At 62.6% G+C, this 55436-nt stretch carries 58 protein-coding genes and 5 pseudogenes; 37 read left to right on the plus strand and 26 right to left on the minus strand.

Annotated features, from left to right (window positions below; all coding sequences use genetic code 11):
• Positions 1-488 precede the first annotated feature (488 nt).
• Positions 489-857, plus strand: coding sequence for a hypothetical protein (locus tag E3T55_RS10780; RefSeq protein ID WP_134519581.1), 369 nt, complete (start codon positions 489-491; stop codon positions 855-857).
• A gap of 315 nt (positions 858-1172) precedes the next feature.
• Here E3T55_RS10780 and E3T55_RS10785 read toward each other — a convergent pair whose 3' ends face one another.
• Together E3T55_RS10785 and E3T55_RS10790 are read right to left on the minus strand one after the other, a co-directional pair.
• Positions 1173-2606, minus strand: coding sequence for a PASTA domain-containing protein (locus E3T55_RS10785; protein ID WP_166791751.1), 1434 nt, complete (start codon positions 2604-2606; stop codon positions 1173-1175).
• 264 nt (positions 2607-2870) lie between these two features.
• Complete coding sequence (locus tag E3T55_RS10790) at positions 2871-3368, minus strand: hypothetical protein (RefSeq protein ID WP_134519583.1); 498 nt, start codon at positions 3366-3368, stop codon at positions 2871-2873.
• Positions 3369-3622: 254 nt separating this feature from the next.
• Here E3T55_RS10790 and E3T55_RS10795 point away from each other — a divergent pair, with 254 nt between their 5' ends.
• The 3 genes from E3T55_RS10795 (at position 3623) to E3T55_RS20275 (ending at position 5240) form a co-directional block, all read left to right on the plus strand.
• Positions 3623-3883 (plus strand): hypothetical protein, encoded by a 261-nt coding sequence (locus E3T55_RS10795; protein WP_134519584.1) that lies wholly within the window; start codon positions 3623-3625, stop codon positions 3881-3883.
• Positions 3884-3973: 90 nt separating this feature from the next.
• Positions 3974-5029 (plus strand): C-terminal helicase domain-containing protein, encoded by a 1056-nt coding sequence (locus E3T55_RS10800; RefSeq protein WP_134519585.1) that lies wholly within the window; start codon positions 3974-3976, stop codon positions 5027-5029.
• A 55-nt stretch (positions 5030-5084) separates the two neighbouring features.
• Positions 5085-5240, plus strand: coding sequence for a hypothetical protein (locus E3T55_RS20275; protein ID WP_166791752.1), 156 nt, complete (start codon positions 5085-5087; stop codon positions 5238-5240).
• A gap of 51 nt (positions 5241-5291) precedes the next feature.
• Here E3T55_RS20275 and E3T55_RS10805 read toward each other — a convergent pair whose 3' ends face one another.
• Together E3T55_RS10805 and E3T55_RS10810 are read right to left on the minus strand one after the other, a co-directional pair.
• Positions 5292-5552, minus strand: coding sequence for a Txe/YoeB family addiction module toxin (locus tag E3T55_RS10805; protein ID WP_134519586.1), 261 nt, complete (start codon positions 5550-5552; stop codon positions 5292-5294).
• The gene (locus E3T55_RS10810; protein WP_134519587.1) at positions 5549-5800 is read right to left on the minus strand and encodes a type II toxin-antitoxin system Phd/YefM family antitoxin; all 252 of its coding nucleotides are present in this window, start codon (positions 5798-5800) and stop codon (positions 5549-5551) included. Before E3T55_RS10810 ends, E3T55_RS10805 begins: the two co-directional genes overlap by 4 nt.
• Positions 5801-6177: 377 nt before the next feature.
• Between E3T55_RS10810 and E3T55_RS10815 the strand changes: the two genes are divergently transcribed.
• From E3T55_RS10815 to E3T55_RS10850, 8 genes and pseudogenes are all read left to right on the plus strand, one after another.
• Entirely contained in the window at positions 6178-6375 is a 198-nt protein-coding gene (locus tag E3T55_RS10815) for a hypothetical protein (protein ID WP_134519588.1), read from the plus strand.
• 628 nt (positions 6376-7003) lie between these two features.
• Entirely contained in the window at positions 7004-7693 is a 690-nt protein-coding gene (locus tag E3T55_RS10820) for a hypothetical protein (protein WP_134519589.1), read from the plus strand.
• Positions 7694-7779: 86 nt separating this feature from the next.
• Positions 7780-8304 (plus strand): annotated as a pseudogene (gene mobF, locus E3T55_RS10825) (MobF family relaxase); the annotation flags it as partial.
• Between the two features lie 126 nt (positions 8305-8430).
• Positions 8431-8703, plus strand: a complete 273-nt coding sequence (locus tag E3T55_RS21190; protein WP_166791753.1) for a type II toxin-antitoxin system RelE/ParE family toxin — start codon at positions 8431-8433, stop codon at positions 8701-8703.
• Positions 8704-8723: 20 nt separating this feature from the next.
• Positions 8724-9797 carry a HigA family addiction module antitoxin gene (locus tag E3T55_RS10835; protein WP_166791754.1) on the plus strand — a complete coding sequence of 358 codons (1074 nt, stop codon included), beginning with the start codon at positions 8724-8726 and terminating at the stop codon, positions 9795-9797.
• 121 nt (positions 9798-9918) lie between these two features.
• Positions 9919-10484, plus strand: a pseudogene (locus E3T55_RS20785) (relaxase domain-containing protein); the annotation flags it as partial.
• Between the two features lie 175 nt (positions 10485-10659).
• Positions 10660-11175, plus strand: a complete 516-nt coding sequence (locus tag E3T55_RS10845) for a helix-turn-helix domain-containing protein (protein WP_166791755.1) — start codon at positions 10660-10662, stop codon at positions 11173-11175.
• Positions 11162-12487 (plus strand): HipA domain-containing protein, encoded by a 1326-nt coding sequence (locus E3T55_RS10850; protein WP_134519593.1) that lies wholly within the window; start codon positions 11162-11164, stop codon positions 12485-12487. Before E3T55_RS10845 ends, E3T55_RS10850 begins: the two co-directional genes overlap by 14 nt.
• 143 nt (positions 12488-12630) lie before the next feature.
• Here E3T55_RS10850 and E3T55_RS10855 read toward each other — a convergent pair whose 3' ends face one another.
• From E3T55_RS10855 to E3T55_RS10870, 4 genes are read right to left on the minus strand one after another with little or no spacing between them, the layout of a single operon-like run.
• Positions 12631-13233 carry a TetR/AcrR family transcriptional regulator gene (locus tag E3T55_RS10855; protein ID WP_241993007.1) on the minus strand — a complete coding sequence of 201 codons (603 nt, stop codon included), beginning with the start codon at positions 13231-13233 and terminating at the stop codon, positions 12631-12633.
• The gene (locus tag E3T55_RS10860) at positions 13221-13733 is read right to left on the minus strand and encodes a TetR/AcrR family transcriptional regulator (protein ID WP_134519594.1); all 513 of its coding nucleotides are present in this window, start codon (positions 13731-13733) and stop codon (positions 13221-13223) included. The genes E3T55_RS10855 and E3T55_RS10860 overlap by 13 nt, the downstream gene beginning before the upstream one ends.
• Positions 13684-14268, minus strand: a complete 585-nt coding sequence (locus E3T55_RS10865; RefSeq protein WP_174775462.1) for a hypothetical protein — start codon at positions 14266-14268, stop codon at positions 13684-13686. Before E3T55_RS10865 ends, E3T55_RS10860 begins: the two co-directional genes overlap by 50 nt.
• A 23-nt stretch (positions 14269-14291) precedes the next feature.
• Positions 14292-15377 carry a site-specific integrase gene (locus tag E3T55_RS10870; RefSeq protein WP_198418557.1) on the minus strand — a complete coding sequence of 362 codons (1086 nt, stop codon included), beginning with the start codon at positions 15375-15377 and terminating at the stop codon, positions 14292-14294.
• Between the two features lie 353 nt (positions 15378-15730).
• Between E3T55_RS10870 and E3T55_RS10875 the strand changes: the two are divergent.
• Positions 15731-15872, plus strand: a pseudogene (locus tag E3T55_RS10875) (IS481 family transposase); the annotation flags it as partial.
• On the opposite strand, the pseudogene E3T55_RS20790 reads toward E3T55_RS10875, so the two are convergent.
• Positions 15815-16344 (minus strand): annotated as a pseudogene (locus tag E3T55_RS20790) (hypothetical protein). The pseudogenes E3T55_RS10875 and E3T55_RS20790 overlap by 58 nt on opposite strands.
• A gap of 279 nt (positions 16345-16623) precedes the next feature.
• Between E3T55_RS20790 and E3T55_RS10885 the strand changes: the two are divergent.
• The 6 genes and pseudogenes from E3T55_RS10885 (at position 16624) to E3T55_RS10905 (ending at position 24732) form a co-directional block, all read left to right on the plus strand.
• Positions 16624-17094 (plus strand): hypothetical protein, encoded by a 471-nt coding sequence (locus E3T55_RS10885; RefSeq protein WP_134519595.1) that lies wholly within the window; start codon positions 16624-16626, stop codon positions 17092-17094.
• Between the two features lie 38 nt (positions 17095-17132).
• Positions 17133-21332 carry a hypothetical protein gene (locus tag E3T55_RS10890; RefSeq protein ID WP_134519596.1) on the plus strand — a complete coding sequence of 1400 codons (4200 nt, stop codon included), beginning with the start codon at positions 17133-17135 and terminating at the stop codon, positions 21330-21332.
• A gap of 86 nt (positions 21333-21418) precedes the next feature.
• Positions 21419-22286, plus strand: a pseudogene (locus tag E3T55_RS20795) (transposase); the annotation flags it as partial.
• 132 nt (positions 22287-22418) lie between these two features.
• On the plus strand, positions 22419-22682 hold the full coding sequence (locus tag E3T55_RS20800) for a hypothetical protein (RefSeq protein ID WP_241993008.1): 264 nt from the start codon (positions 22419-22421) through the stop codon (positions 22680-22682).
• Positions 22683-23010: 328 nt separating this feature from the next.
• Positions 23011-23463 carry a hypothetical protein gene (locus E3T55_RS10900; protein WP_241993009.1) on the plus strand — a complete coding sequence of 151 codons (453 nt, stop codon included), beginning with the start codon at positions 23011-23013 and terminating at the stop codon, positions 23461-23463.
• 84 nt (positions 23464-23547) lie between these two features.
• A complete protein-coding gene (locus E3T55_RS10905) occupies positions 23548-24732 on the plus strand; it encodes an N-acetylglucosamine-6-phosphate deacetylase (protein ID WP_134519698.1) in 1185 nt (394 codons plus the stop codon).
• Positions 24733-25237: 505 nt separating this feature from the next.
• Here E3T55_RS10905 and E3T55_RS21195 read toward each other — a convergent pair.
• A complete protein-coding gene (locus E3T55_RS21195) occupies positions 25238-25576 on the minus strand; it encodes a MerR family DNA-binding transcriptional regulator (protein ID WP_134519599.1) in 339 nt (112 codons plus the stop codon).
• Positions 25577-25633: 57 nt separating this feature from the next.
• Here E3T55_RS21195 and E3T55_RS21200 point away from each other — a divergent pair, with 57 nt between their 5' ends.
• The gene (locus tag E3T55_RS21200; RefSeq protein ID WP_134519600.1) at positions 25634-26227 is read left to right on the plus strand and encodes an RBBP9/YdeN family alpha/beta hydrolase; all 594 of its coding nucleotides are present in this window, start codon (positions 25634-25636) and stop codon (positions 26225-26227) included.
• Here the strand turns inward: E3T55_RS21200 and E3T55_RS10920 are convergent.
• On the minus strand, positions 26220-26882 hold the full coding sequence (locus E3T55_RS10920; protein WP_241993011.1) for an aminotransferase class IV: 663 nt from the start codon (positions 26880-26882) through the stop codon (positions 26220-26222). The genes E3T55_RS21200 and E3T55_RS10920 overlap by 8 nt on opposite strands.
• 290 nt (positions 26883-27172) lie before the next feature.
• Positions 27173-28369 (minus strand): Fic family protein, encoded by a 1197-nt coding sequence (locus E3T55_RS10925; RefSeq protein ID WP_134519602.1) that lies wholly within the window; start codon positions 28367-28369, stop codon positions 27173-27175.
• Positions 28370-28563: 194 nt separating this feature from the next.
• Here E3T55_RS10925 and E3T55_RS10930 point away from each other — a divergent pair, with 194 nt between their 5' ends.
• The 7 genes from E3T55_RS10930 to E3T55_RS10960 all read left to right on the plus strand — a co-directional run bounded on the left by E3T55_RS10930 (position 28564) and on the right by E3T55_RS10960 (position 35660).
• Entirely contained in the window at positions 28564-29091 is a 528-nt protein-coding gene (locus tag E3T55_RS10930; protein ID WP_134519603.1) for a PadR family transcriptional regulator, read from the plus strand.
• Positions 29088-29771, plus strand: coding sequence for an ABC transporter ATP-binding protein (locus E3T55_RS10935; protein WP_134519604.1), 684 nt, complete (start codon positions 29088-29090; stop codon positions 29769-29771). Before E3T55_RS10930 ends, E3T55_RS10935 begins: the two co-directional genes overlap by 4 nt.
• Entirely contained in the window at positions 29768-31987 is a 2220-nt protein-coding gene (locus tag E3T55_RS10940; protein ID WP_134519605.1) for an FtsX-like permease family protein, read from the plus strand. The genes E3T55_RS10935 and E3T55_RS10940 overlap by 4 nt, the downstream gene beginning before the upstream one ends.
• A gap of 164 nt (positions 31988-32151) precedes the next feature.
• On the plus strand, positions 32152-32835 hold the full coding sequence (locus tag E3T55_RS10945) for a hypothetical protein (protein ID WP_134519606.1): 684 nt from the start codon (positions 32152-32154) through the stop codon (positions 32833-32835).
• Positions 32828-33907 carry a peptidoglycan-binding domain-containing protein gene (locus E3T55_RS10950; protein WP_134519607.1) on the plus strand — a complete coding sequence of 360 codons (1080 nt, stop codon included), beginning with the start codon at positions 32828-32830 and terminating at the stop codon, positions 33905-33907. The genes E3T55_RS10945 and E3T55_RS10950 overlap by 8 nt, the downstream gene beginning before the upstream one ends.
• A 2-nt stretch (positions 33908-33909) precedes the next feature.
• Positions 33910-34557, plus strand: a complete 648-nt coding sequence (locus E3T55_RS10955; RefSeq protein WP_134519608.1) for an ABC transporter ATP-binding protein — start codon at positions 33910-33912, stop codon at positions 34555-34557.
• On the plus strand, positions 34554-35660 hold the full coding sequence (locus E3T55_RS10960; protein WP_134519609.1) for an FtsX-like permease family protein: 1107 nt from the start codon (positions 34554-34556) through the stop codon (positions 35658-35660). Before E3T55_RS10955 ends, E3T55_RS10960 begins: the two co-directional genes overlap by 4 nt.
• A gap of 56 nt (positions 35661-35716) precedes the next feature.
• Here E3T55_RS10960 and E3T55_RS10965 read toward each other — a convergent pair whose 3' ends face one another.
• Positions 35717-36196, minus strand: coding sequence for a hypothetical protein (locus E3T55_RS10965; RefSeq protein ID WP_134519610.1), 480 nt, complete (start codon positions 36194-36196; stop codon positions 35717-35719).
• Positions 36197-36761: 565 nt separating this feature from the next.
• Here E3T55_RS10965 and E3T55_RS21205 point away from each other — a divergent pair.
• From E3T55_RS21205 to E3T55_RS10985, 4 genes are all read left to right on the plus strand, one after another.
• Entirely contained in the window at positions 36762-37112 is a 351-nt protein-coding gene (locus E3T55_RS21205) for a carboxypeptidase-like regulatory domain-containing protein (protein WP_134519611.1), read from the plus strand.
• Between the two features lie 93 nt (positions 37113-37205).
• Positions 37206-37913, plus strand: a complete 708-nt coding sequence (locus tag E3T55_RS10975; RefSeq protein WP_241993012.1) for a PadR family transcriptional regulator — start codon at positions 37206-37208, stop codon at positions 37911-37913.
• Entirely contained in the window at positions 37910-38629 is a 720-nt protein-coding gene (locus tag E3T55_RS10980; RefSeq protein WP_134519613.1) for an ABC transporter ATP-binding protein, read from the plus strand. The genes E3T55_RS10975 and E3T55_RS10980 overlap by 4 nt, the downstream gene beginning before the upstream one ends.
• 17 nt (positions 38630-38646) lie before the next feature.
• A complete protein-coding gene (locus E3T55_RS10985) occupies positions 38647-41433 on the plus strand; it encodes an FtsX-like permease family protein (RefSeq protein WP_166791756.1) in 2787 nt (928 codons plus the stop codon).
• A gap of 262 nt (positions 41434-41695) precedes the next feature.
• On the opposite strand, the gene E3T55_RS10990 is transcribed toward E3T55_RS10985, so the two are convergent.
• Both E3T55_RS10990 and E3T55_RS10995 read right to left on the minus strand, forming a co-directional pair.
• A complete protein-coding gene (locus tag E3T55_RS10990; RefSeq protein WP_134519615.1) occupies positions 41696-42640 on the minus strand; it encodes a CU044_5270 family protein in 945 nt (314 codons plus the stop codon).
• A 38-nt stretch (positions 42641-42678) separates the two neighbouring features.
• On the minus strand, positions 42679-43254 hold the full coding sequence (locus E3T55_RS10995) for an RNA polymerase sigma factor (protein WP_134519616.1): 576 nt from the start codon (positions 43252-43254) through the stop codon (positions 42679-42681).
• Positions 43255-43517: 263 nt separating this feature from the next.
• Between E3T55_RS10995 and lepB the strand changes: the two genes are divergently transcribed.
• From lepB to E3T55_RS11010, 3 genes are all read left to right on the plus strand, one after another.
• Positions 43518-44249 carry a signal peptidase I gene (gene lepB / locus E3T55_RS11000; RefSeq protein WP_134519617.1) on the plus strand — a complete coding sequence of 244 codons (732 nt, stop codon included), beginning with the start codon at positions 43518-43520 and terminating at the stop codon, positions 44247-44249.
• A gap of 110 nt (positions 44250-44359) precedes the next feature.
• Positions 44360-44758 carry a VOC family protein gene (locus E3T55_RS11005; protein ID WP_134519618.1) on the plus strand — a complete coding sequence of 133 codons (399 nt, stop codon included), beginning with the start codon at positions 44360-44362 and terminating at the stop codon, positions 44756-44758.
• Positions 44759-45031: 273 nt separating this feature from the next.
• A complete protein-coding gene (locus E3T55_RS11010; protein ID WP_134519619.1) occupies positions 45032-45622 on the plus strand; it encodes a GNAT family N-acetyltransferase in 591 nt (196 codons plus the stop codon).
• Positions 45623-45835: 213 nt separating this feature from the next.
• Here the strand turns inward: E3T55_RS11010 and E3T55_RS11015 are convergent, their stop codons facing one another.
• From E3T55_RS11015 to E3T55_RS11060, 10 genes are all read right to left on the minus strand, one after another.
• Positions 45836-46144, minus strand: coding sequence for a hypothetical protein (locus E3T55_RS11015; RefSeq protein WP_134519620.1), 309 nt, complete (start codon positions 46142-46144; stop codon positions 45836-45838).
• Positions 46145-46312: 168 nt separating this feature from the next.
• Complete coding sequence (locus tag E3T55_RS11020; RefSeq protein ID WP_134519621.1) at positions 46313-46573, minus strand: type II toxin-antitoxin system RelE family toxin; 261 nt, start codon at positions 46571-46573, stop codon at positions 46313-46315.
• 21 nt (positions 46574-46594) lie between these two features.
• Positions 46595-46840 (minus strand): type II toxin-antitoxin system Phd/YefM family antitoxin, encoded by a 246-nt coding sequence (locus E3T55_RS11025; protein ID WP_134519622.1) that lies wholly within the window; start codon positions 46838-46840, stop codon positions 46595-46597.
• A gap of 125 nt (positions 46841-46965) precedes the next feature.
• Positions 46966-47550 (minus strand): recombinase family protein, encoded by a 585-nt coding sequence (locus E3T55_RS11030; RefSeq protein WP_134519699.1) that lies wholly within the window; start codon positions 47548-47550, stop codon positions 46966-46968.
• Between the two features lie 157 nt (positions 47551-47707).
• Positions 47708-48208 (minus strand): peroxiredoxin, encoded by a 501-nt coding sequence (locus E3T55_RS11035; RefSeq protein ID WP_134519623.1) that lies wholly within the window; start codon positions 48206-48208, stop codon positions 47708-47710.
• A 63-nt stretch (positions 48209-48271) separates the two neighbouring features.
• Positions 48272-48682: a GNAT family acetyltransferase gene (locus tag E3T55_RS11040; protein ID WP_134519624.1), complete on the minus strand. Its 411-nt coding sequence runs from the start codon at positions 48680-48682 to the stop codon at positions 48272-48274.
• Positions 48683-49181: 499 nt separating this feature from the next.
• On the minus strand, positions 49182-49688 hold the full coding sequence (locus E3T55_RS21210) for an HXXEE domain-containing protein (RefSeq protein WP_166791757.1): 507 nt from the start codon (positions 49686-49688) through the stop codon (positions 49182-49184).
• Between the two features lie 107 nt (positions 49689-49795).
• On the minus strand, positions 49796-50197 hold the full coding sequence (locus tag E3T55_RS11050) for a hypothetical protein (protein ID WP_134519626.1): 402 nt from the start codon (positions 50195-50197) through the stop codon (positions 49796-49798).
• Positions 50184-50381: a helix-turn-helix transcriptional regulator gene (locus E3T55_RS11055; RefSeq protein WP_134519627.1), complete on the minus strand. Its 198-nt coding sequence runs from the start codon at positions 50379-50381 to the stop codon at positions 50184-50186. Before E3T55_RS11055 ends, E3T55_RS11050 begins: the two co-directional genes overlap by 14 nt.
• 829 nt (positions 50382-51210) lie before the next feature.
• The gene (locus E3T55_RS11060; RefSeq protein WP_134519628.1) at positions 51211-51444 is read right to left on the minus strand and encodes a hypothetical protein; all 234 of its coding nucleotides are present in this window, start codon (positions 51442-51444) and stop codon (positions 51211-51213) included.
• Between the two features lie 549 nt (positions 51445-51993).
• Here E3T55_RS11060 and E3T55_RS11065 point away from each other — a divergent pair.
• From E3T55_RS11065 to E3T55_RS11075, 3 genes are all read left to right on the plus strand, one after another.
• Positions 51994-52464, plus strand: coding sequence for a hypothetical protein (locus E3T55_RS11065; protein ID WP_134519629.1), 471 nt, complete (start codon positions 51994-51996; stop codon positions 52462-52464).
• Positions 52465-52521: 57 nt separating this feature from the next.
• The gene (locus E3T55_RS20570; RefSeq protein WP_198418558.1) at positions 52522-53265 is read left to right on the plus strand and encodes a VOC family protein; all 744 of its coding nucleotides are present in this window, start codon (positions 52522-52524) and stop codon (positions 53263-53265) included.
• A gap of 690 nt (positions 53266-53955) precedes the next feature.
• Positions 53956-54765 (plus strand): hypothetical protein, encoded by an 810-nt coding sequence (locus E3T55_RS11075; RefSeq protein ID WP_134519630.1) that lies wholly within the window; start codon positions 53956-53958, stop codon positions 54763-54765.
• Between the two features lie 136 nt (positions 54766-54901).
• On the opposite strand, the gene E3T55_RS11080 is transcribed toward E3T55_RS11075, so the two are convergent.
• Positions 54902-55414 carry a hypothetical protein gene (locus E3T55_RS11080; protein ID WP_241993013.1) on the minus strand — a complete coding sequence of 171 codons (513 nt, stop codon included), beginning with the start codon at positions 55412-55414 and terminating at the stop codon, positions 54902-54904.
• Between the last annotated feature and the right edge of the window lie 22 nt (positions 55415-55436).

Raw genomic sequence — 55436 nt, forward strand, 5'->3', positions numbered from 1 at the left:
CGATGTGTTGACACCGTGTGTAACCGAAGTGGTGAGTGCGTTTGTAAACAAAGTGGTGAGCGCGGATGTAAACAAAGAGCTGAGTGATTACATACCAACAACGTGGACTAGCCGTACCGAGACGGACTACTCGCCACCTACCTGCATCGTAGGTGCCAAGCCCCTGAGAAGACCCGGACTCAAGCGCGCAAAGGTTCGACGCCGGATGCGCCCGTGCCGCCGGCGATGAAGCTCGGCGTCCGGCGGGGTACTAGGACAACGGGGCGGGAACGCGGACGGCAGGACTCTCCCACGGGAATCCACTTCTGACGTGTACTGGGGGCCTCGAATCGACCGAGCGAATGCGGTCGATGACATAACCTGTGGCCATGTCCCGATCGCTAGGCGTAGCCGTCGCCTCCGCCGCACTGCTCGCCACGCTACTCAGTGGATGTAGTCCTAGCTCGTATACCAATGACGAATCGGAGCTCGAACCCGTAGGTGAACCCGTGGTTGTTGACCCTGACACGGAGGCGCGGTCGTTTGAGTGGAACTCAGCCGAAGTCGTACCAGCTCCCGTTGTTAAGGAACTGCCCGGCGGCGGGATCGCGTGGGACGACGCGGTCAACTATGCCGGCACGGCGCAGCGCGTCTGCGGGCCTCTTGCTGGTGGTGGCAACTCTGACGACGACGTATTCCTCAACCTTGGCCGTGACTACCCTGATTCAGAACGCTTTCAGATCGTAATTTGGGACGTCGGCGGGCTCGAGCCGATTGACGGCCGCGTGACCCTGTGTACCTCGGGGCCGATCACGCTATACGAGGGCGTGGCTCAGATCGAGCTGACCGACCCGAGTCTCATCGAAATTTACGAGTAGTCGGCTTCCAGCTCGGGCCCCGGGACAACCGCCGGGAACGCCACAAGGCCGTGCGCCGGGCCAAGGACCGCGACGCGGCTGCCTACTTCAGCGACCCCGCACTGCCCGAACACTTGCGCTAGTTGACGGTCTTCGCCGCGACGTTGATGGAGCTCATTCTCACTAACGGCACCCGCAAGCTGCAATTGGCTACGGGCTACGTGTCGAGCACAAGACTGTGGGTCTCTCGCCATCGCCGGAATCAGTGTGGGGATAATTATGTCGGTGGCCCACAGCATGCCGTGGATCTGGCTCACTCTGGAGTTGCGCGGTGATCTATCCGCAGGAGACCACCGAGTAAGCGCCAGTCGACGTTTTGGTCTGAACTACTTCACCGTCGACAATTATTTCGCAGGTAATCCAACCATCCCCAGAATTCATCTGAGCATTGAAGTTGCCGCGCTCATAGACACTCGGTACCGACGATGGGTACCAGGTTTTTGTCCAGGGCAGGGACTCTCCGTTTGCTTGCTGAATGGAGAAAGTACCCGGCGCTGCCCATGTGATCATTCCTCGGCTCGCGCTGCTGGTAATGGCGAAAGAGAACTCGTGACCGATCTGCGCTTCGATCTGGGCTCCTACCGGCATTACTGTCCCAGCTGCGTAGACCTGACTTCGAACAATGCCAGTACTCGAGAGTGGGAGTGCGTATCCGGAAAAGCCAAGGTCATTTAGCGCTTGTTTAGCCTCGTCGCCGGTTTTTCCAGCTAGATCAGGAACGACGGCTGTCGGCCATTGTGCCCGCACGTCCACTGCATCGCCGATAAGCAGAACATCGCCAGGCGCAGCCGACTGAGAATCCACGAGCCAGGTCCCAGATTTCCCAAGCTTGGCTGTCAACGTGGCGCTCTCCTTAGAGCCCCAATAGCTGTATTCGAGGTAAGCGAGATCGAGTTTGAATTCGGCTGGCAGCGGACCGCCATAACTTGGCTCGGACGATTGCTTTGCTGACAGGCCTACCTGCTTGAGAAGGCTCAAAGCCTCCGCCGATGGCATCCCCGCTAGATCTGGCACTTGGGTGATGGGAAGTGCAAGCGTTATCGAGACATCAGAACCTGCCCGAACCGATTGACCTGCACTTGGGCTCACGGTCGTCACCGTCCAGCTGTCGACGTTTGCCGTTTCTGTGAGCGCGAATTCGGCACCGGTGAAATCGACATCGCCCGTCACGTCCAGTTGCTCTGCCAAGGCAGCTAGGGCCACGGGACTTGCGTCTTGATTTAGCCCAGGTCCAGTTGGATCGCCTGATTCCAAACGCAACAGTTGGGCCTGAGCGGGTTGGCCGCTCAGGCCGTTGGCTGCCAAAACTTTCTGGGCGTCGGTCAGTGGCATGCCGCCGATATCTGGTATTTCGACCTTGTCTAGGTCGAAATCAAACGAGACGACCGTTCCAGGAAAAACCCTTGCGCCGGCAATTGGATTCTGGGTGCTGATCGTCGTGAACTTCTGGATGTCGTCTGTCGGAAGTGGACTATCGGGCTCAAGACCTAGTTCCAGCTCGCTTGCGGCCAATCCGGCTTCGGGCACCGAGAGTCCCGCAAGATCGGGGACGACGACTTTCTGAGCCTCGACGGTTAACCAAGAAATGCCTGCGCCAATGACTAGGAGGCACGCTGCGGCAAGAACAATCCGCCTGCGAAATTTGGGGTGCGCACGAAATCTCGTCCAACGGGAGGAATTGTGTTGGTCTTGAACGACTCGAGATGACACCGTTCGTCCTTCGGGGATCTCAGCCCCACTGCGTTCTTGCATCCCCAAGTTTCCTTGCTGCCTTGCTCATCCCCATAGGCACGCCCGCCGAACATTCTCGACTGCGCCGGTCAATGTTCTGATTATGCCGCAGTCAGCCCAGGAACGACTATCTCGCGCGAGGAAGTCGCCGGCGGGACCCCCGATCGGATGGACTGCTAGAGAGATACGAACAGATTCCCGTTCGCGTCGATATGCGAGGGAGAAATCGAACCGAAGAGTCCGCTACCGCAATCGAGCGCGCGCGGCGTCACGTACCTTCGGGTGCGGGTCGTCGGCCATGATCGCAAGGAGCGAATCGTCGGCTTCCACTTCGCCCACATACTTCAGTCGGTGGTCGAGACCGCGAAGACCGATCATAGACAGAAGTTGAGGAGTGCCCCCTGGTCCAGTCGGCGTCCAGTAGGGCCGCACGCCGAAGATCGGTACGCTGGGGTCAGAGTCGTAGGCCTTCAGCCATAGGCGCGCTGTGCTTGCGAGCAAGCCCCCCGAATTCGCAACTTGCAGAGCAACCTGACGGTTGTTCTCTTTGGCATCCAGATCCTCGCCTTGCGTTGTGTCTTCAGGTATGGACTTTCTCTGGGATAGGGCAAGTCCGACACCGGACAACGCAAGGGCACCTAGGCCCCATGGCATTCCAGCTGCGAAGCTGTCTTGCTCGAATGCACCGTATCCGACAAGAAGCCCGCTAATGAAGAATAGTCCGCCAAGAAACTGTCGCATGGCCAGTATTGAATCAGACCGGCTGTGAGTGCCTCTAGCCCACACCCGGGGGCTATTTCTGCAGATCTCGGATCGTGCTCTGATTTCGTAGACAACTCGGTCGACGCCGGCGGCGCGTTCTCGTCTCTGGGTGCACGACCGCGCGGATGCGCCAGAGATGCTCGACGTGCACGAGTGGGAGAAGCGGCGTCTCTCTACCTGCGGAAGGGTGATCCGTCGCGACCGACCTGCACTCGGCGCACAATCGGTAGCGTGTGGGCAATACCGAGGCGATGACGGATGCTGCCTACGCGGCCTGGCGGGCGGACATCCGCTCGGGTAAATCGACCGTTCTGATCAGTGATTCAAACGAGGCGGTGGCAGCTCTGAACGTGCGGGCGCGCACAGAGCTGATTCTGGAGGGGCGGGTCGACGCTCGGCGCGAGGTCGAGCTGCACGACGGATCCCGTGCCGCGGTTGGCGACCTGGTGATCACGCGGCGCAACGATCGGCGGCTGTGTGCGGCGCGCACCTAGGTACGCAATGGTGATCGGTGGGTCGTGGTCGGGGTGCGGCGCGATGGCGGGGTCGAGGTTCGACGTGCGGGTCGGCGGCGGGGGAGCGCGGTGGTGCTGCCGGCGGCGTATGTTACCGAGCATGTCGAGCTGGGGTACGCGGTGACGTCGCACCGGGCGCAGGGACTGACGACCGATACCGCGCATGTGGTGGTGGCGACGAGCATGCCACGGGAGAACTTCTACGTCGCGATGACGCGCGGGCGCGAGGCGAACACCGCCTATGTCGCGATCGACCGCCCGGATGTGGCGCATGTGGGGCCGCGGGCCGGGGACGATCCGGAGGTGTCGGGCCGCAGCATTCTGTACGGAATTCTGCAGCACGTCGGCGCCGAGCTGTCGGCGCACGAGACGCTGGCGGCCGAGCAGGATGCCTGGGGTTCGGTGGCGCAGCTCGCCGCGGAATACGAGACCCTTGCTGCGGCCGCGCAGCACGACCGGTGGGTCGCGGTGGTGAAGGGGAGCTGGCTCACGCCGGCTCAGGCTGACGCGGTCGTCGAGTCGGATGCCTTCGGGCCATTGGCCGCGGAGCTGCGGCGGGCTGAGGCCCACCACTATGACGTCGCTCAGTTGCTGGCGCGGGTGGTGGTGGCGCGCCGGTTCGAGGATGCCCAGGACATCGCGGCGGTACTGCACGCCCGAGTTGCAGGGGCGCTGGCTCGGGACGCCGCGGCTGGACGATCTCGCCGATCGCCGCGCTTGATCGCTGGGCTCATTCCTCCTGCCCTCGGTCCCATGGACCCCGCCATGCACCAAGCCCTGGCCGAGCGCAGCAACCTGATCGAGTCGCGAGCGGCCGCCGTGCTCGATGCCGCACTTCTTGCTGGGGAGCCGTGGACTCGAGCGCTCGGCGCAGCGCCCCACGGTTCGGCCGCCGCCGCATGGCGCCACAGCGGATGCACCGTCGCGGCCTACCGAGACCGCTACGCCATCGTAGGCATCAGCCCCCTCGGCGCCGTCCCCGGCTCAACCGCCCAGAAGCTCGATGCCGCCCGCGCCCGTGCCGCCCTCGAGGCGGCCCAGCGCCTGGCGGCCAGCCGCAACGAATTTTCTGCTCCTACGCGGCCGGCTTCGCTGGAGTTTGCACGGCACCTCCCGTCGCGATGAAACGCAGACCCGGGAGTGGCGGGATCCAATCGGCTTTCTAGACTCGTCGAGCACCGTGGCCGACATTGTCTGGCGCAGCCAGGTCCGCGAGGGCGACGGATTTCATCCGGATGCCGCCGGCTACGAACAGCTTGCCACGATCATCAGGATGCCAATCCTCGAGCGGCTCGGCCTGCACGCCAGCGACGCGCCCAACGCTCTAACTCAATAAGAAAGCGCTCCGTAAGCCGAACCCCCTACGGGAACTGAGCTAGACCTCGGGTTAGTAATGTTCGCGGGCTTGCAGGATGACGATGTGGTCGTCCGTGACGTAATAGACCAAGCGGTTCGTGTCGTCGATGCGGCGGGACCACGCGCCGGAGAGGATGTGCTTGAGAGCCTCGGGTTTGCCGATGCCAGCGAACGGATCGCGCAGTGCGTCGGTAATCAGCTGGTTGATTCGCTTGAGAGTCTTACGGTCCTGAGTCTGCCAGTAGACGTAGTCCTCCCACCCATTCGGGTCGAAGGCAATCGTTCGACTCACGCGTCGAAGAGATCGTGCTGCTCGAACTCGCCACGCCGGACCCGCTCAATCGCCGTGAGCAACCGCTCGGCATTGGCGGGGCTCCGCAGCAGGTACGCCGTCTCGGTCATCGCGTCATAGTCCTCCTTTGAGAGGATGACAGCGTTTCCGTGCCGGGATACGACCTCGACTGCGATGTGGTCGTCGTTGACCTGCTGGATGAGCCCGAACAAATTCTTGCGTGCTTCCGTCGCGGTAATCGCCGACATGATTGCCTCCCTGAGTAGTACTTGATAACGTACCACTCAAGGATGCGGTGAGGGAAGTGCTCCGCTCCCGAATGGGGAACCCTAACCGGGCCCAATTCGATCGTGCCCGCGTCGCCCGCTGGTAAGTCGCAGCTCGCGCCCCATACTGACAACATGATCGTGGACGAGGATATTATTCGGATACTCCAGAGCTTAGATAGCTGGCGGGGCCCTGAATGGCGAAAACGAGAAGAGCCCTACGACTACCGCATCACCGGCGTTGTCGCANCGAAGTGCAGCAACGCGACGGCCTGACCGCCAGGCTAGTTGTCTCCTTGGCGTCCTCGGATTCCCCCCAGTATTGGTTATATGCGCCGCCCGCAAATGCGTGGGATTGGGTGACCCAGCTCCTGATCTGGATAGACGAAGAAGTGTTCACACTTGGTCTCGGCGCGAGTCGCTCCCGCACGGCCTCCGAAGGTGTCAGCTACGTGACTGTCGAACCCTATGGATGGCGGAGGAGCGACGAACACGATCACCTTCGCCTCAAAGCCGCCGCCGGCCCTGATGGCTGGCACGGCAATATCTCCGACTAGCAAATCGCTGCGTGAGCCCTGCCGATTGAAGGTTCCCGTAAGTGGGACGGCTACCGCGACGGATCTGGGGCCAAACCACTTGGCGACCGAGTGCGCCGACGTTGTGTCACAGGGGAACCTCCCACGGGACGGCCCGTTTGCTGCGAGAACTACTTCGTTTGGCTCCGGTTTGTCTTGCCTCGAAAAAGGCGCAATCCAAGAAAGATAAGCCCAACAAGCCCGAGGACCACGAGACCGCCCAGAATATAGCCGCTCGTGGCGACGTTTCCGGTGATACCCGCCTGGAAAGTTGTGAGTGCAAACCTGGCCTCAGGCTAGCCCCATGGATCGCCGGCGCACAAATGCCCACGATCGGCGAGCAGGGATCAGCACCACCACAAAAAGCCAGATCAAGAGCCCAGTTTGTGGTGCCAGCTCTGGCCCAGCCAACCGCGCTCACCCCGCACGACGAACCCTACACGGGATGCGTGGGGCAGGGAGTCGCCCCGTGCTGAGCTCAATCAGTCGATTAGGTCAATGCTCGGTGCTGTCTCAGCGAGACGCTGGAGATCTCGACAGCGTCCTCGAGTGCTGGTTTGGAATGTGGTTTCGCGTGCTTGCCGCGTTGATGGGTCGATAGGTTGTGAGCATGTACTTCTCAGAGCGCGCTCCAGAGGACTTCCCGGCACCCCCGACTATGGCGAAGGTGGTCGCCGAATTTCGGGTGCCGGTGATGTCTTTCGTTTCCCAGCCCGCTGTGGAGGTGCGAAGCGTCTCGACGACGGGGTCGTCCATGAACGGAGAGCCAACCCTTCTCACTTCGGTGTCACTCTCGTACACGTTTTGGCAGGTCCCCGGAGATCACGAGGATCCGGTCAATTTGGCAGATCTCGCGCCGGTGGACCGTGCGGCGCTCGAGGCACCGCCAATTCGGCCGCTGCCGGATTGGATGATGGAACAACGCGAGCTGATGCGCTATCCGATGCTCTGGGAAGCGGTCATGACCACCCGCCCGTCGGACGACGGGTCGCAGACCCTTGAGTCCACACTGGTCGATCACCTCAATTACATCGTGATGAACACATTCCGTGAGCAGCGCACAGTTGGTGGATTTCCGGGCGACCTCGATTCACCCGCGACGAAAAAGCACATCGAGCAGACATCCGTCCGCGTTGATGGTGTCGACCTCCCGGGGATGCACCTGGACACCGACCCTCACGTTTACGGCGTCGGCGTTGCTCTCAGTGATCGGATCTTGACCGCGGTCATCGCTCGCGACCACCTCGCGGACATCACCATCGCCTTTGAGACGCTCGCTTCGCATCCCGCCGTGGTCTGACGGTGCGCACCTGACGTGCCACCCACCCAGCGAGCACCTGCAAGAGGGACGGCTACGGCGACAGATCTAGGGCTGATCTGACGGAGAGGGCGGCGCGCGCCGCGGCATCCGCTGACGAAGAACCGGCAACGAAGAGGCGGCGGGCCGTGGCGGGGTATGACTTCACGTTTTCGATTCCAAAGTCGGCGAGCGTGCTGTGGGGTGTGGCCGACGCCGGTACGCAGGAGCGCATTGCGGCGGCGCATCATGCGGCGGTGGCCGAGGTGGTCGCCTATATGGAGCGTGAGGTCGCGGCGACGCGCACCGGCACCACCGGGCAGGGCGGCGCGGTCGCGCACGTGGACGTGACCGGCCTGATCGCGACGGCGTTCGACCATTTCGACAGCCGGGCGGGGGATCCGCACCTGCATACACACGTGGTGATCAGCAACACGGTGCAGACCGGGCTCGACGGCAAGTGGCGCTCGCTCGACGGACGGCCGATACACGAGGCCGTGGTGGCGCTGAGTGAGCTGCACGAGACCCTGTTCGCCGACGCGCTCACCCGTTCGCTCGGTGTGCAGTGGGAACCGCGGGAGCGGGGGCGCGATCGGCACCTGGCGTGGGCGGTGCGGGCCACGGTTCTGAGCTGCTCGATGGCGTTGCTGAACGTCTACGATCGTCGTAGCACTCATTGATTTCACCCCAAAGGTGAAATCGGCGGAGGGTGCAGGGAGGTTCGCTATGACGATGCTGATTTGCAGAGGCTCGCGACTGATGCTGACTTTCATATGCTCAGATACGGGCGGGATCTCAAAAGATCGTTTCGCAAGGCGATCGGTCTTCTGGAATCGTCCTCAAGCCAAGCGGAGTTGAGGAACTTTCGGGGACTCAGGCTGTTACTCCTGAAAGGAGATCTCAAGGGCCCGCACTCTGTTCGTCTTAATCCGCAATGGCGACTAATTATCGAGTTCAGAACCAATGCCCAACACCAAGAGATCTTGGTCATCAAGATCGTCGACTACCACTGAGCAATCGTGAGGAGGACACAATGAGTGATCTAGCGAACCGCACCATAGCTGAAGCGTTCCCTGTCGGGGAATATCTTCGTGACGAGATCGAGGCGCGCGACTGGAGCGTAAGCGAGTTCGCGCACATTATTGGCCGGCCGTTGCAGGCGGTATCGGAAATTCTCAATGGTAAGAAGTTGCTCACTGTGGAAACTGCCGTCGAAATCGCCCGTGCCACGGGTACTGAGGCGTTGACATGGCTCACCCTGCAGAACCGGTACGCGCTGTGGGCGCAAGCGGAGGCGCACGCTCCGAAGCTCTTGGACATCGAGCGGCGGGCTGCTTTGGCGAATCTGGTTCCGATGGCCGAACTCAGAAAGCGCGGACTTATCCAAGCCGGCGATGTGGCCGTGGAAGAAGCGCAGGTCTGGTCTGTCTTGCGGGCTGCTCCAGGCGCGCATCGGGCTAATTTCGCTCTCGCGGCGCGTCGCACCTTGGAGGCCGAGCCGCTCTCCCCGGCTCAGACGGCTTGGCTGGCTTTTTCCGCCAAGGCAGCTCGTGACCTCAACTCGTCGTCATACGACGGCCCAGGCTTGAAAGAACTGGGCGAAACCCTCACGAGAAGGCTCTCAACCCTGGATGCGCTATCGAGCGTACCGGCTTTGTTTGCGCAGGTGGGCGTTCGCGTGGTGCACCTTGCTGCATTCAAGTCGGGCAAGATCGACGGAGCCTGTTTCACGGACGAGAGGGGCCCAACAATTGCAGTTTCGGGCCGCGGAAACGCTATGGACAAACTCATCTTCACGCTTCTTCATGAGACGGCACACGTGGTGCTGGGGCACGCCAATGACGGGATCGTCATTGATGATCAAACCGACCCCCAATCAATGGATGACCAGGAACGAGAAGCGGATGCCTTGGCGTCGTCTTGGACGCTGCATCAACCGCTGCCGAGTGGAGTGCGAATCTCCGCGAAAGAGGTGGAACGATGCGCGACTGTTCAAGGCGTTCATCCGGCCTTGGTCGTTGGTCGGTTGCACTTCGACGGCGTCGTGCCGTGGGGGCATCTGAACGGGCTGGTACCCAAGGTTGACGCGATTCTGGCTCGCTGGTGAGGTCCTTAGATAGCTGACGGCGTTGGACTTCGAGCATCCGGAGCGGCGTGCTCCTCCACGGCACGGCCGAGCTCGCTTCAACGCATAATCGCAAACACCGCGCCACGCCTCGTCAGGATTGATGGCGCGCACCTTCGTCACGACGACGGAGGTGGGCGCGGTGACGGTGTCGATGCGGGTGATGAGTGCCGGGGACGGCCACAAGTACCTGCTGCGCACCGTCGCTGCCAGTGACGGCGACCGTTCGATGTCGACTCCGCTCACTCGGTACTACATCGCGGAGGGCACGCCGCCCGGCCGCTGGCTGGGTGGCGGTCTCGCCGGACTCGGCGGCGGCCTCATCGTCGACTGCGACCGGGTCACCGAGGCCCAGCTGCAGCTCTTGGTCGGCCTGGGACGAGACCTGGTTACCGGCGAACCGCTCGGGCGGCGGGCACTGCGGCATCCGCTGACGATGAACCGGCCTCGAAGCGGCGGCGAGCCGTGGCCGGCTATGACTTCACGTTTTCGCTTCCGAAGTCGGCGAGCATCCTGTGGGGTGTGGCTGACGCGGCTCTGCAGGAGCGCATCGCGGCGGCGCACCATGCGGCGGTGGTCGAGGTGATGGCGTACATGGAGCGCGAGGTTGCGGCGACGCGCACTGTCACCACCACCGGGCAGGGTGGCGCTAACTCGCCGGATGTAACTCGCCGGACTACCGCGACGACCAAGGGCTACTCGCCACTGATGGGTCGAACAGCGATTGCGCCAACTCATCGCTCAAGTGGAACGCTACTATTCCATTCACTGTTTTCTCGATATAATGGAACCTCAGTGTTCCAGTGTCTGAGCATGGAATGCCGCTATCCCCCTGGAGGCCGATGTGCTCGTCAACGACCTGGTCGAGCTCGGTGCACTCATCCACCGGCGCCGCACTGAACTCAACCTTTCGCAAAATGAGCTTGCCCACACGGTCGGCACAACCCGCCAATGGGTGTCGCGCCTGGAAAAAGGCAAGAATGACATCGGCACTGCCCGGCTGCTCGCGGTCCTTGGTGTACTGGAGTTGAATGTCGAGATCCGGCCGCCGCGCCTCGAAAGCGCCGCATTGGCCATCCCGGGAGACGTCGGGGCACCATCGTTGATCTCGCCCCAAATCGAGCGCTTGCTGGCCAGAATGACGGACGAGACTCAGGCGCTTCGACCAGACGCTTACTCACCCAGTATCGGCCTCAGGCTGCCGGATCGCACAGCCAGCTCGTCGCTGAATGTGCTCGACGCGGGTCGTCGGCGCATCTTCGAGGCGAGCCTGAAACTCTCACAGCGAGCCGCAGAGGCAGACACAGAGACAGAGAAAAGGACAACTACAGAGGCAGAGCCCGACGATGCCCAGTCTTGACGTGTTCCTCTACGGTGCGCATGTCGCCATGCTCGAACTGCTTGCACCGTTGCAGTATCGCCTCACCTATCGCGCCCAGTGGCTGGACGACCCGAACCAGATGCCGGTAAGCCTGTCCCTGCCTGTTGGCGCGGCACCGATCACTGGGCCAAAGCTCACATCCTTTCTCGACAATCTGCTCCCCGACAACGCGGATGTCCGCGAGCGGTGGGCAGTCCAAGCCGGGCTGGCCACTGCTGAGCCGTTCGAGCTCCTGCGCGCCTACGGCACCGACGTGGCCGGAGCCATCCAGTTTGCCGAACCGGGCACAGACCCGAACCAGCAAAGCAACAGTGCCAGCAACCCGATCAGCAATGCCGAGATTGCAGCGCGAATCCGCGCGATCAGGGAGGACGACACCAGCTGGCAAGATTCCGCCCGGAACACAGGCTCCTTCTCCCTCGGCGGCGCCCAGGGGAAGTTCTCGCTCGGGAACGCCGGTACCGGCTGGTACGAGCCGACCGGTAGCCACCCGACCACGCACATCTTCAAGCCACGGGTGCGTGGCCAGAAGGATGGCGAGCTTGTTGAATTCGTCGCCATGACCGTTGCTCGCATCATCGGGATCGACACCGCTGGCGTACACCTCAGCTTGTTCGACGGCGAGCACACCCTCGTCGTGGAACGCTTCGATCGGTTGGCTATAGGTGCTGGTTCTGGTTCTGGTAGTGCTGCGATCCTCCGCATCCACCAAGAGGACCTCGCCCAGGCATCCGGCGTCACCCGACTGCAGAAGTACGAGAGCCGCGGAGGCCCTTCCTACAGAGACGTGCTGCGCCTTCTCGATACTCACGTGTCTGACGAACACAAAGAGTCCTCAAAGCTGACCTTCGTTCAAGCTCTCGTGTTCTCCTGGATGGCCCTGAACACCGATGCTCACGCCAAGAACTATTCCGTCTTCATTCGCCCCGACGGCGCCGCACTCACGCCGCTCTACGACGTGAGCAGCTTCATCCCGTACGCCGGACGGGCGGACGACGATCACCACAGGACCGGCGCTGCATTCCGAAATACGAACCTCTCAATGCGAATCGCAGCAGACTACGAAGCGGGCAAGCACTCATGGTTCGAGTGGGGCGCCGTCGCCCGAGAAGCCGGCCTCAGCCGCGTTTTGGTGACCGACTGGGCGAGTGCGGTCGCGGATTCACTGCCTGAACTGATTGCAGAGGCTGCGTCGATGCTGCCGTCGCACCTCCAGACCGACACCATCGCGCGGCTCGTCGAACGCACCCCGATTCGCGCAGCTCAGGTGGTCGCGGCGATCGCTCGCTGAAGCCACTAGCGGGTGTGGGGCCAGACCAACTGGCCGGGCTGAGCATCCGTCACAGCGGTGAAAACAGATGCCGCGAGCGGCTGCATCTGCGTCAGGACTGCGTCGGGCGTCAGCCCGGAAGTGGGGACATCAAACGGAAAAACTCACTGAGAGGCGGTATACCCGGTTGCACGATCGCGGATCGGGTTGAGCTGGGCCTCGGCGGCCCACATGGCGGCGTCGGCGATGTCGCGAGCGTCCATGCCGAGCTCTCGGTGCATGGTCACCCAGGTCGCCGAGGAGTCCAGGTGGCAGAGTGCGGCCACGAGGAGACGCCGCTCGGGGGCGGCCAGAGAGGGCACCTCGGCGCGCAGCATCGTGTCGAACCGATCGCGGTTCGGCGCGGGCTCCGCGCCGTTCACGCCGCGCATTGCCGTCTCCGCGACGACGTGAGCCAGTTCCGGGCGCCGGTTGTAGGCATCCATCGCCTCGCGGATCGCGATCGGTACATCAAAAATGGATGCCGGTTCCCGCCTGCTGAAGATCGTCTGCTCGATCCACGCCGCGGTCGCCAGGAGCAGGTCGATACGCGTGGGGTAGTGCCGGAAGACGGTTCGCTCCCCGACGCCAGCCCGAACGGCGATCAGGCGGAAGGAGATGTCGTCGGTGCCGACCTCCTCGATCAGTTCGGAGTAGGCCCGCAGGATCGACGCTTCGCTCGCTGAAAGTTCAGGCGTCGGGCTGGCCTGCGGCGTCAGACGGCCCAAGTCGGGTTTCTCACCGTCGCGAGGGTCTGGAGCATGGCTCGTTCGAACGCCGCGAACGTCTCGTCGGCCCCCATGTCAAAGCCGGTCCGCATCCGCGCCCAGAAGATGGGGGAGGCAAAGTACCGCGCGGTCGCCGCGATGCGCCGCGTGTCGCGGTTGTTCAGCGTTGGCGCCTCGTGCGCGAGCATGGCGAAGATGGCGGAGGTAAGCGGGATCGACGGCGTTGCGGTCGTGGGCGAGAGTGCCGCCCCGCGCGCCGCCACAAAGGCACAGCCGGGCGACCGCTCGTAAGCCTGGAATCGGTCGTGGACCGCGTCGCGGAACTCCGCCAACGTGCGGAAGTCGGGGAGCGGAAACTGCTCGGCTTCGATCCAGCTCGCCAGCGCTTCGAGGAGGTGCGACCGGGTCGGGAAACGCCGGTAGACGGTGCGCTCGGACACTGCGGTGGCTTCAGCGAGATCGAGGTAGGAGATGTCTTCGAACGTGTGCTCCCGCAGCAGCGCGACCGTGGCCTCTGCCGGTGTTGATTTGTGTCATGAGTTCGCGGTTGGCTCCGCGGGCAGCTGCAAGGTCCTGATCGCGTTGTTTGAGCGCCTCGCGGAGATCGATTATCACCTGTTCGAGGTCGGTGATTCGCGAGGTGAGCTCGTCGTAGTCGGCGGGTCCGCCCAGTCCGGCTTCGCTCCAGGCTCGATGGCCGAGCCCTTGGGATAGCTGTTTTTCTAGTTGTTGGACCGTGTCGGCGAGGCGCCTCGCTCGGTGGTGAGCCGCGGCCAGATCCGCTGTCAGTGAGGCCCTGCTTGAGATGGGGCCGCGGGTAGGGTCATCGGACGGTTGCGATTGGACGGTGTGCAGGTGTTCGATGAGGTCGCGGTGACGATAGAGGAATGAGCGGTCGACGCCTGCTCTGCGAGCAATGTCCGCGGCGCTGACGCTGGTGCCTGCGCCCTGCGCTTCGGACAGCGCCGCCAGCACGCGTTCGCGTCGACGATGGGTATCTGAGCGGCGGCCCATGATGGCCGCGGCGGTGCGCACGTTTGGTGGCTGTCCGGTGGGGTTCATGGGCGTTCCAACCGGATATCGGGCTGGGGCTGGCGGATTTGGGGCATTCCGAGTGAAACGGTTCGGTGGCGGCGCAGGAGGGTCACGGCCTGCTCAACTTCGGTGCGTTGCGTCGGGGTGAATAGGTCAAGACAGGCTTCGACCTTGCTGATCAGCCGGCGGATGCGGGTGATTTCGGTTTGGGACGGGAGTGCTTCGTCGCGTGCCCAGTCGTCCAAGTCTTGGGTGGCGAGGAGTTTCTCGCGGTTGCGTAGCAGGTCCGCGAGGTGGGCGTTTAGATCGGGCAAGTATGACACGTCGGTGCGAAAGTGGTCACAGCCCACGCAGCGAAATCTGTAGGGACATGCATGGCCATCGGCTTGAACATTGGACGGTTCGGTGCAAACACCGAAGGGAACAACGACCTCACCGATGGCCCGGCGGGCTTGCTCGGAGTCGAGAAGTTCTTCTGCTTGGTGCCAAAAACGGTCACCGTGACGGTCGAACTGCATCGCAGCAATTTTTTCGACGGCGTCGCGGCGACGCTGCTGTCCGACTTGGTAGTAGCCGCTGGTGGTGTCGAGCTTGCGATGATCCATGAGTTCACGGAGGACATCGATGCCGACCCCGGCGTCAGCGTGGCGCTGAGCGTAGGCATGCCGGTAGGCGTAGAGAACAGCGCGGCTCTTATCGAGTTCGAACCCATCGTTGGTGTGCAATACCGGCATGGCGCTCATCCATGATCGGTGGTGGAAAGCGACGCTGAAAGCGGTGAGTGACTTGTGACCGTCGGGGTTCCTCCGGTCGGTAGGCAACAATTTCAGATCACACACCGGTGTGTCTGGGAAGCGGCCTTGGACCCACGCCTGTTGGGCGATGATCAGGTCGGCGGTGGTGGAACTGACCGGGAGGCGCCGGGCCAGCCTGTTAGCTTTGTGGTTGTCATAGAGCAGGACGGGCAACCCGTCACCGTCGTGAGTGAGGCAGTCGAAGGCGAGGTCAGCGATTTCCTCGGGCCGCCGGCCGGTATCCATGATCAGCTCGACGGCCGCGCGCATCGGTGCGGAGGGCAGCTCATCCAGATGGGTGCAAATTTCATGCATAATCTCGGGCGGCAGGCTGCGACCGCACTCCCCATGCTCGGGAGTGTCGAGGATATCGTGCGAGCTAATCGTGAAGTCTTGCCCGAGACCACCGGCGACGGCTCCGGGGGTGACGTGCGAATCGTCGTCAGCACGAAGCGGGCCTCGCGGGTGGTTCGGATCCGGGCGTCGGTGCTGATTTTTCCCGTCGAGGCGAGGTAGGCCAAGCGGTTCAGGAATAGAACGATATCCGTCCGGCCCAACGCGACTGGCATCACGCCGTTGTCGGGACGCAGCCGCAGCGACTGCGACAGCCGAGCCAGCGAGCCCACATGATGCCGCATGTTGAGGCCAGCGTTTGTGCGACGACCCAGACGGCCAGGCGCACGGAGCGGCGGATCATCGCGCTGCGCTTCACCCGGAGGTGGGGACCGCACCGGATCGGCTACCACCTGCGCCTACCGCAGTCGACGGTGTCGAAGGCCCTCAACCGGTACCGGATGCCGCTGCGGGGGCATGTGGATCTTCGAGTCGGCGCGAGCATAGAACGCGGCCGCGGCCAAGCGTCGTTTGGTGACGTCGTCGGCGACGAACTGCACGAAGTCCTTGTCGCGGTCGGTGATCGGGATGTACTCGAGGGCGTCGATGGATTGTTCTCCCGGCCAGACAGCCTGGCGAGTTTGCCGGTCTCCTTCCAGGCGTGTCCCCGACGTGGCGACCCAGTCGTGGAGGCGTTGGCGGGCGTTGGCGGGCGTCGGCGAAGTCGCGGTGCCATCCGAAGGGGGCAGAGCTGATCGGGGTCGTAGGCGCAGAGCGCGGAGAGTTCCCAGACAAGTTCGGGGTGCCGATGCCAGAACGGCGGCACGACGGACGCTGGGAGCCCATACGTCCGTCGTAGCCAGTTCACCCACCGGTTGAGTTCGACCCATTCAGTTTCGGCTTCGTCGACGGTGACGGCGGGCGTTGGCCCTGGACCGCCCCGTGACAGCGACGAGCTCGTCCAGAATCACGTCTTGACGTTCTTCGACGACTTCGCATAATCGGCGGCGTATTTCTTCGTAATTTTCCTAGGCGTTGCCATCGACGGGTCTATCCCTCATCGTCACCGCCGTGCCCATAGCGGCCCGTGATTTCGCGAGCGTTTCTCAAATGAGCTATGCACCCCGTTTCGCGAGCACTATAGGTGAGTCTCGTCGGCCCGTTGCGGAGAGGTCAACCGAAGAGGAAACTTGGTGCAGCAGGCGTTGCCTGCCTACGGAGGTGCGGGATGGATCCGATTTCGTTGATCGTGGTGGCCCTCGCAACCGGGGCCGCTGCCGCGCTTAAGCCGACGGCGGAGGCAGCGATACGGGATGCGTACGCAGGTCTGAAACGTCTCATCACCGACCGCTACAACCAAGTCGATGTCAGTCCGGTAGAGCGCAATCCCTCGTCTCAAGCCAAGCGGAGGTCACTCGAAGAGGATTTGCATGAGACTGACGCCGCGGCGGACGATGCGCTATTGCAAGAGGCAAAAGAGCTTTTCGACCTCGTCGCCAAGGCCGACCCGGCCGCCGCGAGGGGTGTCGGCGTCGATCTAGAAGACATCGACGCCGCGTTTGTAGACATCGACCGGGTCCGATCTGGCGGAATCGGTGTCCGAGGACGCGGGTGGAATGTGACCGGCGGCGTCCGGATTTCGAATGTCGAAGCGGGCGGGGATGTCTACCAAGAGAGACCGCAGCCGGACCCTTCATAGGGGTGGGCCCGCAAAGCCGACAGCGTTCGTCTGCCCCGTTGTTCAGCCTGAAACACTCGAGCGTCGGCGGCGACGTCAACATCATTTCCGGGCCGGCCATTCCCGACCTCTACGACGCCTACAAGGATTTCTCGCAGGAGATGACGTTGACGGCCGAATTCGTCGGCCGAGGCGAGCTGTTTGCTGAACTCGAACGATTCGAGGCCACGCACCGGAAAGGCTACTTCCGGTTGATTGCCGACGCAGGGCTGGGCAAGACAGCAATCGCGGCGGAAGTCGCGCACCGGTTCTCCTGTGAGGCGTTCTTCGTCAACGCAAGTCGCAACCTCACCACCGCAAAGCAGTGCCTTGGCCACCTTTGCGCCGCACTGATCACTCGGTATTCGCTCCCGTACGATCACCTCCCCGCCATCGGTGAGGATTCTGCGTTCTTCTCCCGAATCCTCAGCCTGTCGGTCCAAAGGGCGGAGGGCACTATTTGGGTCGTGGTCGACGGGCTTGATGAGTCCGTCGATTCGGGCGCCGGGGGCAACGTCCTTCTGTTGCCGCCCCAACTGCCACCCGGGGTATTCATGCTCGTGACACAGCGACCAGGCTCCTACCCACTTCGGACAAGTCCTGACACCGTGATCCACGACTTCGTCATCTCGGCGGACTCGCCGGCCGAGCGCGCAGACCTCCGGACGTTCCTAGTATCTCAAGCCGGACGTTCCGAGATTCTGGCGCGACGGATGGCCGCGAGCACGCCGGTAACCATCGACACCTTCGCAGATGACATCCTCGACGCTAGCGAAGGCAACTTCATGTTCACCAGCTTCCTGCTCGCCGACATCGCTGAGGGGCTCCGATCTCTCGATTCCGCCAGCTTGGCGGCTCTTCCACACGGCCTTGCTGGCTATTACGACGAAATGTGGCGGCAGATGGCGAAACTCGCCGCCGGAGATGGGATCGACTCCTGGAGACAGCTATACCGACCAATCGTCGGGCTTCTGGCCGTTGCCGGCGAACCTGTGGGTGCCGAGTGGCTGGCAGCACTCATCCAGGCCTCACCCTCCGACGTCCGACGCGACGTGCTCCGCGCTTGGCGCCGCTTCGTCGTAGTGACGGGTGAGCCTGGGCAGGAGCGCTGGCGGTTGATGCACAGGTCCTTCCATGATTTCCTCGCAATTAGAGACGAGCTTCACATGCCAGATCTGCACGCGAGGGTTGCGGCGCACTTCGCGGATCAGTCCATGTGGGCGGACTTCGACGGGTACGCATCTCGGCATCAGATCGACCATCTCGCTAGTGGTGGCGACGTTGATGGGGCACTCGCGCTTGTTCGAAGTCGAGATTGGTACGTCCGACAGTTCAAATCCGATCCGAGTGGAGGTCTCTTTCGCGCGGACGTGATCGCAGCGGGGCGCGCCGCAGCCTCCGCCGACATTGATCAGATGGGTAATGGTTTGCCCGCTCAATGGCTGGGCGACGAGATCTGGATGGCGCTGTACGCGGACACCTTCGTGAGCTTTCTCCGGAGCGTTGGACCCAGGACATTGCGTTGCCTCGTGGAGGTTGGTGCGCTTGGCGATGCTCAGGCCCTTGCCATGTTAAACCGCGACCCTCTGGCGACCGGGCGTGGGATGGCTCTTGTCTGGTTGGCGGACCTACTACGCCCGGAGTTGATCGGGGAGGCACTCGAAATCGCACTCACTCTCGAACCGCACGACGCCCGTACCCGAGCTCTCCTGGAACTCGCCAAGCGATTGCCCGACGAGCTAGCGACGGAAATACTCGAAGCCGAAACTCGTGCGGTGCTCGTCCTCGCCGAAAGGGACGGCGAGACGATTGACGAGCTAGCCGAACTGGTCGAGGCGCTGCCCGATGCTGACCTCCGTTTGGACCTGTCGCGAGCGATCTCCGTCGCCTCGCAGGACGATGACGCCGAGCAACGGGCGAATCGGCTCGGCAGCATGGCTGCTGGGCTGAGCAAGTACCCCGACCTCATTGAGCAAGCGACGGTGGCGTTTCGAGGTTCGTTGGACTTGTCAGAGTGGCTGGAGGCCTACATTGATCTCCTCACATTTGGGGCCGCAGATGTTCACCCCGAGTGGGTCGTCGAGGCACTGGACCTTGCCCGAGCCATCGATGATCCGGCCCGGAAGAGTGCGACCCTGGTTGCCATAGAGCCCCTCCTCGTCTCCGGCACTCGCCGTGTGGTCGGTGCCGAGGCGTTGGCGAGTTGCCTGCAGATTGAGGACGCTGACGCACGTCTGGAACAGCTCGCCGATCTACTAGAGGTAGACGTGGTCTCCAGCGAACGTGGCCGAATCATCGATGCCTCTCTTGAAACCGCCAGGCAAGTCGCCGAACCGATCGCTCAAGCGGAAGCGATCGGAACGATCCTCCCCTTCCTGCCGGAAAGCCGCGTCGACGAGTACCTTGCTGAAGCGGTTGCGAATCTCGGCCTCGCAGCGCCAGCCGACCGAGCCAACGCGCTCACGCGGATTGCCGAGAACATGGCGGTGGGCTCCCGAAGAAGTCACCTTCTCGACGAGGCTCTCGTCAGCGCGAGGGAGCTCACAAATGACCTTCATCGGGCCAGTGCGCTGATGAACGTAGCGATCCACATGTCCGCCCATGACGCTCGGTCGATCGTTGTCGAGGTGGCTCAACTGCCGGCGGGACTCGTTGCAGTTGGAAGTACGCAACCCGATCGGGTCGACCGTGTCCTTCTTCTCGCGGCCCTCGCTCAGTCCAGAGACTTCACGGGACAAGTCGAGGAGCTTGCGATGGGCCTAGTCGATGCCGAAGTCCGTCCGTATGATCGCGCTCGTGCCTTGACCGCTCTGATTCCGATCCTGAGCGCGTCACCCGGAGCGGCCGCGCTCGTCGAGGTTCGCCGCCTTATCGGTATCCTTGACAATCCCGCGGAGAGGGCGGAACTGGGTATCACGATGCTGAAGACGATTGTAAGCCCGACGGCGGATGAGCTCTTCGAATGGACAATCGAGTCCGCTCGAGACATCCAGCCGGGTCACATTGCCTTTACCGGCACGGTGAACACGGAAAGTCTTGTGGTGATGTACGAAAGCATGTCGCCCCTAATGGGACGCAAGACCCAGGCGCTGCTTGCAATCGCCGAGATGGACGATCGGCCGCAACGGCGCGACTCCCTACGCGACGAGGCCTTCGAAGCGATTTTCGACCTGCCCGCAAACATGCAGGTCGAGGCTGTGCTCGCGGCGGCTCCTGTGCTCACAATTACTCAGTGTAAGCAATTGATCCGCGACTACGGCCTGATCCTAAACGATCCGAAGCGCAGAGCCTTCGTGGAGGCTGTCGCGTCGATCGAGCCAAACGGCGCTAGCGCCTTCAGCGACACGGAGGACACCGCCGACACCAACTATTCACTCGAGCAGGCCCTTCCAACTGAGTCCGCAGGCGATACGACCGCGCAACCGGATGAGCGCGAGTTCTCCGTCAGGGTTGTCAGATGGCGCGGGTTTGAGGACCTGTACGGGTTCAATCGAACGCCCGACCAAATAGCCATTGACTTCGACATCGATATCGATAGCGATATCGATACAACCAAGGAACTGGAGATCGGCCTTGAGGCAATCGGTGCATGGGCGCGCCAGCTCGCCGACGTTGGCCACACGCAAGTCCTGGATGTTCCACTACAGGCTTCAGAGTTCTCGACCGGAGCAGACTGGTATCGCGCTATCGGAGCGCTACTCGTACGGATCGCGGAGTTGAGTTCAGGATTGGACGCGAAATACGAGGCGTCCTCGATCTGGCCGGATTTCGTACCGCCTACTGTCGCAGCGTTGCTCGCTCAGTATCAGCCAGCATCGGAGCGGGCGGTGCTCATCGGTGAGGCCGTGCGCTTCGCAAAGTCCATAACCGACCCCATCAGCCGCGCGATGTGCCTTGCGACGCTCGTCGGTTCGGCGGGTGCGCCGCATCGGGGCGACGCTGAGACCGCCCTCGCGGACGCTATCGCGGAGTCGCGGGCGGCCGAGCGGGGGCTCTACCGCAGGCTAGCGATGTACTTGTTGCGCCCGACGCGGTCGGAATTGGTGTGGCCGCGTTTGCGACTGCAGCTTGCTCAAGAAATGATCAGCGATACTTGGGATCGTCAGGATCTTCTTCAGAACCTCCTCGAGATACTTCCTACGCTGTTGAATCTGGGTGGTGAGCGCGCTGCGGACACGATTGCGGCTGCCGTGGCCGACGTTTCAGTGCGTTGGCCCTAGGAGGCTGCTGAACAACTTTGGGCACGGGTTTGGATTTTTAAGGCGCGCCTTCCGCGGCTGGGCTCGTGGTCGTTAAGACTGGGGTGATGCAGGGTCGTGATGATGGTCAGCGTGAGATCTACGATGTCGATGCCGTAGTGGGTCATCTTCTCCCGCCCGGGTCGGTGTTCGCGTTCCTCGCGGCGCATCGTCGGGAACTTTTCCCCGACGAGGCGTTCGCGGACTTGTTCGCCTCTCAGAATGGCCGCCCGTCACTGCCGGTGGATGTGATCGCCTCGGTGATGGTGCTCCAGACCCTGCACAACCTCTCTGACCGGGAAGCGGCCGAAGCGTTGACGTATGACCTCCGCTGGAAGGCGGCGTGTGGGTTCGCGTTGACCGAGGTTTCCTTTCACCCGACGGTCTTGGTCTACTGGCGCAAACGTCTGGCAGCCAGTGACCGGCCGCACCGCATCTTCGAGGCCGTGACCGAGGTCATCGCGAAGTCCGGAGCGTTGACGGGGCGCAAACGTCGGGCGTTGGACTCCACGATTCTGGAGGACGCCGTCGCCCGGCAGGACACCGTCACTCAGCTGATCGCTCAGATCCGCCGTGTGGGCCGGGAGATTCCCGGCGCTGACGTGACCGTGGCAGGGCTGCCCGGTCATGACTATGCCCAGCCGGGCAAACCCGATATCGCCTGGGATGACCGCGATGCTCGTGACGAGCTCGTGTCCCGGTTGGTCACCGATGCTCTCGCTCTGCTGGCCAGTATCAATGTCCATATCCTGACGAAGAAACAGCAGGAAACCGTCGCCCTTCTCGCCCTGGTCGCCGGGCAGGACGTGGAACCGGCGGACGGTTCCGACGGAACTGACGGCCGGTGGAAAATCGCCCGGAAGGTGGCCCCGAACCGGGGTGATTTCCACCGTCGATCCCGATGCCCGCCATGCGCACAAAAGCCGGCAGAAGAAAGACCCAAAGTGATTAATACCTCCCTTGCAGCCAGTCTTTTCAGGCCTTCCGCCTGCAGGTATCTGTTTCGACAATTTGCCTTGGCAAATTCTCCACGCGCAGTCGCTCTTTTCTGGGCTGAAGGGTGGCGTCATGCTGCACGAGCACCCGCGCCAGTTCACATTCTTGGCCGAGACGTTGACGGAAGTCATGCTCACGAACGGCACCTGCACGCTGCTATTCTTCATGGCCTACGTCGTCAACCGGGCTCAAATGGGACTAGCCGACCGGCACCAACCAGAGCCAACCAAGATGTTGGCAATGCGCGGCGAGAAGATGATTTGCCTCGCGAACGTCCGGGGGAGTGGGCGCTCTTTGGGAAGCGGTGTGACTTCGGGAGCGGAATCCGACGCCTGAACGGAGACGCCGTCGCCCGAGGGATGGACTGGGGGCCGCACTCACCGATCGCGTGCCCGGGCCGGAGACCGGCCGACATATCGTCTCCTATCGGCAGGCATCCGGAGAACAATATGGCTGGATTGGCGTCGGGGTGTGTTGTCGGCAACGTCGCATGTTCTTCGCGGTTCGCGGGGCTTGTCCATCTGTGGAGGTACGCACGCGGACGCACTTCCATGGTTACGATTGTGGCGAGCACAGTGATTGAGAGCACGTGATGACGTACAGCGTAATTCGAGTGCGCGCGACGCCTGGTGCCGCGCGCTCAGGGCGCACAGGTGGTGTGGTCGTGGTTGCCGGTATCGCGGTGGCCGCGTGGATCTCTTTCGGCCGCCACCTCTTTGGGATCGGTGGCGACCTCACCATCATCTACGCGGCAACGCTGGGTGTGATTTTTGCCGCCCTGCTGGTAATCACGGGGCTCGCGGTAGGACGCTCGGCACGTCGAGGGTTCGAAACTCGTGCGATAACATACGCTTTTCTCGTTGCCTCAGTCGTTAGCGGAATCTTGCTGGGACTTACGCTTCCAGATTCAACACCTCGCGGTTTTCAGACAATCATCAGCGGACCCACAGAGCCTGGGTTGGGTATCGCTATTGGTATCGCGAATCCCCTGGGCGTTATCGGCATCGCGACCGCGATCATTGCGCTCGTGCTTTCGATTCGCGATTCGCGCGGGCGAATCACGCTCGTGGAGTCCTGGGGCGACGAGGATGAAAGTGCTCCGGTTGAGCCCGCGTAGTTCATTGCATCGATGCCACTCCCGCTCGCACAGCTTGGGACGCCCCCTCGGTTGCCATCCCGACGCGACAGGAAACCCCCACCCATGGCTGGACTTCTCATCCATTCCGCGAGGCGAATCGCTGCGGATACCGGCGGTGCGCCCAGCGACGATGAGCACGGCTGGGTGCTCATCCGCCATGGATTCGTCGTCGCAACAGGCACCGGACCGGACTGGGCCGTTGCCGTTTCAGCGGGCGATGAAACGGTCGACGCCCGAGCGATCGCAGGACCCGGGGCGATCCTCACACCGGGTCTCGTCGACATCCACAATCACGGTGGGGGAGGGCACTCCTATGACGAGTCCGCGGAGGGGATCGCCGTGGCCGTCGCCACCCACGCGCGCCATGGAGTTACTCGTATCGCCCTGTCTTTGGTGAGCGCTTCCGTCGACACGCTTGTCGAGCAGGTGGACCGCATCGCTGCCGCGCGCCAGCAGATTCCCGGAATTGTCGGCGTGCACCTCGAGGGGCCGTTCCTGGACCAAGCGCATAAAGGCGCACACAACCCGACCGCTTTGATCGCACCAGCACCTGTCGCTCTCGCGCGCCTGCTAGCGAGCGACATGATCCGTCAGATTACGATCGCCCCGGAACTGACCGGCGGCATCGATGCTGTGCGTCAGATTTCCGCAGCGGGGATAGCGCCTGCCATCGGGCACACCGCAGTCGATGCCGAGACGTTTCAGCGCGCCGTCGACGCCGGGGCGACACTGCTCACCCACACTTTCAACGCGATGCCGCCACTTCACCACCGGTTGGTGGGCCCGATTGGGGTGGCTATCGACGACTCACGGGTCACGCTTGAAATCATCGCGGATGGGCACCACGTGGATCCTCGACTGGTCGCCATGCTCTTCCGCGCAGCACCCGGCAGAGTCGCGCTGGTCAGCGACGCCATGGCTGCCGCCGCGTCACCCGACGGGGCCTACACACTCGGCGATATCGACGTCGACGTTGTTGACGGCGTGGCACACGTGCAGGGCACCGATATCATCGCGGGATCCACACTCACCCTGGACCGTGCAGTGCGTAATGCTGTTAGTTACGGGATCCCGCTGCCCGCCGCCGTGGCCGCTGCAACACTCATCCCGGCATCGGCGATCGGATGCGAGACTCTGGGCCGGTTGACCCCCGGCAGCCACGGCGATGCTGTCATTTGGACGTCCGGCCTGATTCCGGTGGCAGTGTGGCGGGGCGGGACGCTCGTCAGCGGCGCGACTTTACGCTAGTGCGAACCGGGGACGAGGCGGCGTTAAACGTGTGGTTGAAAGACTGTCGTTCCCCGCTAGAACGGGTACTACGGCTATCACGAGCATCATGATGCCGAGGCGAATGCCAGGTCCATCGCCCGCCGCGACGCCGACCCTGTGCTCACCCACAGACCACCAAGGCACAACTGGCCCGAAGTTGACCCGGCGCAAGATCTCGAGGGGTACCTGCTCGAGGTCGCGACGAGTCTGGACATCTCCGGCAATCGGTCTCGAGACCTGCCTGAGTCGTTCACCGCCGAGGTCCTTGCTGAGTATCCGAGACTGGATCTGGCATCAGAGTTCGGGTCATCTGTGGCAGACCAGGCAGCGCGCAAACCCACGACAGCGGCGGCCCGGCTCATCTCCGGTGGCCTGATCCGCAAACTGCACGACAATCCGCTTGAACGGCCTAACGCTTGAGGATGTAACCATCGACGACGTGAACCGGCAAATCGATGCGCTGAAGTCGCTGTTCCAGTAGCGGCTACGCCAAATGCCCCAAGAGAACATCTCGCTGTCGGGCTGCGGTCTGGGCGTCGTCATCAAGGGCAGCGGCGCGGCTGAGGAGGTGGGCGCGGAGTTCAGCGCACATCTCAAGTTGCGGCGTTTGGCCGCGCGCGCACGGAAGGTAGCGTCGGATGGCTTCGGAGTTGAGCCCGGAGAGGTAGAGACGCTGGATTTGCGAGACGATCAGTGCGGCATCGTCGGCGTACTCGCGGTATCCGTTGCATCCGCGCTGGGGCACGAGGAGGCCTTGTTCCTCGTAGTAGCGCAGCGCCCGTCGGCTGACGCCACTCTGATGGGACAGTTCGCCGATTCTCATGGCATCGCACCTTTCCGGTTGACCCTCACGTCAGTGTCACGCCCTACGGTGACGTCTATGAAGACTTCAACAACTCTCGATGATGCGCATTCCATCCGCCGCGTCGTCATCGTGCCCGGCTACGGCGCTGCCCCAGCCTCGCACTGGTTCCCGTGGCTGCGTGAGGCGCTTGCCGAGTCTGGGATCGAGGCGATCGTGGTTGAGCTGCCGACTCCGAACGATCCGCAAACGAGCGCGTGGCAGAGCGCGGTGCGAGCCGCGCTCGGGACACCGCATGAGAGCACCTGGGTCGTGACGCACTCGCTCGGCGGCATCACCGCACTGCGGGTGCTCGCGGCCATTACCGGCGAGTGGCGTCTGGGCGGCTTGGTTCTGGTGGCCGGGTTTACCGGCCCCCTCGCAGCGCTGCCGACGCTTGATGAATATCTCACAGCGGATGTCGACGTGGAACGTCTCGCGCCCAACATCGGTGTGCGCGTGCTGATCCGCTCCGACAACGACGTGTTCGTTCCGCCGTTAGCATCGGAGCAACTGGCTCACCGGCTTGACGCAGAAATCGCCATTCAGCCGGGCGCAGGTCACTTCCTTGCCGAGGACGGCGTCACCGCGCTTCCACTCGTGTTGGACGTCCTTCGGCTTCAGCTCAGATAGGTTCCAGACGTTCACGCTCGTACGCGGAGTGAAGCAGACGGGTGAAGTCGTCGTCCGTTGCCAGCTGGCTTTCACCAATCCGGGTTACTGCGATGCCCGGGGTCCAGGGATTCATCACGACGCCGGCAAGCTGGCCGAGCGATGCCCCGTGCCGGATGGGGCGGGTTGTCTGGACGACGCCGAGGACGCTGAGTTGGCGCTGAAGGATCTGCATCGTCGCCCCCGGCAGAATGTCCGCGTCGGGCCAGTTCACGGTGTTTCCGTCCCAGAAGGCGAGGTTCCAGATCGTTCCCTCGCTGAGTCGGCCTTGAGGGTCGTGGAAGGCGGCATCGGTGAATCCTCGAGTGCGGGCTCGGCGAAGAGCAAGCGTCTTGCCTACTTCGCCGACGTGTTTGATGTGCGGCAGGTCGCGTTGGTGAGCGACAACATCCAGGGCGATCGGGCCTTCGGGAGCCATGGCGGGGGCGGTGGTTCTTGTCAGGACAGTGAGTTGGGCATCCGCCTCAGGGGCTTCGAATTCTCCGGGGGTGGACGTGATGAAGCACGTCAGGGAGACGTCGGCTGTGCTGAAGCAGTACTTGAGCGCATCACATCCAGCGCAACGCCGCCCCTGCAATCCCGCAAGTCGTTCCCCTGTGACACAACGTCGGCGCACTCGGCTGCCAGGTGGGTTGGCCCAGATATGTCGCGCTCACCAATATTCACAGGTGCGAGCGGGAATTAGTCTGCGTCAGCCGGCATCGATGAGTGTCGACCAGACGATATCGATCACGCAGAAACCGTCATCCGTTTCGCGATAGAAGACATCACCGGGAAACGCATCGCCTGGAGTCGCCCCTCGGGAAGACGCTCCAGGTTGATGTTCCACTGCGGATCGAGTGGTACTTGTTCACCCCAGTACCTAGCGATGAACCGGAGTCCCAAACCGGCGAACCGGAACACCGGCTATCGGCGCCTCTTCGCCCGGGCGCCAAATTCGTCAAGAACCCGAACAACGTCTGTGGCGAGCCAGATTCGATTTCGCCGTCCGTCGGTAATTTGAGTCAGAATGTCAGCGTCAACGAGTCGGTCAATGGCGACCTGAGCGTTGACGGTCGAGACGCCAAGCTCAGCCGCGGCTGCGGCCGCTCCGATCACGGGTTGACGAAGCAGAACGCCTACTAGTCGATGGACCGCCGAGTCTCGTCGTGCGTTGATGCGCCCGCGCCAGTCGACCTGCACAATTTCTAGATCCGCTACGAGGATGCGTCCGTTGTGCACCGCGGCGAACGATGCCTCCGCGATGGAGCGGATTATCGGGGCAATGTCCCCGGACCGGTATGCGCTGAGGGACTCGAAATATCGACTGGTGTCGTGGAGGAGCCCCGCGGACACCGGAACGGCCACATTCTGAGTGAGCTTGCCAGCTCGCAGCATGGCCTGAATAAGCGCGCGACCGACCCTTCCGTTGCCGTCAGGGAACGGGTGGATTGTTTCGAATTGAGCGTGAGCGATCGCGGTCTGAGCGAGAAGAGGAAGGTCGTCGCGGCTGGCGAAGGCGACAAGATCGTCCATGAGTTCGAGGACTCGATCGTGATGCGGCGGCACAAACTGTGCGGTGTGGGGTCCGAGGTTTCCGCCTCCGATCCAGACCTGTTGGTCACGCCAGTGACCCACGATGTCCGGATTGCTGTGCTCGAGGAGTGCGCGATGCGTTTCCAGAATGGCGCGTCCATCGATGGACTCGGACAGTGCCAGGGCCGCTTGCATCGCTCGGACGTTGCCGACGATGAGCTGTGCGTTCTTCGAGGCATGCTCACCGAGCTCCGCCAGCGCGATCTGGCGTGCTCCGCTCGTGAGATTCTCAATCTCTGAGCTGGAGGCGCTCTCCGTGCGCAGGAGAATGGATGCGAATGGTGCCGCGATCTGTCCCACTTCGGCATCGAAGCGGGCAAGCTCACTGGCGGCCTCTTCGGTCAGCGCGTGGAGTTCGCTGCTCAGCGGGATATCGAGATCGGCAATGAATGCGGGCACCGACGCCAAGTACGGCCCGGATGCCAGACGCTTCTGCGTTCGTGAGCCATAGTCGTCTTGAACGCTGCGCCAAGGCCGTTCCTCGTAACCAATCGGCGCCCAGGGAAACTTTTCCGGAAACGTGGGCATAGCATCAGTATACCAATGCTTAGCAGCAGATCCATAGTTATGCGCGCGTCTTCTTCTGACTTCTCGCGCGCCCCAGGCCTGGCGCGGATAAGATCCGACTCGAATTCGGCGACCATCGGTCCGACCAAATCTTAGGAATCGCAGCCGATGAGATGCTCGACGAGTGACTATGCACTGTGTGTATAGTTGCGGTTGTGGACAACTCTCTCACCCTGCTCGGGCTGCTCAGCGTCGAGCCCAGCTATGGCTACGATCTCAAGCACACTTACGATCGCTTCTTTGGTGTTCGTAAGCCCCTCGCGTTCGGTCAGGTCTATGCGACCCTGGCCCGCATGACCCGCGACGGGCAGATTCTCGCGCTGGCCGACGAGGCCGGCGGGGGCCCCGATCGAAAAAAGTACGAGGTCACCGAACTCGGCCGAAACCGCGTCTCGCAGTGGATGTTCACCCCCGACATTCCCTCGGAAACGCTGCAAAGCAACCTGTTCGCCAAGACCATCATCGCCCTGCTCGTCAACGACAACGCTGACCGGCTACTCGATGTGCAACGCACCGAGCATCTCGCCCGAATGCGGGAACTGACCCGGGAGAAGCAGGGTGCGGACCTGATGCGCGTGCTGCTGTGTGACCACGCACTCTTCCATATCGAGGCCGACCTCCGTTGGATCGACCTGACCGGCGCCCGACTGACCCAACTACGAAACGAGATCCGACAGCCATGACCGCCCTCATTCAGGCCCGGGGCCTGCGCAAGTCCTTCGGCTCGACGGATGCCCTCCGCGGCATCGATTTGGGCATCCAGCAGGGAGAGGTTGTCGCGGTGATGGGCCCGTCCGGCTCCGGCAAGTCAACCCTGCTGCACTGCCTCGCCGGCGTGGTGCTGCCCGATAGCGGCACGGTTTCTGTGGGCGGCACTGTGGTTACTGCTCTGAGTGAGGCGCACCGGTCGAAGCTGCGCCTGACGCAGTTCGGCTTTGTTTTTCAGTTTGGTCAGCTGTTGCCCGACCTGACAGCGGTCGACAACATCACCATTCCGTTGCTGCTTGCCGGTATGAAGCGTAGGCAGGCGCTGACGGCTGCGCACGGGTGGCTTGACCGCCTGGGCCTCGCGGCTGCCGCCGATCAGTTGCCGGGCGAGCTGTCCGGCGGTGAAGCCCAGCGCGTAGCTATCGCCCGGGCGCTCGTAACGCGGCCGTCGGTGCTCTTTGCGGATGAGCCCACCGGGTCTTTGGATTCCTTGGCTGCCGAAAACGTGCTGGTGGCCATGCTCGAACTCGTCCGGGGGTCGGGAACGACACTCGTGATGATCACCCATGACCCGCGCACGGCGGCCTACGCCGACCGCGAGATTATCGTGCGTGACGGTCAGCTCGCCGCAACTGACCGCGTCGGCATCGCGTGAACGCGAGCGTCGTACGTCTGGCCGTGATCGGTAGCCGTGCATCGTGGGGACGCCTGCTGGGCATCACTGCCGGCGTCGCCGTCGGCGTCACTCTGGCTTTGCTCCTCGGGGCCGCCTACCAGGGCCTCAGCGCCCGCGACGCACGGTCCAGTTGGATGAGCGCCTCCGGGGAGTACGTGGTCGGCGGCGACACTGGCCCAGGTGCAGTGACCGCTGATACGGCGTCGCTGGGCAACGACCGCGTACTGCTCGCCCCCACGACCGACCGGCACGAGGGGGCACGGATCGTCCGCCTCGATGTTGCCGCCCCCGTCACCTCCAACGTCACGATCCCGGGGATCACCGACCTGCCGCAGCCCGGTGAGTATTACGCATCACCGGCGCTCATCGACCGCATCGAGCGGGTCCCGTCCGGCGAGCTCGGCGACCGCTTCGGCACACTCGCGGGAACCATTTCCGACTCTGCCCTGGCAAGCCCGGACTCGCTCGTTGCTGTCGTCGGCACCAAAACGAGCGACCTGATCGAGCGCCCCGTTACGCAGACCGTGACTAGCTTCACCGACGTCTCCTACCGCGCAAGCACGAATTACCAGACCGTGGCGATCGTCGGCGCCATCGCGGTGCTGTTCCCGGTGCTGCTGCTCGTGAGCATCGTGACCGGGCTCGGCGCGGCAGCCCGGCGGGAGCGTTTCGCCACACTCCGTCTGATCGGGGCTACCCCGCGCACCGTTGCCGCCATTGCCGCGGCCGAGACGGCGGCCACGAGTCTGCTCGGGGCACTACTCGGCGTGCTGCTGGCCGCGCTGCTCGGCCCGGTCGCCGCGCTCGTCTCCGTCGACGACGGAAAGTTCTTCCCGGCAGACCTCGCTGTGACGTCGCTCACCGCGGCCACAATCGTGGCCGTGACCGTCGCGGCATCCGCCATCACGGCCGGCTGGCGCATCCGTCGCGCGGGTATCGGACCGCTCGGACAAACGAAACAGAGGCCGGAGAAGACTCCCTCATGGCTTCGGTTGCTGCCGCTTGTTGGCGGGCTGGGCATACTGATCACCACGACCGTGGCGGTGCTCGCCGGACTGCCCGTTCCGCGCGTCGGAACGGTAGTGATCATCGGTTTCACCATCACCACAGTGGGTCTGCTCGTGGCTGGCCCCTACCTCACCCTGCTCGCGGGCCGCATCATGGCGCGGCGCAGCATGTCGGCCGCCGGAGTCATCGCAGGCAACCGCATCCGTCGAACGCCCGTGGCCACGTTTCGCTCAGTGAGCGGCCTCGTCGTTGCCGTGTTCATGGTCAGCGTCTTCGCGGGCGCCGCGACAACTGCCGACCAGGGCGTAGCACCAGGAGATGGGCCGGGGCTGCTGCCGGTCAGTTCCCTCATCCAGTATCTAGATCCCATGTTCGCCGCGGCCAACCCCGCTCCAACCGAAGCGGTCCAGGCGCGCCTCGCCGTAATCACCGGCGTCACCGGCGTGACCACGATTTTCACAATGCAATCCGGCGACGGACCCGATGCGAACCGGCTCCTGATGTCAGCGGACGCCGCACATGACCTCAACCTCGGGCCAGTTCCTTCCGCCACCGTCGTCTCTATCGACAGCGACGCCCTGAGCGGAGCTCCCGCAGTCTTCACTGCCGCGAAAGCGACCGACGTAGCCGAGCTGACTCCGAGCATCCTACTCATCGGTACCGACGGATCAACGGCCGCGATTGAACGGGCGAGAACCGCGCTGCAGGTGGACGCGATCGCCGGGACCGGGTGGATGCCCGCCGGCACCCGAACGGATCTTGCCGACGATCGGTTGCAATCCATGGCCGCGAGTTTCGCCAACCTCGCCTACCTGGGTATCGGCGTTGCCACGCTCATTGCCGGCCTTTCACTGGCCATCGCCACGATATCGGCCATGATTGACCGCCGCCGGATGCTCGCTCTGCTGCGGCTGCTCGGTATGAACCTCGCCGGCCTCCGCCGCATCATCACCCTCGAAGCGGCCGCCCCACTCCTGTCCGTGATGGCAATATCGATCGGACTCGGCCTTCTCGTGGCCGACCTCATCCTCGTCGGGCTCACCGACGGTGGCCGATCGGTCGGCTGGCCCGATGCCCGCTACATCGGAGCGCTACTTGCCAGCGCCGTGCTAGCACTCGCTGCGGTCGCTGTTGCTGTCAGCCGATTGGGGCAGAACTCCGACTTGGCCGCGATCCGCTACGAATAGGTGACTCGCACTGGCATCACGAATGAGAATTTCGCCACACAGCGACGTTGTCCCGTTTAGGGTTCCTGCGCGGACTTTGACGGCCCAAGGGCGGCGACGCCAGGTGTTTACAGTGGCTCGTTAGTATCATCACAAGGTTTGATAGGCGCGGTTCGGGGGAATAGATGTTCGGCAGCAAGAGAACACGCGCGGCGCGGATGGGGCTCCTGCTGCTGGTGTCGGCCACGCTGATGGTTTTGTCGGGTTGTTCAATTGATACCTCCGAGCCAGCGCAATCGGATTTGACCGCGCCCACAGCCTCGGCGGAACCCACGAATTCAACACCCCTGGTCTTGGATGCTGCCAGCCAGGACCTTCTCGACTGGGACTGGGAGCAGGTGTTGCGGGAGTCGCCAGATGCCGAGCGGCCCGTTATCGAGATTGTACGATTCACGGACTCCGATGACTGGGCATCCGCGATGGAAAGTTGCATGAACGATTTGGGTTGGCCCGATCGTGCAACGGCCGATGGCGGGCTGGACCATGGCATGATTCAAGATGCTCAGGCTGGAGCGCATGCTCTGGCCATTTACACCTGTAACGCGAAATATCCGATGGATCCGAAGTACAACGTGCCGCTCACTGATGAGCGTCTCAGTGAGCTGTTTGACTATTTCACCGACGAGCTGCAGCCGTGCCTGGAAGCTGAAGGGTATGACGTGCCCGAGTCTCCGAGCCGGGAGACGTTCATCGATACTTATGCCGAGAACGGTGCGTGGCATCTGTACGAAAACGTGAGTACCGGGCAGTCGACCTGGAATTCAATCAACGCAAAATGTCCGCAGATCCCCGTCGACTTCTATGAGTGATACCGCACCTGTGCACGCACCACGCTGGGCGCGCTGGGCCATCGGACTACTTGTCGCCGTGGTCGCCGGTGCCGGCATCGGCTGGGCGGCGACGACAGCGCTGACACCGCCGAGGGACGTCGTAGCCACGACCGCGTTCACCTTCGTCGAGGTCGTGGCAGGAGAAGTGGGCTCGAGCATCAACCTGAATACGGTGGCGCAGTGGACTCCCGTGCCGGCCGGTTTCAACCAGGCCGCGGGCACGGTCACCTCGGTGAACGTCACCGCAGGGCAGAGCGTCGCTGTCGGCGCGACGCTTTACACCGTGAATCTGCGACCGGTCGTCATCGCCCAAGGCCAGGTACCCGCATTCCGTGCCCTGGCGCAAGACGCTACGGGAGCGGATGTCACGCAGCTGCAGCAGGCCCTCACTGATCTGGATCTCTATACCGGTGCTGTTGATGGGAAGTTCGGCGCCGGCACCACGACCGCGGTGAAGGCCTGGCAGAAAGCGCTCGGCGTTCCCCTCGATGGTGTCGTGCAGCCCGGCGATGTCATCTTCGTGCCCTCCCTGCCAACCCAGGTCGCCCTCGACACGGAGATCATCTCCCGCGGAGAGGTCCTGATCGGTGGGGAGAGCGTGGTGCGGGCCTTACCGGCGGCACCGGTGTTTACTGTTCCGGTTGGGGAGTCCCAGGCTGCGTTGATGCCGACGGGAACGCGGGTGGAAATCACCAATACTGACGGCGGCCTGTGGGAAGGGTTCGTCGCCGACCAGGTCGTGGATGAGACCGGCGTGATCGTCATCACCCTCACCGGCAAGGACGGTGCCCTCATCTGCGCGGATGCCTGCGCGAGTATCCCCGTGACGGAACAATCGTTGTTGTCCTCCCGTATCGTCACGGTGGAATCGATCGCTGGCCTCATCGTGCCAAGCGCGGCACTGCTCAGCGCCGCCGACGGCACCGCATCCGTCGTCGATAACGCGGGCACCAGCCATCCGGTCACGGTCGTCACGAGCGCCCGCGGCATGTCCATCATCGACGGCGTCGCCGATGGCACCTCGGTGCGCATCCCGGCAACAGCGGATTAACCATGGGCGACACTGTTCGGCTCGCCGCCCACGGCATCACCTTCGGGTACGTGCCGTCCGCGCCGATCCTCACTGAGTGGAGCGCGGACTTCCACGCCGGGGAGGTGGTCGCCATCACCGGTCCGTCCGGGCGCGGCAAATCCACCCTCCTCTACGTGCTCGGTTTGATGCTCAAGCCCACTGCGGGGCAGGTGAGCATCAACGGAGCGGATGTTGCCCACCAGCGGGACGCCGACCGCGCGAGCCTCCGCGCGAACCAGTATGGCTTCGTCTTTCAGGATGCCGCCCTCGACGCGACGCGCACGGTGCTGGACAACATCATTGAAACCACGTTGTATCGCGGGACGCCGCGGGGGCCGGCGATTCGGCGGGCGCAGGAGCTGATGGACCAATTCGGCGTGGCCCTGCGGGCGGGGGCAAAACCGGGCCAGGTGTCTGGCGGGCAGGCGCAACGCATCGCCCTGTGCCGGGCACTGCTCAACGACCCCCAGATTCTGCTGGCGGATGAACCCACGGGCAACCTGGACCCGGCCTCGTCTGATCTGGTCGTGGATGCCCTGCACGCCCAGGCGCACAGCGGCGCGGCCGTCATCGTCGTCACCCACGACCCGGCCCTGGTCGCGCGCTGCGACCGCCGCCTCGAACTATGACCGCGCTACGCCGGTGGGTAGCCGTGGTGCGCGAAGCGTTGGCGACCGCGTGGGCGCAACCGGTCGCATCCGTTGTCACGATCGTCATGGTCGCCGGGATGTGTGCCACGGTGCTGCTGACCACGGGCCGCACCGTCGGTGCCGAGCAGGCCGTGCTCGGCTCGATCGACTCCGAAGGAACGCGGTCGATCGTTATCCGAGCCGAGCCCGACGCCGGACTTGACGCGACCGTGCTGGAGCGGCTGGCGCACATCGACGGGATCCAATGGGCGGGAGCGTTTGGCGGCGCCCAGGACGTAACTAACATTCAGTTCCCGGGCGCGACAAAGATCCCGCTGCGCTTAGTCTGGAGCAGCCAGCTCGAGCACCTCGGAATCACCACACTGCCGCCCGTGGCTGATGCGTCGGTGTGGGCGTCACCATCCGCATTGGCGGGCCTGGGGATGCCGGACGCCGTCGGGGGAGTCCTCGACGGTTCCGGCATCGACTTCGCGGTCACCGGACATCTGACCACCCCAGACTTCCTTGCCTTCCTTGAACCGCTCGCCCTCGCCCCGCAAACCGCCGACACCCCGGGAACCGTTTCCGTGCTCGTCATCATCGCTGACCGCCCCGACCTCGTTGCACCGGTCAGCGAAGCAGCACAGTCGGTGCTTGGCGTCTCCGATCCGACCAAAGTCACCCTCACCACCAGCGAAAACCTCGCCGCGCTCCGCGAGATGGTCGAAGGACAACTCGATTCCTTTGGCCGTAGCCTCGTCATCGTCATCTTCGCGTTGACCGCGATGCTCGTGGCAGCGATCCTCTATGGCCTGGTGATGCTGCGCCGCAAAGACTTCGGACGTCGCCGTGCGTTGGGCGCCTCCCAAACCCTGATCATCGCCCTACTGCTGACGCAGACCGGGGCCCTCGCCTTGGTCGGCGCCACCATCGGGAGTATCGCCGCAGGGATCGGGTTGGCAGCGTCCGGCGATCCGCTTCCCGGCTGGGACTTCGTCGGCGCCGTCGCCCTGCTTTCGACGACCATCGGGGTGATCGCCGCGCTGCTGCCGGCGTTGGCTGCTGCCCGCCGCGACCCGCTCAAAGAACTCCGCGTGCCGTAGCCGGTCTCGACAGTCGCGTATTAATGAGCAATCGGAGAGGATACCGGTGCGCTCAGCTACCAGAGTTGAGGTTGAGGACAGGCCTCGATCAGTTCGTCGTAGAGTTCGTCAGGAAGGTCGCGGTAGGGCGTGTACCCGGCATTCGAGTCGACGAAGGCTTGGTAGGACGGAGCGTCCGGAAGGTCAAGTCCTGTTGCTCGCAGGCACTCCAAAGACGAGCTCATCAGGTCGTAGCCCTTCTTGAACTCGTCAGTGTTGAGTGTGCGGACTTGATTTACTCCGGTGACGTCAAAGCAGTCGTCCACGTCAGCGGAATACACCTCCTCCTGCTCAGAAGGAAAGCTGCTCTCGATTCCCCCGTCCGAACTCAGCACGGCGTCCCAACCACGGTCGGACAGGCATTGGACCATCCGCTCGTTGCCCTCCGCTTGCGACGAAGGGCGGGGTTTCGAGGTGTCCGAGTGTGAAGTGCAACCTACGAGACACACCGCGGCGAGAGTCAGAATCGTCGCCAAGCCGAGAACGCGTCCACTCATATTTTCTACCTTCTCGAACGCGGCGAGGGGGGCCCTTTCCACAGTGCTTTGAGTGCATCTTGGCAGATTTCAGCCGGCCGGGCTGTACTGCCTTCCTGGTCCGCGACCTTTAAGGCGACCCGGGCTACTGCGGCTGCGGGCAGGCGACGCGTGGACCGGAGGCCTCAGCACAACCGGCGGCTTCAGCCTGGTACTGCTCTTCTTGTTTCACCCCAACTTTCTCCGTGACGCAGTCATAGATAGACAGGGCGTACTCCTGATTCTCGGTCAGCACGGTAGCGGGCGACGTGGTTGGCTCCGGTACCGCGTTTTCGGAACAACCAACCAAGACCGCCGACGCCACTACCAGCCCGCCACCACGGAAAATCGCTTGAATTTGCACATGGTGCAGAAACTCCCCCTAGGTAAAGGACGAGGCTAGACCTTGCTGGTTGCGTCCAGATGGCAGGTGTTCGCTCAGCGCGCTCGTACTCGGCCGTCCGATTTCAAACTGTCCCGTTGCGGGGTCCCCCATGCGGGCGTCCCGAATTGGCCGCGGTACCGAACCCTCCAATAGAGTCGACGCATGCGCTCGCATAGGTCAGAGATCGGGGAGCGGTGGTTTGTCGTCGCTGCCGTGGGCGTGATCTGTGTCGCCACGTTGACGGGCTGCGTCGTGAAGCCGAACCTTGGTCAGATCGACGGGACCGTGACGGCGGCTTCGGGCCTGCCCGCCACCGGGTGCGGAATCACGATGGTCGTGATTTCAGGTGGTCCGGTACCGGAACTGGCGGCCGTTACGAGCGCTGCGGGGACCTTCAGCTGGCCCGTTCCGCCCGGACGCTACGAGGTGACCGCTTCGTGCGATGGGGTTCCGATCCACGCCTCTGTTGACGTTGTGGCTGATGAAACTGTGGCAGTAGATATGGCCGAATGAGCCTCGGCCGGCGCCTCGCATCCGTTCTGTGGAACGTCTCCGGCGGGGCCGCGACCATGCGGACGATCCCCGCCATGTCCTATCAGCCAATTGATGCATGTCGAGTGTGTATATACTCGGCATGTAAGGGCCGTGTTGGTCACTGGATTGCGGGGAGTCGTCGTGTCGGTACGTCAGAGCATTTTGGCCATTCTTGATCAGGGCCCCAGTTACGGGTACAGGTTGCGTGCGGAGTTCGAGCGTCGTACAGGCTCGACTTGGCCGATCAATGTCGGGCAGATTTACAACACTCTCGAGAGGTTGGAACGCGACGCCTTCATCGTGAAGCGTGAGACCGACACAGACGGACACGTCTTCTACGCCATCACCCCGGCGGGGCACACGGAAGTATTCGAATGGTTGCGGTCCCCGGTGCCGCGCCCGGCCACGACGCGGGATGAATTGGCGATCAAGCTGGCCCTCGCGGTGACGCTGCCCGATGTGGACATCGACGAGATCGTTCGGGTTCAGCGGATGTCGACGATGTCGACCCTGCAGCAGCTCACCCGGGCTAAGAACGCCGGCGATGATCCCGATTCGACGGATGAGCTCGCCTGGCTTCTCGTTATCGACTCGCTGATCTTTCAGGCCGAGGCAGAGATCCGCTGGCTGGATCATTCTCGTTCCCGGCTGGCTCGGGCGACAGCCAAAGGGCTCTCGGCCAGCGAGAATCCCTCGGAGCCGCGTCGGCGCGGCCGGCCGGCGCGCGCCGGCGCGCCCATCATCGACGAGCGCACGGACGACGCAGAAGCCCTCCGATGACTGTCGAGCTGCTTCGGTTGGACGGGGTGTCCCGGCAGTACGGGCGCGGCGAGACCGCGGTCACCGCTCTGGCCGGTATCGATCTGACGATCATCGCGGGCGAGATGGTGGCGGTGATGGGGGCATCCGGCTCGGGTAAATCGACGCTCCTGACCATTGCCGGCGGCCTGACAGCGCCCACGTCGGGGGAAGTCGTGATCGATGGTCAGTGGATCAGTGCGATGACGGCAAAACAGCTGGCCGTGCTGCGCCGCCGCACCCTGGGCTTCGTGTTCCAGGATTTCAACCTGATTCCCGCACTGACGGCCCTCGAGAACGTAACACTGCCTCTGGAACTAGACAGTTGGCGCAGCCGCGACTCACGCCGTGCCGGACTCGATGCCCTCGCGTCGGTTGAGCTGGCCGATCGGGCCGGCGCCTACCCCGATGATCTCTCCGGGGGACAGCAGCAACGGGTCGCGATCGCTCGCGCCATTGTCGGACCGCGCAAGCTGATTCTCGCTGATGAGCCAACCGGAGCGTTGGACACGCAGACGGGTGAGGCGGTGCTGCGGATGCTGCGTCATCGGGTCGACGCGGGCGCCGGAGCGATTCTGGTCACCCATGATGCGCGGCATGCTGCCTGGGCTGACCGGATCGTGTACCTGGAAGACGGCCGAATCGTCGGACAGACGTCGGCCGGATCTGCCGACGAGCTTCTTGGGGCTGGGCGATGATGTCGGGCAGATCGAGGATGGCGGGCCGGAGCCGACTGGCCCCGTTCCGAGCGGCGCTGCGCTTCGCGCGGCGTGACGCCTGGGCGGCCAAGGCCCGCAGTGCCCTGATCGTGGCGATGGTCGCGATCCCCGTGGCCGGCCTCAGCGGCGTCGCGCTGGTGGGGATGAGCATGATCCCGACAATCGACGAAACCCTGGCCGCCGAACTGGGCCAGGCCGATGCCCGCATCAGCGTCGTCAGCAGCCCCGACTCCTCCCTCATTCAAAGTCCCACCCGGCCCGGCTGGCACCAGGACGAGATGGACCCGGCCGGGATGCCGGTCAACACGCAAGCGGATGCGGCGCTGGCCGATCCGGCGTCCCTCATCACACCCGGTGCGACGCTGGTCCCGATCCGCTCGGCCGACGTAACCATCGAGACGGCGACCGGTATCGCCGGGATGAGCGCCGTCGAAGGTGAGACCTGGAACGTGGGCTTCGCGCCCAAATACACGCTGGTTGCTGGGCGCGCGCCATCCGCTGACGGAGAGATCCTGGTCACGGCCGCCGCGCTGGAGCGGCTCGGCACGAACCTGGGGGAGACGGTGTCGCTGCGCGACCCGGAACGCCCCGCCACCGTGGTCGGGGTGCTCGATGGCGCGGAGTATGCTGACGCGAGCCTGGCCGTGTTCGGAGCGCTCGGCACCTTCACGGGAGATCGCGAACCGCGCATCGGGGAGGACGACTTCTATCTCTTCGGGCAGCCCTTGGATTGGGCGGCCGTGCAACAGCTCAACCAGTCCGGCGCGGTCGCCCTGTCGCGGTCCGTGTTGCTGAATCCGCCGCCAGCGGGGACGTATGAGCTGCAGCAATCCACTGACCTGCAGGGTGTTGCGACGACGGTCGTGACGTTGACCACGGTCGGCGTCATCTTCGCGGTGCTGGAGATCGCCCTGCTCGCCGGGGCGGCGTTCACCGTGGGGGCTCGGCAGCAACAGCGCACCCTGGCCACGGTCGCCAGTGTCGGCGGTCACCGGCGCACCCTGTTCCAGATCGTGACCGCCAGCGGCCTGGTCCTGGGGCTGGCCGGCGGCATCGTCGGCGTGATAATCGGTGTCACCGGCGGTTCCCTGTTCATGACCCTGACGTCCGATGGCAGCGCCGTGCAGTACTGGGGCTACCACCTGTCGATTCCCGCGCTCGTGGGGATCGTGCTGTTTGCCATGGTGATCGGCTGGATCGCCGCGGTGCTGCCAGCCTGGACCGCCTCCCGCATGGACGTGCTCGCCGCTCTGCGCGGAGCCCGACGGGCGCAGACCGCGCCCCAGACCCGACGTCGCTGGGCCGGCGTCTTCATCATCGCAACCGGGGTCGCGATCACCGCCGGCGGCGCCTGGGCGGGAACGGCGAGCTTCTCTGCCCCGGGCGTCATCACCAACACTTCCCTGTATCAGCTAGCCATCATGCTGGTGCTCTTCGGCCCGGTGCTGGCGCAGGTCGGCGTGCTGCTCGTCGCGACGGTCGTCCTCGCTTCCCTCGCCCGAATCGTGGCACGGGTGGGGTTGGGGGCGCGGCTGGCGGCCCGTGATGTGGTGCGCAACCGGTCCCGTTCCCTGCCCGTGCTCGCGGCGATCATGACCACCGTGTTTTTGGGTACCGTACTGCTGGCGTTCTTTGGCGGGTCCGACGAATCCAATCGCGCCAGCTACGACCGCTGGAACGCCGAAGGGCAACTGATGGTCGAGCTGGGTTCCTGGGCCGAGGATGGCACGCAGAGTGTGTATCCGGTCGGCCCGGACGTCGCGACGATCCTCACCACCCAGCTCGGCGCCGACGAGGTGAGCGTGCTCTCCGGGGTGCGGTCCGGCTCAACCGGGCCCGCCGACACCGCGGCCCACCCCACCGTCGCGTTGCGGCCCGAGGTCAGCTGCGAGCTTCAGAGCGGATCCAACCCGGCCGGCGCCTGCAACTCACCCTTCTGGCTGTTCTCCACCGGATCCACACCCCAAATCTGGACCGGAAACCTCGCCGACCTCGCCCTCATCCTCGATGCGGACGTCTCCCCGCAATCTCAACGCACCCTCGAGGCCGGGGGAGCAGTCTCGCTCTACCCGGAATATGTGCAGGATGACGGCACCATCCAGATCGAGTGGATGCCCGCATCCGCTGCCACCGACGACGGTAACACCGCAGACGTGACGGCGATCTCAACGACGGCAGTGCCCGCTGTGGTGCAGGAACCCGCCCATCCGATCCATTTCAGTGTGTTCATGCTCGACTCCACGGCGACGTCTCTCGGGATGGAGCCGGTACCGTACCGGGTACTCGCGTCCTTCGCGTCGGCTCCCGACGAGGCCGCCCAAGATCAGCTTCGGGCCTCACTCGGGTCCCTGACCGGTGGCCCCGAACTGGTGGCCCGTTACGAGCGCGGACCGGGCAGCACTATCGACACCTCCGGCTGGGCGCTGGTCGCCGTCGCCGCCCTGGTCGCCTTCGCCGCTGCCGCGGTCGCTCTCGGTCTTGCCCGGGCAGACGGCCGGCGCGACGACGTCACGCTCAGCGCCGTCGGTGCCAACCCGGGCCTGCGCCGAAGCGTCGGATTCTGGCAAGCCGTGCTCCTCACCGGAACCGGCGCCGTGCTTGGCGGCGTCCTCGGGCTCCTCGGACCCGGGATGCTGGGCCTGGTCGATCTGATGCCCTTCGCCCCGCCCTGGCCGCAGCTGTTGCTCCTCGTCGTCGGGCTCCCGCTCATCATCGCCGCCGGCAGCTGGCTGCTGACTCGACCCGCACAGTTCGACGAACGGCTGCAACGCACCCTCGCCTAACGCGGGTCGTCCCGGTAGTCGTTCCCCACACGGGCGGGGAATGGAAGGCAATTCTGCGGCCGACAGTCCTCCGACGGGGTCCTCGCAGCGAGAACCGCCGACAGGGTTTCCCCTGGTCGGCGGTTCTCGAATGATGGGAAAGCTCAGCCCGCGTCTGGCCAGGCCGTGATGTGGACCGTTTGCGTCGGCGGGAGGTCGAGATCAGCGGGACCGATGACGACGCCCGTGTCGACCGAAAGGCCTTGGTTGCGCGCGTCGGTCATCATGGTGTGGTGTCGACGACAGTTGTTGTTACGGCGGTTGCTGCCCAAATAGTTCCGGCTGGGGCGCCGAAACCGGCTTTGGTGCGCACGGTGCGTTCTCCGATGAGTTCACCCGTCTCGGGGTCGATGATGATGTCCTGTCGTTCGTCACGGCTGGACTCGATTCGACCCAGGGCTATTCCGGTTCGACCGTTCAGTGTCGCCTGACCGGGTATGGCCTCGATGCCGGGGACCAGGGCTGCTGCGCGATAGAGCGCGGATCGCAGGTCGGCCGGTGCGGTTCCGGTGCGCAGAAGGGCGGTGATGCGCACCCATGCGTCCTCGTCTGGGTTGTTCGATCCGCCGTTGTACTCCGACCGGATGTATTCGTAGAGTTCTTGCGGATCGCGCGGTAAAGCATCCGTGGACCTTGCTGGGTCGGGAGCTCCGTAGAAGGCAGCATCCTGTGCACGGAAGATGCCATTGGTGAGGGGATCGTTCGGCATCACGGCCCAGTTGGCCAGCGCCGAAGCCTCGGCACCGTCTCCAAAAAACTCCGTAGGAGCGAGATCGTGACGCTCCATCACCCAATCGGCGTCCGGATCGCCCGGCTTATAGACAGTGATTGTCGACGGGGAGATCCACGTCACCGGTTCGCCGTCGCCTGACCGTCCGACGGTCGCGTACGCGGCCTCAGTCGCGATTTTCAGGTACTCACCGGGTGCGGCCACGAGATCCGAGCTCGTGATTGTCAGTGCGGCAGCATCGTTGAGGATGGTGGCGGCTTCAGCTGACGAGCCGTTCCCGCTGGGAATTATCACGCCAGCCAGGATGACGGCAGCGGCTGCGACGGCTCCGACCGAGGCGAATGCGATGCGTCGCCGACGAATGACGACGGGACGGGTTCGAATTGAGGCCGCAGAAGCTTTATCCGCAGTGATTTGCTCCATGATGTTTTGGTGCATCGTGCGTACCTGTTCGTCGGTGGGGCCAAGTGTGCTGGTCATGACAGTCCTTCGTTTTGAGAGGCTAACGAAATGCGTAGGGTGCGGCGCAGCCGAGTGAGTCGGTTACGCACGGCGCCGGCCGTGGTCTCGAGCTGATGCGCGGCATCGCGGTAGGACAGCTCGTCGACGAGGCAGAGCCGGTAGAGCTTCTGGTCGCTTTCCGACAATCGTGCGACTGCCGTTGCGATTGACGCTCCGAGCTGACGATCGAGAAGAACATCTTCGGGGCCCGGCCGCGGATCAATCATTTCCGTGGATCCATCGAGAGTTGCGCTGTAACTCTTCCGTTTGAGTCGGTTGAGGCTCAAGTTCCGAGTCGCCGCCAGAAGCCACGGAAGTAACGAGACATCCACGACTCTGATCTCAGCCCGCTTCGTCCATGCGAGTATGAAGACATCCTGGGTGATGTCCTCGGCGCCAGCCGTATCGCGGAGCATCCGCAGCGCGTAGTGGTAAACGTCGCGGACATACTCTTCGTATAGCGTGCCGAACGCGGCACGATCTCCGCGCTGAATGGCTTGGAGTCTCGCCCTGTCGGAGCCTGTGGGGCCGGCCCGTTTTGTATGCCTCATACCCAATAGTGTCTCGGACCGTTGGATCGTCTCGAATTCAGTCGACGATGCAATTCACAACCGGTTCTCGTTGCGCCCGCGTCGAGCTTTCTTGTCAGCGCCCACGGACTACTTTTCACAGTAGCGTCGACATTCCTTGCCGGCCAGCACCCCAGCGTCTCGCAGAAGGTTCTCGTATGGTGACGGGGAAGCTGAGTGACTTGCGATGGCTCGCTGGGATGGGCGGTCAATAGCAGTTTGACTGACTGCCCTAGGCTCAGGGCATGATGACAGCCGACGCAGCCACACGCTCCGCACGGCGGCGGGCCGGCGTTGGGTCTCCTGCGTTGAAGTTCGTGCGAGACCTCGTCCTCGTCGTGGTCATCGCGATCCTGATCTCAGCCCTACTGAAAACTTTTGTCGTGCGTTCGTTCTACATTCCATCTCCGTCGATGGAGAATACGCTCTTGGTCAATGATCGAATCATTGTGAATGAACTCGTTCCCAACCTGATCCCGATTGAACATGGCGACGTGGTCGTCTTCACCGACCCGGGAAACTGGCTTCCACCGCAGCAACCCGCGCCGCAAAATCTCTTCAGTGCGCTAGACGTTGCATTTACGGCTGTGGGGCTGAGCGCCGGCGACAGCAATAATCACCTCGTCAAACGAGTCATCGGCCTACCCGGCGACACCGTGGTCTGTTGTACCGCCGCCGGACAGCTGACCATCAACGATGTCGCCATCGACGAGCCCTACATCCAGATTCCTGACGATCAATCCCAGGCGACTAAAAGTCCGTTTACGGTCACCGTGCCCGACGGAAATCTTTGGGTCATGGGCGACAACCGATACAACTCAGCCGATTCGGCCTTCCACTTTCTCAACGGCCCGCCGGGGGCCGGCTTCGTCCCGATCAGTAATGTCATCGGCCGGGCAGTCGTGGTGAGCTGGCCCGCCAAACACTGGGGCTGGCTCGGCCACTACCCAGAAACCATCGCGTCAGCAGCCCGCTGACTAAGACCAAGACCCCCCAAGACGGGATGGTTATTTCATCAGCTGAAATTGTCCCGTAAGAGGTTCCTCAGTGGAACAGGCGCCCGTGACGTTTATGGAACGATGGTGACATGGCAGTCGGGGTGCATCACATCGAGATTTGGGTTGGTGACCTGGACAGCGCGCGAACATCGTGGGGCTGGCTGCTTGTGGCCCTTGGCTGGTCCGTCGATCAGGAATGGAACACTGGTATTTCCTGGCGATGTGGCGAGGTCTACATAGTCATCACTCGACCGCCCTCCGTCTGCGGCGATGAGCATGATCGTCGTCGTCCGGGGATGAACCACATTGCCCTCCACGGAGGGACTTCAGCTGATGTCGACCTCATCGTCGGTCGGGCATCAACCCACGGCTGGACTGAGCTATACGCGGATCGGTACCCACATGCAGGAGGCCCCGACCACTACGCCGCGTACCTCGAAGATGGAGCCGGTTCAAAGGTCGAAGTCGTCGCCACATCGCCGCGCTGACGCACCCCCTGAAGATTTTCAAGTCCGAGCTTTAGGACTGTGCCAGTCTCAATGGATGAAGTTGCCGCCGACCGCTAAACCTCTGACGTGTGCGCGCCTCCTGTTGGAACCGCTGTCGGTTGCGCACGCGTCGTCGATGGTAAGAGTTTTGGCCGATCCCTCCCTATACGAATTCACTGGCGGGGAAGCGCCTTCGCTGAGGGAGTTAGAAAACCGCTATGCCGCTCAAGTTGTGGGGCACTCCGCGGACCGCTCGTCGAAATTGACGGGACGATGCTCACGGCCGACATGGACTGGGTGATTTCACCGAGCTGGCAGGGATGTGGGTTTGCTTCCGAAGCAGCCCAGGCAATGCTCGAATGGTTGCGCTCCAACGGAGTCAACCGCTTCACGTCACACATTCTCCCCGCTATTTGCGCCTCCATACGCGTCGCACAAAATCAAGCGCTACAGGCGACGTTGTCGAGGAAAGATGGTGAAATCCGTTGGGAATCCCAATCACCTCCTAGCGAGGTCGCTGACGTCCGTGCTCGCCAAGGGGCTGTCGACTTTGCCTTGGTGCAGCGAGACGGCCAACGGGCTCGCCTTCTCATCTCCCTACCGTCCTCAGGAGCACCGCAGTACTGGTTGTATGCGGACCCCAGCGATACCGCAGATTGGGTCAGCCAACTGCTGATTTGGATTGACGAGGAGGTATTCACTGGGGGACTTAGCGGCAGCCGAGCTCGGTTGAATATCGCCGGCGATAGTTACGTCATAACCGAGAACTACGGTTGGCGGCTTGAGGGCGCCGCTGAACACGCCAGACTGAGCGCCGCCGCCGCCGCCGGCCCGTCCGGTTGGCATGCCGGCGGACTCAACTGACAGACAACAGACAGCGATCCGGGTTCCAGTTGGCTCGATCGACACAAAGAAATCATTGCGGCCCCCGCCACTCGAATTTTTACTTGCCGTGTCGCAAATTTCCTGCCCGTTCGGAGCCCCGCAACAGGTTCGGTTTACGGGAACGGGACGGGGACTAGCATCCTTACCGAGTCGGTCCATCATGATGACGATGTCAAGTGACCGGCCATTGAATCATCGCTTTAGGCTATCCGCTGTTCTCACATACTTCTTCATGAGAAAAGTGAGGGAAGATTGGCCTTCTCGCACGTTTCTCACGAGATCGGCGTCCAACTGCATCGCGTCCGCGACGGCCTGGTGAGATGAATCCTCGTCTAGATTTTGCAGCAGGTCATCGAGTTCGCTCGCGAGCGCCTCGGCGCTCCGCAGTGCCGCCTGCAGTGCCCGCGAAACGCGAACAGTTTCCGAAATGCTAGGTGCATCCGGAGTGATGACCGGCGGCTGGCCGGACGACACCGAGAAGGTCATATGTGCTTCTGACATGCTCCGACTGTACGTCAGCCTTCCAGATCCCGCCGCGCCAGCACCCCTCCGGCTCTGATCCGGTTGATTGGTTGGAGGGGCAGCGTTCGCGTACTTGTTGCGATTTCCGTAGCAGGTTGCCTTTCAGGGCACCCCGCCCCAAGACCTTGCCGTCCTCGTTCGCTCTGTTTAGCGGTACACATCACTGCGGTGGCCGACGCGCAGCACGAGGACGATGAGTTTGTCATCCTCGATTTCGTAGACGACGCGATACTCACCGATTCGGATGCGGCACTCACCAACACCGCCCGCGAGCTGGATATAGCCGTGAGGGCGCGGGTTCGCGGCGAGGTCCTCGATGGCCTCCTTGATTCGCTTCCGCTCATTCGGATGGACCTTGCGGAAGGCTTTCGCAGCGGAGGGCTTGTAAGTGATTGAGTAAATCGGCATGGGCGAGCCGCTCGCAACGGCTCAGAGGCCCAGCTCGGCCATGAGCTCCTCGTGCGAAATGCCGCCTTGCTCGCGACGCGCCTCGGCTGCGCCAAGAACGTCAGCTTGATCTTCCAGAGCCTGAAGGGCACGGTCAAAGAATTCCGGGGAGACAACGACGGCGCGACGTCTGCTACCACGGCTGAGAACCTCAACGGGCCCGCGCTGTGCGGCGTCGAGCACCTCGCTCTGATGTGCGCGAAAATTGCTAAGAGTCGTCGTTGTCATAGCTCAAAAGTACATCTTGTACATGTAGGTGTCAAAGGTTTTCCAATCGCGGTTCTGTTTGAGGGGCGACTGTGTCGTTGCCAGACCGGCTAATCCGGCAACGAGATTTCGATTGAGGGTCCCTTTCAATGGCCCGATTCGAACTGACGTTGAATGGTTCGGTAGACGGTCGAGCGCGCAACGTGGAAGAGTTCCGCCAATTCTGCGCTGGAATGTAGGCCGGCGCTGTGTACTTCGATCAAGTGTTTCTGCTGCGCCGCCGACAGTTTGGGCTGCTTACCGCGAAGCCGTCCTTTCGCCGTGGCCACCTGCATTCCCTCCCGCGTTCTGGCGCGAATCAGATCCGACCCGAATTCGGCGACCATTGCCAGGACGTTGAAGAGGAGGCGCCCGACGGGGTCGTTCGGATCGTGTACCGCTCCGCCGATGCTGAGCTTGACGTCTTTGGCTGTCAGCTCGTCGATGATGTTTTTGGCATCCCGGAGTGATCGCGCGAGTCTGTCGAGTTTCGCAACGACGAGGGTGTCTCCGGTGCGACAGGCGGCCAGGGCTTCGCGAAGCCCTGGCCGGGCCCGGTTCGTTGCGGTCAGACCATGATCGGTGTAGCTCAGTGACGATCTAGCGCCCAGTCGTTCCAGGGCGTTCTGTTGGGCGGTGAGGTCTTGTTCATCGGTGGACACGCGTGCGTATCCAATTAGTGATCCATCCATGGCGAAACCATCCCGCTCCGCTGTGAACGGGTCAAGAATCGTCGCAGTGGGGGTCCGGCTTGCGGGCATCCGAAGGTGGCGGCCCCCAGCGGTCAGTTTGAGACGATCAGTCTGCGGGATTTGCGCGTAACCAGTCACGAACTTGGTCTGCATGACCTTACGCCGGGAAATCGGGATAGAACACATGCCTGACTGTTTCTCCGTCAGTAACAAGAGTCATGCGTTTGAGAAGCGTCACGCCTTCGACCGTGAAGGTGAGGAGTTTGAGCGCCTCTGTCAATCGTCCCTTCTCATCCGAGACGAGTCGGTACGGGAGGTGAATCCGCTGGACGGCCTCGTGTTGATAGGCCGAGCTCTGCACCGAGAGCCCGATCACGTTTTGGGCGCCAGCCTCATTCAGCTCGACCAAACGGTCACGAAAGCTGCATGCTTCGGCGGTGCAGCCTTTTGCTCCGGGGATGTCTGCCCATCCGATTGGCTCGGCCTGGCCAGGCACGCACGTTCGTGGATAGATAAACAGGATCCAGCGCCCGGTTGAGCACTTTTTGATGCTCAACTCGCCGCCCGATGTCGATGCAAGGTCGATGTCAGGCAGGTGCAATCCGATCAATTGATCAGCGGCACCGTCATCGAGGGGCGTCGGAAGGGTTTTCGCCATGTGGTTTCATTTCGTGGTGTGGTCGAGGTCAGACTTGCCAAAGGTGGGATCAGCGGGAACTACTCAGGTCAGTCGCTTTGATCGAACCTGAACTTCAGCGGCTTCGTAGCCGAGGTGCTCATAGAAACCGAGTACTGTTTCGTTGGTCGAGCGGACCATGAGTTGGACTTTCACGGCGCCGTGTTTTCGCAGCCAGTCTTCCGCCGTTGACATCAGCTGCCGTCCTAAACCAGTTCCACGTTGGCTTTCATCAACAGCCAGGTAATACACCCAGCCGCGGTGTCCGTCGTGGCCAACCATCACGGTGCCGATCAATCGGTCATTGTCGAAAGCCCCCAGCACGGTCGATGTCCCGCCGTCGAGTGCACGCTGCAGGTCAAGCTCCGGCGGATTCCAGGGGCGGGTCAACCCGGCTCTGACCCAGAGTGACGTCGCTGCACCGATGTTTGCCGAAGTGAGGTCGCGAATCTGCATAGCCCTAGTTTGCCGTCATCATCGCAGACCCAATGCCGTGAGACGTTGGTCGTGAGGGCGCGCTACTCCGGTGGCCGAGCGGTCCTCGTCAAGCAGAGAGAGCTGCCGTGGGGGATACTGCATTTATGGGGAAGAGGAAAGATTCGCTCGCATGGTGGTCAGTTATTGTGATTGTGGCCCCCGCGATGGGGTTTGGCGTGTTTTTACTCGCAGAGGCATCATCTTTGCAGACCGTGTTGGCCGGAGGCGTTCTCGTCCTCGTCGCACTCACTGCGGTTTTCAAGGCAGTGCTGAGCCTGCGAAGGTTGTCGCGATCAACGGGGTCGTTTTCCGCGCAATGACAAAGCCGATGGACGTCTTTCGGCGTTGCGGACGGAATTGACATGACCGCCACACTGGTTGCGCATCGTTTCGGGACCGGGACTGGGACTGGGACAGCGGCGGCGGTGGCCGGCGCTGCCTAAACACCGAAGCTACCTGCGCTACGTATGCGGGTTTCTTACCCGCGCAGGTTGCGTGTTCCGAGGACGATGCGTGAAATGACGTGTGAACCTAGTGCTGCGGCGAACAGAAGTGCCCCGCCACGCGCGGTGTCAGATGGCAGGAGCGGTGAGCCGCTTCGACGGAGTTGAGCCCGCGCTACTCGCGCCCCGGGAAACATCACCAACGGCGCCGTGATTAGACCCGCTGTGTAGCTCTTGAAGGAGATCGAAGTCGCGATGTGCGTGACCACATGAGCTTCCAATCCAGCTAACACCGCTCGGTAGAGACGTGATTTTCCCTGGGAGCGTGTGCCGCGAACACAAGCCACGCCAACCAGCACTCCCATGAGCGCGATGGCGAGCACGGATTGCGTCGGAGAAACGACCACCCGGTCCCTGCCCAGACGCGCGGCGAGCAGTCTAGACGTGGCCGGGAAAGTAAACACTTCTTCGACGTCGTGCACAAGCCAAGCGGCGAAGAGTGCCACCGCAGCGATCCGGGTTCCAGTGGGCTCGATTGACACAACGAAATCATAGCGGCCCCTACCGCCTGAACTTTTGCTTGTGGTGCCGGCGCAAATTTCGTGCCCGTTCGGAGCCCCGCAAGGGCCCCCCTTGCGGGCAGCTGGACTCAGCTTCGCTTCACAGCGTTTGAGTTCGCCATGCCCCAAATGACGGACAGCATAAGTAGCTGTGCAGAAACGACGCCCACGAGTTGGGGGAGAAAGATTATGGCGAGCACGACTTCGACAACGGACAGGATCAGGGCGGCAGCGCCGACAGTTGCGAACCCTTGGCGTGCAAGGTCGCGGTCACGTTCATCGCGATACTCGATACCGTTAATCCGGGTGATGTCGCGGGCGTTCGGCCGACGCGCGTAGAACGCAGCGCCAAGCCCCGATAGGCCGAGAATGAGCAACCATATTGCGCCGACCCAATTCTGTGTGAGAGCCGCAATAGTCGCTCCGACACAGAGCGTGCTGACCAAGATGATGTTGATGGTCGAGATGCGTGAGCGGTTATTCGTCTGCAATGTGAAACACTTCCTCAACGGTGGATTCAAAGTATCGGGCCAGGCGAACGGCAAGAACCAGAGATGGATCATAGCGCCCGGTTTCGAGGGCATTTATGGTCTGACGGGAAACTCCCAAGACCACACCAAGTGCGGCTTGAGAGAGGCCAGCGGCTTGCCGCCGCGCTCTGATCTCGGATTCCATGTGACAAGTATGCTTTACAGTCGGTATCGTGTCAAGTGGGCTTGTCAGGTGATGTGATGGCCGCGAAGGCGTTCCCCAACGGGGGTCGTGAGGGATGCGCTACTCCCTGATTCTGGTGGCCAAGCATTCCTGGCCAAACCGACAGTGCTGCCGTACGGGATACTGCAGTTATGGGGAAGAGAAAAGAATCGCTCACGTGGTGGTCAGTTATGGCGATCGCGGTCCCCGCCATAGGGTTTGGCGTGTTTTTACTCGCGGAGGCCTCGTCCAAGCAGACCGTGCTGGCCGGAGGCGTTCTCGTCCTCGTCGCACTCACCGCGGTTTTCAAGGAAGTGTTGAGCCTGCGAAGGATATCTTGATCATTCGGGTGGTTCTCCGCGCAATGACAAAACCGATAAAAATCTTCAGGCGTTGGGGACGGAATTGACGTGACCGCCGCACTGGTTGCGCATCTTTTCGGGCTGTTGACAGCCGCAGCGGCGGCCACCGCTGCCGAGCTGGAGATTCACACGGACCCACATTGGGATCCCTTCGCTGCGGCAAACGGATTGTTCTGACGGCAGCCATCCCGCAAGAGGGTTCAGGATTCGGCGTAGCGTGGAGCCACGAGTTGAAACTCGAGGTGGGCATCGACTGTCGCATCCTTCTTCGTCCGCTACACAATTTCTGCCAAACACTCCGCGTTCGAGCTACACCGCACGAGTGACGTCCGTCACACAATTTGATCTGCTCAACGACCTGGCTCTGGTTCGGGTACCAACACCTGTGGATAGACAAAACAGAGGGGCAGCCCATGTGGGCTGCCCCTCTTCAAAAGCGGGAAGGGTCGTTAGCGTCCCTTCGGACCCGCAGAGTTCTCGCGTTTGAAGAACCAGCGGCCCAGAAGGGTAACGAAGATTCCAATAAGCACGACGCCGTCGACGATCAGAAACGCGCGCATCCCATTACTTGACGCGATCGTGGCGGCATTAAAGGCCAGCAACCCGCAGAACACCATCCCGACCCAGCCCACTATCTGACTGCCGCCTGGCCGCTTGGCCTGACCATCTCGTCTTTCGGTCACGGTGTTCTCCTCCAGTTCCTGTATTCATCAGCAGGCGAAATTCCCGGCCGTGTCGTGCTTCTATCGGATCACTCTACCGAGGTGGGCCGCCCACGCGGCCGCCGCAGTCCACGGGCCAGGTGCGGAAGCGATTAGAGACCCATAGAAGCCGCCAACCAGTCTTCCGGCCTGACCGCAGCACGGCCCAAGATCCCGCGCAGATCGAATGGCCGTCGCAGCCGAGGCCACAGCTGAGGCGCATGAGTCGTGGCTACGGTCGAGGATACGGAGGAAACCGAGTGGGTAGACGCCATGGCCGGGGCACCAGTTGTCACCGTTCCAATCACCATTGCAATGACGAGTGCCCCATCAGCGAGCGTCGCTCTATACCCGAGGTCGAGGTGCTCGAGACCCGTTTAACGTTGGTGAAATGGACAGTTTCGGCGCCAGTGCACCCGTCCACGAGTATGGGGGACCGATCCGCGAGTATGGGGGACCGATCCGCGAGCGTGGACAACGGAGGCCGTTGAAGGTTGGCTGGAAAAGGAATCTCGGGCCTATGAGATCCCGTTGGCAGCGATTCCCAGTGCGGACTACCGCAATGATGAAGAGGTCCGTGAAGACCTGATCTACAAGCTGTACACAATCACGCATCCTGATGTACTTCAACGCCTGTACAGCGCAGAAGAAAAAGCGATGAAAGACTGCGGCCCTGAGGCCTACGAGCGCTATTGGAGGCGCCTGTTCCTGGGGCAGAAGCATCGCCCGGGTGCTGTGTCGCTGGACGACAACGGAACGTTGGAGGACCGCCTCGCACGCCCTTTCCCATGGATCAAGCTTCTCAGCGTTCAGGATCAGCGCACATGCGCAAGGGACATCATCGACACTGCCCGCGGTGCCTTCGTCGTCAATCAGCTCGGGCGGATAGTCACGGAGATCAAGGCTTGGCGGAACACTGCGGAAGCGGTCGCTGCCGGCTGGGGTCAGGATGAAGCAGAGTGGTTGCGCGAACCGGTGACGGTCACGAAACCCCGCGTCTAGTGCACGCAAAAGAAGGTCCCGTCTCCCGTCTCCCGGCCACTCAAGTCATCAGAATTCGTGATCGAGCACGCCACGAGTCAAGCCGCCGCCGGATGGCGCGACGTCGTCGCAACCCAGAAAAGCTCTGCTGCGGATGACAGTGAAGATCCTCAACGTGTTCACGAGACATCCCAACCAAACGAAGTAGCAGCGGCTGTTAACGATCGCCACTTCAGCGGCTTCCCCTCATTCGTCCCGTTAGGGGTTCGGCTTGCGGAACGGGCGTGGACGCTCTTGCTCATCCCGATGGCGTCGGCCAGTCGCCCGATCGAGATCCCACCGGTTCCCTCGACGGTTGCGAGACGAACGATCGTAGGGTTGAAGTACGCACGAACGATCGTGCTCATTCGAATCCAGGAGGAACCATCGATGTCGATATTCCCACCCATTGCCCATGTGGCGCTCACGGTACGAGACCTCGAGGTGAGCGTTCCGTGGTACACGGCGTTGTTCGAGGACGAGCCAGTGCTCGATGAGGAGACCGGCCCCTTCCGCCACGTCGTCTGGATGGTGAGCGGCACCCTCGTCGGGCTGCACCAGTTCCCCGACTCGGACGTGACGACACCGTTCAGCGAGCGCCGTGCGGGTTTGGATCACGTCGCATTCGGCGTTGCGGACCGGTCCGAGCTCGAGATTTGGGAGAAGCGCCTGGACCAGCTCGGCGTCAGCCACGACACCATCAAGGACGCCGGATACGGGTCAGGCCTGTCTTTCCGCGATCCTGACGGGCTGCCGCTAGAGTTCTTCGCGCCGCCGGCCTGAGAAGGAGCAGCACCGCCTTGGTTGAGCGTTCGGGGATAGCACCGGTCGCTCAACCAAGGGCACGCACGAGTGAAACCGTTGTCCACGGCAGGAAGCCGACGAGCAGGAGGCCTGTGCTAGCGCCTGTCTGTCGATCGACTATTTGTCGCTAACTCGGCGATTAGTGTCGGATACGCTCTATAAATGTCATTACTGGCCAGATCATGACAGGAGCGACGAGGCGCCGACGCGTAAAGATACGGCCCAAATTCTGTCCCACCACAAACCATCGGTCCCCGGGTTCAAATCCCCGTCGCCCTACAAAAAACGCGCCCCGCTGGTCGAGGCGCGAGGAACGAGCGATCGAGACCCGGTAGGCCGATCCTTGAAGGTATTGCGAGTTCCTCCCGAGACTCTTTCTTCTGAGGAACCAGTGGCTGAAATGGGGTCAGGACCTATGGAGATCGGCTCGGTCTCGAGCCTGTATGAATATTGGCTTCTGTGGGCTCCACCCGTCGTGCTCGATGGCTGGTGACGTTCGCTTGACGGCCGGCCGATGCACGAGGCCGTGATCGCGCGTAGTGAACTGTACGAGGCCCAGTTCGCCGACGCGCTCACCGACGGACAACACCCCTGTTGCCTCCTGTCGAACGGGAGTAAGGTGCAGGCACCTGAGGATGTCAAGTGCCTGCGACGCCGTGTGGAGGTCAGATGCTCCGCGCACTACTCACCGCGATTGTCAGCGTAGCGCTGATTGGTTTAGGGGCACCAGTTGCTCAGTCTTCTTCCGACGGACCCGGTTGCTACACGAACGCGCCAGACCGCGTAGATAATCCGTCCGACGGTGATGACGTCGTCATCTGCGAATACACCTCCGGCGGGTGGATCGCGCGCAACGACAGTGACACGATCTGGGCGGTTACCTCACCTGTACTGCGGATTTTCGACCTCTATAAGAATGAGGTGAGGTCTCGGCTCTTTCACACGTCTGCCAAGAGCTGGTACCCGTACATATTTCTCGCTCCTGGTGACGAGGTAATCATTCCCGCCGACGCTGGCGGTGTGCGGCTCTCGATCCAACCTGACCTCGCGCTGGCATGGATCATGTTCGATCAGCTCGCCGACGAGGTCGAAGAGCAGAGCACAGAACTTATCGGCGACGTGGTCGGCGGAAAGAGTGCACGTCGTGCCGCGCTCTGGCAATGCAGTCTCGCGATGTACAACGCAGCGCGTGAACTCGACGAGTCGGCGATGTGGCAGGCCGATCCCAAATCATTGTGGGAGTTTGCACAAAGCTCCGTCGAAGACGGAAGCGAATGCACGACGGCTTGGAGCAAGGCGAGAAAAGTGAAAGCAGAAGTTCCGTTCCCGAAGTACCGGAACGTGGTGCTTGAGGTCACACGGGACGCCGATCTCACGGCGCAGGCGATCGCGCGGCTATCCGTGGCTCAGGACACGCTCGACAATCTCGGTTTGAGGTTTGTCTGCTCGTTGCCGAAAATCCGTGGTGTCGGATGCTGAGGCGCAGCGCAGCCCGCAGCGACGACGAAATTCATGCTGAAGCACGGCGCCCGCATGCGCGCATTCGCCACGGCCTACGTGGCGAATCCGGCGCGCATGAAACTCACGGCCGCGCGCCGTAGATTTCTCAGAGTTTTTAGCGATTCGCTGTTACGGTCATTGATTCTTCGCGCCTAATTGCTGGAACTAGGGATGCGAGAACAGCGCAGGCTAATCCTGCTGTGAAGAGATACAAGCCTATCCCTGGGGTGATATCCCACAAGAGGCCACGGGCGCCGTCGGCCAACATTGCAAGGCCTTGGCCTGCAAATGAGATGTCTGTCCCTTCTTTCAGGCCTGAGGTCGGATCGCTGATGAACCTCCAATGAGAGATAGCGAGCAGCGCCGGAAGCGTGATAGAGGCAAGAGCACCGAGACGCCATATCAAACCGAGGAATCTAACACGGGTGACAAGCAGGAGAAGACCCAAAACACCAAGAATCATGGCGACGGAGAGACACAACAGGAGGGCTGGTTCGTCCAGCCTGTACCCGCTGGACGGTGTAACGGTTAAATTGACTACTTTGAGCACGCTGAGTGCAATTGGCGGCCCGGTAAAGTTCGCCAGTGCTTGAGTGACCGCGAAAGCAACCAAAATTGCGCTGAGCACGATCCCCAATCCGGCGACTACG

The organism is Cryobacterium frigoriphilum (genome assembly GCF_004403305.1).
Classification (GTDB): Bacteria; Actinomycetota; Actinomycetes; order Actinomycetales; family Microbacteriaceae; genus Cryobacterium; species Cryobacterium frigoriphilum.

Excerpts from the sequence above, each read along its gene's own strand:
- E3T55_RS10995 (WP_134519616.1), bottom strand. The coding sequence starts at position 43,254 with ATGAGGCATACAAAACGGGCCGGCCCCACAGGCTCCGACAGGGCGAGA.
- E3T55_RS10950 (WP_134519607.1), top strand. The coding sequence starts at position 32,828 with ATGAGTGATACCGCACCTGTGCACGCACCACGCTGGGCGCGCTGGGCC.
- E3T55_RS11030 (WP_134519699.1), bottom strand. The coding sequence starts at position 47,550 with ATGGATGGATCACTAATTGGATACGCACGCGTGTCCACCGATGAACAA.
- E3T55_RS21205 (WP_134519611.1), top strand. The coding sequence starts at position 36,762 with ATGCGCTCGCATAGGTCAGAGATCGGGGAGCGGTGGTTTGTCGTCGCT.
- E3T55_RS10955 (WP_134519608.1), top strand. The coding sequence starts at position 33,910 with ATGGGCGACACTGTTCGGCTCGCCGCCCACGGCATCACCTTCGGGTAC.
- E3T55_RS10885 (WP_134519595.1), top strand. The coding sequence starts at position 16,624 with ATGGATCCGATTTCGTTGATCGTGGTGGCCCTCGCAACCGGGGCCGCT.
- E3T55_RS10990 (WP_134519615.1), bottom strand. The coding sequence starts at position 42,640 with ATGCACCAAAACATCATGGAGCAAATCACTGCGGATAAAGCTTCTGCG.
- E3T55_RS10850 (WP_134519593.1), top strand. The coding sequence starts at position 11,162 with ATGCCCAGTCTTGACGTGTTCCTCTACGGTGCGCATGTCGCCATGCTC.
- E3T55_RS11025 (WP_134519622.1), bottom strand. The coding sequence starts at position 46,840 with ATGACAACGACGACTCTTAGCAATTTTCGCGCACATCAGAGCGAGGTG.
- E3T55_RS10965 (WP_134519610.1), bottom strand. The coding sequence starts at position 36,196 with ATGAGTGGACGCGTTCTCGGCTTGGCGACGATTCTGACTCTCGCCGCG.
- E3T55_RS11010 (WP_134519619.1), top strand. The coding sequence starts at position 45,032 with ATGCTCACGGCCGACATGGACTGGGTGATTTCACCGAGCTGGCAGGGA.
- E3T55_RS11005 (WP_134519618.1), top strand. The coding sequence starts at position 44,360 with ATGGCAGTCGGGGTGCATCACATCGAGATTTGGGTTGGTGACCTGGAC.
- E3T55_RS10925 (WP_134519602.1), bottom strand. The coding sequence starts at position 28,369 with ATGCCCACGTTTCCGGAAAAGTTTCCCTGGGCGCCGATTGGTTACGAG.
- E3T55_RS11075 (WP_134519630.1), top strand. The coding sequence starts at position 53,956 with ATGCTCCGCGCACTACTCACCGCGATTGTCAGCGTAGCGCTGATTGGT.
- E3T55_RS10905 (WP_134519698.1), top strand. The coding sequence starts at position 23,548 with ATGGCTGGACTTCTCATCCATTCCGCGAGGCGAATCGCTGCGGATACC.
- E3T55_RS10985 (WP_166791756.1), top strand. The coding sequence starts at position 38,647 with ATGGCGGGCCGGAGCCGACTGGCCCCGTTCCGAGCGGCGCTGCGCTTC.
- E3T55_RS10960 (WP_134519609.1), top strand. The coding sequence starts at position 34,554 with ATGACCGCGCTACGCCGGTGGGTAGCCGTGGTGCGCGAAGCGTTGGCG.
- E3T55_RS10975 (WP_241993012.1), top strand. The coding sequence starts at position 37,206 with ATGCATGTCGAGTGTGTATATACTCGGCATGTAAGGGCCGTGTTGGTC.
- E3T55_RS10945 (WP_134519606.1), top strand. The coding sequence starts at position 32,152 with ATGTTCGGCAGCAAGAGAACACGCGCGGCGCGGATGGGGCTCCTGCTG.
- E3T55_RS20800 (WP_241993008.1), top strand. The coding sequence starts at position 22,419 with ATGCTGCACGAGCACCCGCGCCAGTTCACATTCTTGGCCGAGACGTTG.
- E3T55_RS10870 (WP_198418557.1), bottom strand. The coding sequence starts at position 15,377 with ATGCATGAAATTTGCACCCATCTGGATGAGCTGCCCTCCGCACCGATG.
- E3T55_RS10835 (WP_166791754.1), top strand. The coding sequence starts at position 8,724 with ATGAGTGATCTAGCGAACCGCACCATAGCTGAAGCGTTCCCTGTCGGG.
- E3T55_RS10810 (WP_134519587.1), bottom strand. The coding sequence starts at position 5,800 with ATGTCGGCGATTACCGCGACGGAAGCACGCAAGAATTTGTTCGGGCTC.
- E3T55_RS11055 (WP_134519627.1), bottom strand. The coding sequence starts at position 50,381 with ATGGAATCCGAGATCAGAGCGCGGCGGCAAGCCGCTGGCCTCTCTCAA.
- E3T55_RS11020 (WP_134519621.1), bottom strand. The coding sequence starts at position 46,573 with ATGCCGATTTACTCAATCACTTACAAGCCCTCCGCTGCGAAAGCCTTC.
- E3T55_RS21200 (WP_134519600.1), top strand. The coding sequence starts at position 25,634 with ATGAAGACTTCAACAACTCTCGATGATGCGCATTCCATCCGCCGCGTC.
- E3T55_RS11035 (WP_134519623.1), bottom strand. The coding sequence starts at position 48,208 with ATGGCGAAAACCCTTCCGACGCCCCTCGATGACGGTGCCGCTGATCAA.
- E3T55_RS21195 (WP_134519599.1), bottom strand. The coding sequence starts at position 25,576 with ATGAGAATCGGCGAACTGTCCCATCAGAGTGGCGTCAGCCGACGGGCG.
- E3T55_RS10935 (WP_134519604.1), top strand. The coding sequence starts at position 29,088 with ATGACCGCCCTCATTCAGGCCCGGGGCCTGCGCAAGTCCTTCGGCTCG.
- E3T55_RS10980 (WP_134519613.1), top strand. The coding sequence starts at position 37,910 with ATGACTGTCGAGCTGCTTCGGTTGGACGGGGTGTCCCGGCAGTACGGG.
- E3T55_RS11040 (WP_134519624.1), bottom strand. The coding sequence starts at position 48,682 with ATGCAGATTCGCGACCTCACTTCGGCAAACATCGGTGCAGCGACGTCA.
- E3T55_RS10820 (WP_134519589.1), top strand. The coding sequence starts at position 7,004 with ATGTACTTCTCAGAGCGCGCTCCAGAGGACTTCCCGGCACCCCCGACT.
- E3T55_RS10790 (WP_134519583.1), bottom strand. The coding sequence starts at position 3,368 with ATGCGACAGTTTCTTGGCGGACTATTCTTCATTAGCGGGCTTCTTGTC.
- E3T55_RS11015 (WP_134519620.1), bottom strand. The coding sequence starts at position 46,144 with ATGTCAGAAGCACATATGACCTTCTCGGTGTCGTCCGGCCAGCCGCCG.
- lepB (WP_134519617.1), top strand. The coding sequence starts at position 43,518 with ATGATGACAGCCGACGCAGCCACACGCTCCGCACGGCGGCGGGCCGGC.